Annotated in this window: 42 protein-coding genes and 1 tRNA gene; 23 read left to right on the forward strand and 20 right to left on the reverse strand. The window is 66.5% G+C overall.

Going from position 1 to position 49,685, the window contains the following annotated elements:
• Positions 1–18: 18 nt before the first annotated feature.
• Positions 19–95 (forward strand) — tRNA-Met (locus ACFW16_RS28255).
• Here ACFW16_RS28255 and ACFW16_RS28260 read toward each other — a convergent pair.
• Both ACFW16_RS28260 and ACFW16_RS28265 read right to left on the reverse strand, forming a co-directional pair.
• Positions 52–1,731, reverse strand: coding sequence for a recombinase family protein (locus tag ACFW16_RS28260; RefSeq protein ID WP_380311506.1), 1,680 nt, complete (start codon positions 1,729–1,731; stop codon positions 52–54). The two genes, ACFW16_RS28255 and ACFW16_RS28260, sit on opposite strands and share 44 nt — an antisense overlap.
• Before the next feature lie 43 nt (positions 1,732–1,774).
• Positions 1,775–1,990 carry a helix-turn-helix domain-containing protein gene (locus ACFW16_RS28265; RefSeq protein ID WP_380311426.1) on the reverse strand — a complete coding sequence of 72 codons (216 nt, stop codon included), beginning with the start codon at positions 1,988–1,990 and terminating at the stop codon, positions 1,775–1,777.
• Between the two features lie 153 nt (positions 1,991–2,143).
• Between ACFW16_RS28265 and ACFW16_RS28270 the strand changes: the two genes are divergently transcribed.
• Positions 2,144–2,779, forward strand: a complete 636-nt coding sequence (locus tag ACFW16_RS28270) for a hypothetical protein (RefSeq protein WP_380311428.1) — start codon at positions 2,144–2,146, stop codon at positions 2,777–2,779.
• A 434-nt stretch (positions 2,780–3,213) separates the two neighbouring features.
• Here the strand turns inward: ACFW16_RS28270 and ACFW16_RS28275 are convergent, their stop codons facing one another.
• Both ACFW16_RS28275 and ACFW16_RS28280 read right to left on the reverse strand, forming a co-directional pair.
• A complete protein-coding gene (locus tag ACFW16_RS28275) occupies positions 3,214–3,720 on the reverse strand; it encodes a GNAT family N-acetyltransferase (protein ID WP_380311430.1) in 507 nt (168 codons plus the stop codon).
• A gap of 3 nt (positions 3,721–3,723) precedes the next feature.
• A complete protein-coding gene (locus ACFW16_RS28280; protein WP_380311431.1) occupies positions 3,724–4,014 on the reverse strand; it encodes a DUF1778 domain-containing protein in 291 nt (96 codons plus the stop codon).
• 246 nt (positions 4,015–4,260) lie between these two features.
• Here ACFW16_RS28280 and ACFW16_RS28285 point away from each other — a divergent pair, with 246 nt between their 5' ends.
• From ACFW16_RS28285 to ACFW16_RS28325, 9 genes are all read left to right on the forward strand, one after another.
• Positions 4,261–4,605, forward strand: a complete 345-nt coding sequence (locus ACFW16_RS28285) for a DUF2958 domain-containing protein (protein WP_380311433.1) — start codon at positions 4,261–4,263, stop codon at positions 4,603–4,605.
• A 361-nt stretch (positions 4,606–4,966) separates the two neighbouring features.
• Positions 4,967–6,913, forward strand: a complete 1,947-nt coding sequence (locus ACFW16_RS28290) for a ParB/RepB/Spo0J family partition protein (RefSeq protein ID WP_380311435.1) — start codon at positions 4,967–4,969, stop codon at positions 6,911–6,913.
• 370 nt (positions 6,914–7,283) lie between these two features.
• Complete coding sequence (locus ACFW16_RS28295) at positions 7,284–7,727, forward strand: very short patch repair endonuclease (protein WP_380311437.1); 444 nt, start codon at positions 7,284–7,286, stop codon at positions 7,725–7,727.
• A gap of 347 nt (positions 7,728–8,074) precedes the next feature.
• A complete protein-coding gene (locus ACFW16_RS28300) occupies positions 8,075–9,265 on the forward strand; it encodes a DNA cytosine methyltransferase (RefSeq protein ID WP_380311439.1) in 1,191 nt (396 codons plus the stop codon).
• Entirely contained in the window at positions 9,262–11,784 is a 2,523-nt protein-coding gene (locus ACFW16_RS28305; protein ID WP_380311441.1) for a hypothetical protein, read from the forward strand. Before ACFW16_RS28300 ends, ACFW16_RS28305 begins: the two co-directional genes overlap by 4 nt.
• Positions 11,781–13,925 carry a hypothetical protein gene (locus ACFW16_RS28310; RefSeq protein WP_380311443.1) on the forward strand — a complete coding sequence of 715 codons (2,145 nt, stop codon included), beginning with the start codon at positions 11,781–11,783 and terminating at the stop codon, positions 13,923–13,925. The genes ACFW16_RS28305 and ACFW16_RS28310 overlap by 4 nt, the downstream gene beginning before the upstream one ends.
• 22 nt (positions 13,926–13,947) lie before the next feature.
• A complete protein-coding gene (locus tag ACFW16_RS28315; RefSeq protein ID WP_380311444.1) occupies positions 13,948–19,767 on the forward strand; it encodes a DEAD/DEAH box helicase in 5,820 nt (1,939 codons plus the stop codon).
• Entirely contained in the window at positions 19,764–20,513 is a 750-nt protein-coding gene (locus ACFW16_RS28320; RefSeq protein WP_380311446.1) for a hypothetical protein, read from the forward strand. Before ACFW16_RS28315 ends, ACFW16_RS28320 begins: the two co-directional genes overlap by 4 nt.
• A gap of 435 nt (positions 20,514–20,948) precedes the next feature.
• Complete coding sequence (locus tag ACFW16_RS28325; RefSeq protein WP_380311448.1) at positions 20,949–22,655, forward strand: hypothetical protein; 1,707 nt, start codon at positions 20,949–20,951, stop codon at positions 22,653–22,655.
• Positions 22,656–23,037: 382 nt separating this feature from the next.
• On the opposite strand, the gene ACFW16_RS28330 is transcribed toward ACFW16_RS28325, so the two are convergent.
• The gene (locus tag ACFW16_RS28330; protein WP_380311450.1) at positions 23,038–23,448 is read right to left on the reverse strand and encodes a hypothetical protein; all 411 of its coding nucleotides are present in this window, start codon (positions 23,446–23,448) and stop codon (positions 23,038–23,040) included.
• A gap of 73 nt (positions 23,449–23,521) precedes the next feature.
• Between ACFW16_RS28330 and ACFW16_RS28335 the strand changes: the two genes are divergently transcribed.
• Genes ACFW16_RS28335 through ACFW16_RS28345 form a run of 3 tightly spaced genes read left to right on the forward strand, consistent with a single transcriptional unit; the run spans position 23,522 to position 26,882 of the window.
• Positions 23,522–25,093: a recombinase family protein gene (locus ACFW16_RS28335; protein ID WP_380311452.1), complete on the forward strand. Its 1,572-nt coding sequence runs from the start codon at positions 23,522–23,524 to the stop codon at positions 25,091–25,093.
• Complete coding sequence (locus ACFW16_RS28340; protein ID WP_380311454.1) at positions 25,090–25,983, forward strand: plasmid partitioning protein RepB C-terminal domain-containing protein; 894 nt, start codon at positions 25,090–25,092, stop codon at positions 25,981–25,983. Before ACFW16_RS28335 ends, ACFW16_RS28340 begins: the two co-directional genes overlap by 4 nt.
• Positions 25,980–26,882 carry a plasmid partitioning protein RepB C-terminal domain-containing protein gene (locus ACFW16_RS28345; protein ID WP_380311456.1) on the forward strand — a complete coding sequence of 301 codons (903 nt, stop codon included), beginning with the start codon at positions 25,980–25,982 and terminating at the stop codon, positions 26,880–26,882. The genes ACFW16_RS28340 and ACFW16_RS28345 overlap by 4 nt, the downstream gene beginning before the upstream one ends.
• A gap of 91 nt (positions 26,883–26,973) precedes the next feature.
• Here ACFW16_RS28345 and ACFW16_RS28350 read toward each other — a convergent pair whose 3' ends face one another.
• Both ACFW16_RS28350 and ACFW16_RS28355 read right to left on the reverse strand, forming a co-directional pair.
• Positions 26,974–27,414 carry a TSUP family transporter gene (locus ACFW16_RS28350; RefSeq protein WP_380311458.1) on the reverse strand — a complete coding sequence of 147 codons (441 nt, stop codon included), beginning with the start codon at positions 27,412–27,414 and terminating at the stop codon, positions 26,974–26,976.
• Positions 27,415–27,771: 357 nt separating this feature from the next.
• The gene (locus tag ACFW16_RS28355; protein ID WP_380311460.1) at positions 27,772–28,407 is read right to left on the reverse strand and encodes an exopolysaccharide biosynthesis protein; all 636 of its coding nucleotides are present in this window, start codon (positions 28,405–28,407) and stop codon (positions 27,772–27,774) included.
• Positions 28,408–28,820: 413 nt separating this feature from the next.
• Between ACFW16_RS28355 and ACFW16_RS28360 the strand changes: the two genes are divergently transcribed.
• Entirely contained in the window at positions 28,821–29,048 is a 228-nt protein-coding gene (locus ACFW16_RS28360; protein WP_380311462.1) for a hypothetical protein, read from the forward strand.
• A 527-nt stretch (positions 29,049–29,575) separates the two neighbouring features.
• Here the strand turns inward: ACFW16_RS28360 and ACFW16_RS28365 are convergent.
• The 5 genes from ACFW16_RS28365 to ACFW16_RS28385 all read right to left on the reverse strand — a co-directional run bounded on the left by ACFW16_RS28365 (position 29,576) and on the right by ACFW16_RS28385 (position 34,160).
• Positions 29,576–30,121, reverse strand: a complete 546-nt coding sequence (locus ACFW16_RS28365; RefSeq protein WP_380311464.1) for a carboxymuconolactone decarboxylase family protein — start codon at positions 30,119–30,121, stop codon at positions 29,576–29,578.
• A gap of 34 nt (positions 30,122–30,155) precedes the next feature.
• Positions 30,156–30,773: a nitroreductase family protein gene (locus ACFW16_RS28370; protein ID WP_380311466.1), complete on the reverse strand. Its 618-nt coding sequence runs from the start codon at positions 30,771–30,773 to the stop codon at positions 30,156–30,158.
• Positions 30,774–30,988: 215 nt separating this feature from the next.
• On the reverse strand, positions 30,989–31,906 hold the full coding sequence (locus ACFW16_RS28375) for an NADP-dependent oxidoreductase (protein ID WP_380311469.1): 918 nt from the start codon (positions 31,904–31,906) through the stop codon (positions 30,989–30,991).
• A gap of 221 nt (positions 31,907–32,127) precedes the next feature.
• On the reverse strand, positions 32,128–33,090 hold the full coding sequence (locus ACFW16_RS28380; protein WP_380311471.1) for a helix-turn-helix transcriptional regulator: 963 nt from the start codon (positions 33,088–33,090) through the stop codon (positions 32,128–32,130).
• Between the two features lie 608 nt (positions 33,091–33,698).
• A complete protein-coding gene (locus tag ACFW16_RS28385) occupies positions 33,699–34,160 on the reverse strand; it encodes a hypothetical protein (RefSeq protein WP_380311473.1) in 462 nt (153 codons plus the stop codon).
• 378 nt (positions 34,161–34,538) lie between these two features.
• On the opposite strand from ACFW16_RS28385, the gene ACFW16_RS28390 reads away from it, so the two are divergent.
• Genes ACFW16_RS28390 through ACFW16_RS28400 form a run of 3 tightly spaced genes read left to right on the forward strand, consistent with a single transcriptional unit; the run spans position 34,539 to position 38,065 of the window.
• Positions 34,539–35,606 carry an ABC transporter ATP-binding protein gene (locus ACFW16_RS28390; protein ID WP_380311475.1) on the forward strand — a complete coding sequence of 356 codons (1,068 nt, stop codon included), beginning with the start codon at positions 34,539–34,541 and terminating at the stop codon, positions 35,604–35,606.
• Positions 35,603–36,571, forward strand: a complete 969-nt coding sequence (locus ACFW16_RS28395; protein ID WP_380311477.1) for an ABC transporter ATP-binding protein — start codon at positions 35,603–35,605, stop codon at positions 36,569–36,571. Before ACFW16_RS28390 ends, ACFW16_RS28395 begins: the two co-directional genes overlap by 4 nt.
• Before the next feature lie 30 nt (positions 36,572–36,601).
• Complete coding sequence (locus tag ACFW16_RS28400; protein WP_380311479.1) at positions 36,602–38,065, forward strand: alkaline phosphatase family protein; 1,464 nt, start codon at positions 36,602–36,604, stop codon at positions 38,063–38,065.
• A 44-nt stretch (positions 38,066–38,109) separates the two neighbouring features.
• On the opposite strand, the gene ACFW16_RS28405 is transcribed toward ACFW16_RS28400, so the two are convergent.
• From ACFW16_RS28405 to ACFW16_RS28435, 7 genes are all read right to left on the reverse strand, one after another.
• On the reverse strand, positions 38,110–39,675 hold the full coding sequence (locus tag ACFW16_RS28405; RefSeq protein WP_380311481.1) for an ABC transporter substrate-binding protein: 1,566 nt from the start codon (positions 39,673–39,675) through the stop codon (positions 38,110–38,112).
• Positions 39,676–39,744: 69 nt separating this feature from the next.
• The gene (locus ACFW16_RS28410; RefSeq protein ID WP_380311483.1) at positions 39,745–40,503 is read right to left on the reverse strand and encodes a glycerophosphodiester phosphodiesterase; all 759 of its coding nucleotides are present in this window, start codon (positions 40,501–40,503) and stop codon (positions 39,745–39,747) included.
• Between the two features lie 7 nt (positions 40,504–40,510).
• Positions 40,511–41,380, reverse strand: coding sequence for an ABC transporter permease (locus ACFW16_RS28415; RefSeq protein WP_380311484.1), 870 nt, complete (start codon positions 41,378–41,380; stop codon positions 40,511–40,513).
• Positions 41,380–42,321: an ABC transporter permease gene (locus ACFW16_RS28420; RefSeq protein ID WP_380311486.1), complete on the reverse strand. Its 942-nt coding sequence runs from the start codon at positions 42,319–42,321 to the stop codon at positions 41,380–41,382. Before ACFW16_RS28420 ends, ACFW16_RS28415 begins: the two co-directional genes overlap by 1 nt.
• Before the next feature lie 280 nt (positions 42,322–42,601).
• Positions 42,602–43,624 (reverse strand): SDR family NAD(P)-dependent oxidoreductase, encoded by a 1,023-nt coding sequence (locus ACFW16_RS28425; RefSeq protein WP_380311488.1) that lies wholly within the window; start codon positions 43,622–43,624, stop codon positions 42,602–42,604.
• A 122-nt stretch (positions 43,625–43,746) separates the two neighbouring features.
• Entirely contained in the window at positions 43,747–44,643 is an 897-nt protein-coding gene (locus ACFW16_RS28430) for a LysR family transcriptional regulator (RefSeq protein ID WP_380311490.1), read from the reverse strand.
• Positions 44,644–44,815: 172 nt separating this feature from the next.
• The gene (locus ACFW16_RS28435) at positions 44,816–45,055 is read right to left on the reverse strand and encodes a hypothetical protein (RefSeq protein ID WP_380311492.1); all 240 of its coding nucleotides are present in this window, start codon (positions 45,053–45,055) and stop codon (positions 44,816–44,818) included.
• 316 nt (positions 45,056–45,371) lie between these two features.
• On the opposite strand from ACFW16_RS28435, the gene ACFW16_RS28440 reads away from it, so the two are divergent.
• The 3 genes from ACFW16_RS28440 to ACFW16_RS28450 all read left to right on the forward strand — a co-directional run bounded on the left by ACFW16_RS28440 (position 45,372) and on the right by ACFW16_RS28450 (position 46,297).
• Entirely contained in the window at positions 45,372–45,599 is a 228-nt protein-coding gene (locus ACFW16_RS28440; RefSeq protein ID WP_380311494.1) for a hypothetical protein, read from the forward strand.
• Positions 45,600–45,689: 90 nt separating this feature from the next.
• Entirely contained in the window at positions 45,690–45,896 is a 207-nt protein-coding gene (locus ACFW16_RS28445; protein ID WP_380311496.1) for a hypothetical protein, read from the forward strand.
• Positions 45,897–46,021: 125 nt separating this feature from the next.
• Positions 46,022–46,297 carry an HU family DNA-binding protein gene (locus ACFW16_RS28450; RefSeq protein WP_380311498.1) on the forward strand — a complete coding sequence of 92 codons (276 nt, stop codon included), beginning with the start codon at positions 46,022–46,024 and terminating at the stop codon, positions 46,295–46,297.
• A 147-nt stretch (positions 46,298–46,444) separates the two neighbouring features.
• Here the strand turns inward: ACFW16_RS28450 and ACFW16_RS28455 are convergent, their stop codons facing one another.
• Positions 46,445–46,936 carry a MucR family transcriptional regulator gene (locus tag ACFW16_RS28455; protein WP_380311500.1) on the reverse strand — a complete coding sequence of 164 codons (492 nt, stop codon included), beginning with the start codon at positions 46,934–46,936 and terminating at the stop codon, positions 46,445–46,447.
• An 896-nt stretch (positions 46,937–47,832) separates the two neighbouring features.
• On the opposite strand from ACFW16_RS28455, the gene ACFW16_RS28460 reads away from it, so the two are divergent.
• Positions 47,833–48,141: a DUF736 domain-containing protein gene (locus tag ACFW16_RS28460; RefSeq protein ID WP_380311502.1), complete on the forward strand. Its 309-nt coding sequence runs from the start codon at positions 47,833–47,835 to the stop codon at positions 48,139–48,141.
• A gap of 313 nt (positions 48,142–48,454) precedes the next feature.
• A complete protein-coding gene (locus tag ACFW16_RS28465) occupies positions 48,455–49,648 on the forward strand; it encodes a DUF932 domain-containing protein (protein ID WP_380311504.1) in 1,194 nt (397 codons plus the stop codon).
• The last annotated feature ends 37 nt before the right edge of the window (positions 49,649–49,685 follow it).

The following is a 49,685-nucleotide window of genomic DNA, read 5'->3' on the forward strand; positions in this document are numbered from 1 at the left end:
ATGCTCCTCTCTCACCCCCGCGGGGTGGAGCAGCCCGGTAGCTCGTCAGGCTCATAACCTGAAGGTCACAGGTTCAAATCCTGTCCCCGCAACCAACGATCCTTGCACCAAGCCGTCCCCCAAAAGGGACGGCTTTTTGCTGTGCGCTGCAAAGCTCAGCATCGCCGCCAGGTCGCCCCGCAGCACGATCGACAGCGCGCCGTTCTCCGGCACCAGTGTGATCCGGTCGACCAGGCCGCGGACGATCGCCGCCGCCTCGGCCTTGGTCTCCTCCGCCTGCAGCTTCTCGTGCAGCGCCACGATCTGCTGCCGGAACACCTCCGCCAGGTTCGGATGCAGGAGGGGAGGCGGCTCGTTCGCCTCGGCGAGGCCGGCGGTCAACTCGGCCTTCCGCGCTTCGAGCGCCTCGATCTTCGCCTTGAGATGGCTGCCCGGCACACCGTCGAGAATCGCCTGCACGGCGCGGTCGAGATCGCGCTCGATCCGCTCGAGTTCCTTCCGCTGGGACACGAGCTCGGCCCGGCGATCCATCCGCAGCCGGTTCACCTCGCGAGTGAACTCCTCGCAGAACTCCCGGAACAACTCCGGCTCCATGAGGTGCGTGCGCAGGCCGTTGAGCACGGAGGCCTCCAGCGCATCGCGCCGGATATTGAGTCGGTTGTCGCAGGTGCCCTTGTTCCGGGCCGTGGCGCAGCCGAGCAGGTCCTTCGAGATCTTGGCGTATCCGCCGCCGCAGCAGCCGCACTTGACGAGGCCGGCGAACAGATGAGACGGCCGCCGGCGGTCGAGCATCGGATTGTCGTCCGTCTCCCCGGCCGGGCCGATCGCCATCGCCTGCTGACGCTGCTTCACCGTCTCCCACAACGCCTGGTCGACGATGCGCAGCTCCGGCACCTCTTGGGTCACCCACTCGGAGGGCGGATTGAGGCGCGACACGCGCTTGCCGGTCGACGGGTCCTTGACGTAGCGGAGCCGGTTCCAGACCAGCTTGCCGATGTAGAGCTCGTTGTTCAGGATCCCGGTGCCGCGCTTCGGATTGCCGTGGATCGTGCTCGGGCCCCACTCGCGGCCGAACGGGCCGGGCACCTTGTCCCGGTTGAGCTCCCAGGCGATGGTGCGCGACGACTTCCCGGCGGCATAGTCGCGGAAGATCCGGCGCACGACATTGGCCTCGGCCTCGTTGACCGCCCGGTCGCCGCGCGCCGGGGCGCCATCCGGCGCGAGCTGCCGGACCACGTCGTAGCCGTAGCAGAGTCCGCCGCCGGCCTTGCCTTCCTCGACCCGGCCGCGCAGGCCGCGCCGGGTCTTGTCCGCCAGATCCTTGAGGTAGAGCGCGCCCATCGTGCCCTTGAGGCCGATGTGCAGCTCGCTGACGTCGCCCTCCGCCAGAGTGACGATGCGGACCCCGGCGAACCGCATTCGCTTGTAAAGGCCGGCGATATCCTCCTGGTCGCGCGACAGCCGATCGAGCGACTCCGTCAGGATCAGGTCGAAGCGGCGCTTCAGCCCGTCGGCGATCAGTTCCTGTACGCCGGGCCGCAGCAGCGACGCCCCGGAGACCGCCCGGTCGGAATAGCTGTCCGCGATGGTCCAGCCCTGCCGCTCGGCGTGGGCCCGGCACAGCCGCAACTGGTCCTCGATCGAGGCGTCGCGCTGGTTGTCCGAGGAGTAGCGGGCATAGAGCGCGACACGAGTCATTCCGGATCCTCCTTCGCCTTCACCTGTTCTCATTGATGGTCCTGAGCTGCCGATATCCGAACCTGACGCGGTGTCCCTAGCTATCGCCCCGAGGCTTCTTCAGCCTCACCCCAGGGCCGCCGCCATTCTCGGGGATGAATTCGATCCCCGCCGCCTCCAGGGCTGCGCGGATCGCCTTGAGGGTTGATGCGTGCGCCGCCTGTCCAGCTTCGATGCGTGTCACCGTCGCCGGTGTCACCTGGGCTTCGCGGGCGAGATCGCGCACACCCCACTTCAACGCGGCACGGGCCATCCGGACCTGCTCGTCTGTTATCAAATTAGCACCTTGACATAATATCGATGGCTCGCCAAACTGCAACCACGACATCATTTAAGCACAGACCGAGCGGCCGGGCGAAGGGCTGCAACGCCCCCGCTTGGCCGAAATCAGCTTCGGAGCTGGGTTATGGCTGATTCCGACGACAGCACACATTTGTCCGCACTTAGCCGGCGAGCGCTGCTCGGCAGCGCTACGGTCGTCCCGCTCGGCGCGGCCCAGTCCCGAGACCTCAACGCGATCTCCGATCCCATTCTCGACCTCTGGCAGGAATGGCGGGCGGTCCATGCTGAGCTGGATGCCTGGCAGGACGACTGGCAGCGGAAGGAAGGCGTCCTGCTCCGTACCGTCGGCATGCCGCGCGTGCTCGTGCCGGTGCCGGGGCAGGCCGAGCCGGTCTCGGCCTGCGAGCCAGCCGAGATCGACGAGCTGCTGGAAGACGTGCCTGGGACGGAAGCCCTGCGCGAGAGGCTGCACCGCGAGTTCGCCGCGCACCGGCGCCGCTGGGAAATGGCCGCGGCCGCGATCGGCCTCGGCCCGGTGGAGGAGCGCATCAATGTCGCCTGGGATCGCTGGGAGGCCCTGACGGAAGGCGTGTGGCAGACGCCGGCCCGCAGTCTGGCCGGCATCGCCGCCAAGCTCTCCATGGTGCTCTCCATCGGCCAGTCGCGCTCCGACGACGAGGAGTTCCCGTGGCCGCCTCTGCGGTCCGTGCTCGCCGATCTCCGGCGCTTCGCGAATCTTCCACACGACCTCGAACGATGAGCATCGTAAAATGCGGTCAATCACGGGGGCGGAGATGGGCTGGGCACGCCGACTCCGCCCTCACGAAATCCCGAGCAGCCTGTCGGGCCAGCAAGCGGACCAGTTCGACCAGGTGAGGGTTGCACGCGGGCGAAGAGCGCGACGTCGACGCACCGGTCGTGTCCGCCGCCAGACGCGGCGCTTCGGCTCCCTTCCGCCGGCCTCGCGTCGGGATGGCGTTCTCGTCTTCTCGCGGGCTCCTCGGCATGGGTTGATCGTGCCTGCCGCCGAGAAGGCGGGGAAGGAAGAATATCGTTCAATATCATAGGTTTAGATCGCGAGAAGGCAAGCCATCGGCGAAAGCCGGCGAGTTCGGCGTGAGTTCGGACAGAGGAGCGTAGCAGAAAGACCAGCGGGCTTCGGCCCGCTGAGCAGGGATGCCGTTCGGGGATGGGCTACAGCTTCTCGACGGCCGCCGCCGCGGTCGAGGCGGGCAGGAACAGCCGATCCGGCCGCGACGGAAAAGGCCAGAACCCGAAGCTCTCATAGAACGACACGGCTTTCTCGTCCTTGGCGTCGACGACGATCGCGAACACGGCGAGCGTCCGGCCCGCCCCGAGGATTCGGCGGATGGCGTCGGCCAGCAGCAATTCCCCGATGCCGCGGCCGCGGACGCGCTCGTCCCGGGCCAGGCGACCGATCAGCGCGGCCGGGATCGCATCGTAGCGCGGCAGCTTGCGGGCGATCTCCTCCGGCAGGTCCGGCAGCGCCAGGGTGAAGGAGCTCAGGCTGTAGAAGCCGACGACGCCGATCTCGTCGTCGACGGCGACGAAGACGCGCGCCACGTTGCGCTTCTCGTCCTGGCCGGCCCGGCGCCGGAACCAGTCGTCGAGAGCCGGCTGGCCGCAGGAGAAGCGGCTTCGGTCGTGCCGGCTGCCGAGCGGCTCGATGACCAGGGCCAATGCTCAGCCCATCAGGTCGCGATGACGCCTCAGGGCGGCGACCAGCCTGTCGGCCGGCTCCGACGGATTGACCACGGCGTCGAGGAAGGCGTCCCGGTCGGCCGCGGTCAAGACCATGCGGTCATGCTCCTCGAGCACGCGGCGGGCACCTTCATAGGCAAGATCGCCGGCGGTCAAGCCGCTCACCGCCATGGCGCGCTGGATCAGCGCCTTGGCCGACGGGGCGACGCGCAGTTCGAGCCGCTCCTTCTTGCGCTCGCGTGGGGCAGTGGGGTGGTCTGCGGTGATGGGCATGGGGTCGATCCTCTCGCTCATAAATGTACGGTGATCTGCCGTGCGCTTCAAGGCCGGCTGATCGGGTCGCGGTCGGCCCACTTGCCTCCATGATCGCCCCGTCGCGGGCTCCTGACGCTGGCCGGCGCCGCCGCGGCGTCAAGCCCGGCCCGCACCGGACCGTGTTGGGCCTGACGCCGCGGTCTGATGTCGCCGGCCCTTCGCCTCCTCGCCCTCGATCGGAGGGCGATCGCAATGGAGGCAACCATGTCCCATCCCCTCATCACCGACGCGCAGCGCGTCGAGCTCCTCGCCAACGGCACCCGCACCGCGGCCGGCGAGACGATCGACCCATACCCCGTTGTGAAGCTCTTCACCCCGGACGCCGGCGCCACCTGGCTCCTCACCGAGCTCGATCCGGCCGATCCGGACCTCGCCTTTGGCCTCTGCGACCTCGGCTTTCCCGAGCTCGGTTCGGTCCGGCTCTCGGAGATCGCTGCCATCCGCGTTGCACTCGGGCTGCCGGTCGAACGCGACCTGTTCTTCCGGGCCGACCGGCCACTGAGCCGATACGCCGAGGAGGCGCAGCGTCTCGGCGTCATCCGAGCCTAGGTACCTTCGCGCCCTGCCTCCGGGCAGGGCGCTTTCTCATATCCGTAGTTCCGGATCTCAGGCCATGCGGCGAGCGGGACGGCACAATCCCCACAGTGGTCGCTGTTCGCACCGTCCCGCTCGGATCTATCCCCGACGGCGCGGGGTGGGCGTCGCTTGCCTGTAGGCCCGCCGCGCCGATCCGCAACGCGCTGCGCGCGTCCTCCACTCCGTTCCGGCCCTGAGGCTCATCCCGCGCGCCGCCGCGACCGCCCCGACCGGGTGCGGACCGCCTCCCTCGGCGGGCCTGCCGGCCGCTCTCCGCCGCCCACCCCGCCCGTGTCGGGGAAAGGCGCGGTGGCCTTGTCAAAGGAGAGCGACCATGACGACGATCATTCGAGACATCCCGCTGTCGAAGCTGGTGCCCTCGGCGCAGAACGTCCGCCGGACCCGGCGGGAGGCCGGGATCGAGGAGCTGGCGGCGAGCATCGCCGCGCACGGCCTGCTGCAGAGCCTGTCGGTCCGGCCGGTGCTGGACGGGGAGGGGGCCGAGACCGGCAAATTCGAGGTGATCGGCGGCGGCCGGCGCCTCGCCGCGCTCAAGCTGCTGGTCAAGCGCAAGCAGGCCCCGAAATCCGCCCCCGTGCCCTGCGTCATCGTCGAAGGCGAGGGCGAGGAACTGTCCCTGGCCGAGAACGTGGTGCGCGAGAGCCTGCATCCGGCCGACCAGTTCGAGGCCTTCAAGCGGCTCGCGGACGAGCACAGCTTCGGGGCGGAGGAGATCGCCGCCCGCTTCGGCGTGACGCCGCAGGTGGTCCGGCAGCGGCTGCGGCTCGGCACCGTCAGCCCGAAGCTGATGCAGGTCTATCGCGAGGGCGGGCTGACGCTGGACCAGTTGATGGCCTTCGGCGTGACCGAGGACCACGGACGCCAGGAGGACGCCTTCGCCCGCCTGTCCTGGAACCGGGAGCCCGGCTACATCCGGCGGATGCTGACCGAGGGGCATGTCTCGGCCCGCGACCGCCGGGCCGTCTTCGTCGGCGCCGCCGCCTACGAGGCGGCCGGCGGGACCATTGTCCGCGACCTGTTCACCGAGGACGGCGGCGGCTGGTTCGAGGATGCTACCCTGCTCGACCGGCTGGTGCTGGAGAAGCTGGAGCGGGTGGCGGAGGACGTCCGGGCCGAGGGCTGGAAATGGGTCGAGGTCTGCATCGACTATCCCTACGCCCACGGCCTGAGCCGGGCCTATCCGCTGCCGGCGGAACTGCCGCCCGAGGATCAGGCGAGGCTCGATACGCTCTCGGCAGAGTGGGACGAGTTGGCCCAGCAGTATGACGGGATCGACGATCTGCCGGAGGACATTGCGGCCCGCCTGGATGCGCTGAATGCCGAAATCGAGCGGCTGTCGGCGCAGCGGCATGCCTATGACCCGGACGCGATCGCGCGGGGCGGGGCCTATGTGGTGCTGGGCCATGACGGTGCTGTCCGGATCGAACGCGGCTTCGTCCGGCCTGAGGACGAGCCGGAGACGGAGAGCGCAGACCCCGCCGCCGAGAATGCGGACACGGGCGAAACGGATGGGGAGACTGTTACGGACGAGGATGAAGGCGACCACGACGAAAGCAAGCCGCTGTCGGACAGCCTCGTCCGGGACCTGATGGCCCACCGGACGCTGGGGCTGCGGATTGCTCTTGGCGAGAACCCGGACATAGCCCTACTCGCCGTCACGCACGCCGTGGCCGCGCGGACCTTCTTCCGGGGCGAGGACGACGGTTCCTGCCTCGACATTCGCCCGAACTCGGCGTTCCTGGGCGGGCATGCGGACGGCATCGGGGACACCGCGGCGGCGCAGAAACTCGGTGAACGCCACGCCTCCTGGGCCGCGCAGATGCCGGCTGATGTGGCCGGCCTGTGGGATTTTGTCGTCGGCCTCGACCACGACAGCCGGATGGCCCTGTTCGCCCATTGCGCGGCGCTGACCGTGTTCGCGGTGAGGATCCCCTGGGATCCGCGGCCGAAGACGCTGGCGATGGCGGATGCGCTGGCCCAAGTGCTGGCCCTCGATATGACGGCGTATTGGTCGCCGACAGCGCGGAGCTACTTCGGCCGAGTCACGAAGGCGCACATCCTCGCCGCCGTGCGCGAGGGCGTTTCGGACGAAGCGGCCGATCAGATGGTCGGCATGAAGAAGCAGGAGATGGCCGAGGCCGCGGAGCAGCTTGTGGCTGGGACGGGCTGGCTGCCGGCGCTGCTCCGGACGCCAGAGGCGGTGTCGAACGGGAGCGTCGGCCCGGCCGATGGTGAACAATACGCTCATGCTGCTGAATAGAAGCATTTACTGGGGCCGCCGAGCGGCCCCATCCTTTTTTCAGCCATGCACCTCGCGTTCGGACGCGCGCTCGAATACGGACGCAAGGGGCCGGATCGTCCCCGTTGCCGACATCTGAAAGCGTGCCGATCTCTCTGAAGCGGACGCTTCGGGCGATCCAGCCGCACCCGAAAGCGGACCTTCGACGGTACGGCAGATCTGCGCCCCGATCGCAGTATCTCTATTCTCCCGAGATCCGCCGACCTTTGCCCACGGCCGCCTTAATGGAGTCCACTGCCGAAAGTCTCCGCGATAGAGTACATCGGACATAGCGAGCTTTTGGGCATTCGACATGGCCCGAGTCTCTTAACGGACACGCTGAAGCGGGAGTATGGACAATCTATCGACCGCGCAGCGAAGCGCTCAGATGGCGCGGATTCGCAGCGAAAACACTCGCCCCGAACTCGTAGTGCGGCGGCTGTTGCATGCCATGGGCTTTCGCTTTCGACTACACCGCCGAGACCTTCCTGGAAATCCCGATCTAGTGCTGCCGCGATTTCGGACAGCCGTCTTCGTCAACGGCTGCTTTTGGCACAATCATGACTGCGCCCGCGGCGCGCGCGAGCCACGCCAAAACGCCGAATATTGGCGGGCCAAGCGACGGCGCAACTCGGAACGAGACGAGCGCAACTATGCGTGTCTCGTCGAGGCAGGCTGGCAGGTCGTCGTGATCTGGGAATGCGAGCTTAGGGATCCCAAGAGTCTGCGCCACCGGTTCGGACAGCTTCTGGATCGAGCCAATTTACGACGTAGATCCAATGTGGATTGCGATTGACGCGCCACCTCGCCGGGGCGGGCGGCGAGGTGGCGTGCACCTCGATGTCGTCTCCGCTGAGCTTGCAGGATCACGGCCCAGCATAATAGAATCACCGCCTGTGCCGAGAGGGTGGCGCGTTTCATGGTGCATTCTTGTGAAATATTTAACTTGGAGTGTGCCTTTCTGGGATTTAAATTTAAAGTTGCCGATTGGGGAGCAGGATGATAGTACAGTCAGCGTCAACTAAAGTGATGCCTCTCACGATAGAAGCCCAAGAGAAAATTCGCTATTAAGCTGAATGGATTTAGCTAGCATCCGTACGGAGAGCAATTAGCTTTCCGCAGCGGGAATCGGGGGCCCGCCGCTTGGGGAAGAAGTTCACTTTCTACGAGTTTTTTGCGGGCGCTGGCATGGCGAGAGCGGGTCTCAGCGGCGGCTGGGAATGCCTGTTCGCTAATGACAGCGATCTGCAAAAGCAGCAGCTCTATCTGGAGAATTGGGCCGGCGTGGACATTGATCCGCGGGACGTCGCGCTCGTGCGCGCTGACGACCTCAAGGGAGCGGCCGATCTGGCGTGGGCCTCCTTCCCTTGTCAGGATCTGTCTCAGGCTGGCTCAAAGCTCGGAGTCGGTCGTGGCGGCGAGGCAGTCGCAACAAGGTCGGGCGCGCTCTGGCCTTTCCTTGGCATCATCGGCGCTCTTGCAGTGCAAAGCCGGCAACCGACCCTGCTCGTGCTCGAGAACGTGGTCGGGCTCCTCAACTCGAATGGGGGCTCCGATTTCCAGGCGATCTGCTCTGCCCTCAGCGACATTGGTTATGCCTTTGGGGCGGTGGTCGTCGATGCGTCCTATTTCGTTCCGCAATCTCGGCCTCGCGTCTTCGTCATCGCCTTGCGTCGCGACGTTCCCGTCCCGAGCGCGCTACGGTGCGAAATCCCCTGCAGTCCGTGGCATACAAAGATCCTTTTGAGAGCACGGAGGGAGCTTCCGGCTGCGGATGCAGACAACTGGGTTTGGTGGAATCTGGGGCCGGCCCCCGGAACCCGAAACAAGGAGCTCCACCAACTAATCGACATTGGCGACGGCGCCGACTGGAACACCAACGCTGAAACCGAGCGGTTCACGAGAATGATGTCGCCAAGCCAGCTGGCCCGGCTGGCCGATGCGCGCGCGGCTGGTCGCACGGTGATCGGGAGTCTCTATCTCAGGATGCGGCCGGGACCAGATCAAAAGAATGTGCAAAGGGCCGAAATCGCATTTGGCGACACCCTCGGATGTCTGCGAACCCCGCGCGGCGGAGCATCGAGACCGCGCATCATCGTGGTCGATGGCGAGCGCGTCCGAACGCGGCTGCTCTCGACACGCGAGGCCGCTTCGCTGATGGGACTGGACGAGGATTTTGCCCTTCCTCCGCTCTATTACGATGCATTTAAGCTGATAGGGGACGGCGTCGTTCCAGCAGTAGTCCGCTTCCTTGCAGCACGGCTGCTAGAGCCTCTTGCAGCGCACGGTCGCGCGTTCGCCAGGGCGATCCCATTTTCGAGAGCTGCCGGATGAGCGCGGCCCTGCAGCACACGACTCGAATCCCGACGACGTTGCAGGGGTGGGAAACGCTTCTCACCGCCGTTCTGCTTCACTCAGACGCCGACGGCGATGCCAATCCGATCCGCTCGTTCGAGATCACGCCGGAGACTCTCGCCCTGGCCTGTGGCCTCAGCTCTGATCACGCGGAGGACGCCGAGATGGCATTTCGGCAGGCGCTCCTCGCGGACCGACATCTGATACGCGGCCTCTCCCACGGGCCCTGGCGGCCGCCATCGCGCACCTTGCCGAACTGCATGGCGCCCTTGGCGCTAAGTCTCCTCGTTGACAGCTTGCTCGACGGTGAATACCGGGACCATGGGCAGTATCGCGCGAAGCTCCGGCAGTGGCTCGGCGTGAGCAACAGCTTCACCGTCCTGCGTGGCATCGCTCTGATGTGGGAAGAACTTGTCGCGTGGCTCGATCGGCGTATCGATGAAGGGCAACCGTTCCGACGCCTTCTGCTGCCGACGATTCCGGCTGCTTGGACGCACATCGGATACACCCGGTACCTCTCCTTTCCCACCAGACGCGACCTGCTCTTTCTGCGCAAGCTGATCGAGCGCAATCCGAAGTCCTCCAACGACCCGACCGCGCTCGTCAGGTTGCTGGACCCAATCATCCGCTCGCCATCGATATCGTTTGGGCTGAAGGGCGCCTTCGATGATTTCAGAACGGCATTGAGGTCAGGCGCCGCGTCGGTCGATCATCGGTTTTGGCGACTGGTCGCGCGCGCCCGAACTACTGCGGGCATCGTCAGTGCGCCACTGGTCGATCTGCGGATGGAGTTCGACGAGGATGGCGCGCGCAGCTACTGGATGAAGGCGGCCGGGTCGTCTGGAGTATCGCTCGCGTCAGACATCGGTAGCGCCGCTGTGTCGCCGACGGTTCTCGAAAGCCCGAATCTTGGGCCCTCGGTTCGCCGGGGCGTCCTCTTTTTTAGGTCCAGTGGGTTGGCCAGCTGGTCGGCGGCTGGCGAGCCTCCATCGGGTCTTGGGCCGTTCCACCTCGCAATCGCCGATCGACATGAGCGCATGGCGGCCGGAACGAACCGGAGGTTCGAGCGCTCCGGCTCTTGGCACGTGACCAGCGAGCCTGTCGCAGCTGGCAGCATCTCGGACGTCCTTAAAAGACTGGGCATCGGCAACGCGCGGGAGAGCGTGCGTACAGTCGGCCTCGTTGACGGCGTGCACGTCGGCAAGGCCTGGCTGGGTCTCCCGCGTTTCCTGCCTCGCATCGACGGCGCGGTCGGCGTGATTGACATCAGGGCGACCGCCGCCAACGGGACGCCCCCCCTTTCCTGCGTCGCGGGCGAGCTGAGGGCGGAAGGGTCGGCCGAGGGCGAGTTTGCGTTCAGCGACACGGTGACGGGGTGGTCGCAGCGGGCGACCTTTGTGCCGATGGCCGATGTGCACGCCGAAATGAGCGGCGCCAGCTATGCGCTGCCCCAACTGGAGGAGTGGCGGCTGGGCAAGTCGCAGGCGGTGCCGAGCTCAGCTCCGCTCAATCCCGTCTGGGACGACCACGCATACGCGTGCCAGGACGTGCTCGAGGCGCTTTACGCGTCGTCAAGGAGCGGCATTGCCGAAGGGGATGCGATCGAGCTCATCGGCCGCGCTGCCCCACGACACAGCTGGGATTTCCTTCGCACGCTCCAGGAATCGACCTTTCTAGACGCTCGTCCGCGGCTGCGGTGGCGCGGACATGTCTTCACCCTCGGTCGCCAGACCCTGACCCAAGTGCTCGCCGGCGCCCTTCCCTCGATCGTTGTTTCCGGCGCGGTGACGGCGCGGCTGGAGATGGATTTCCGCCGCGCAGTCGAGCTTCAGGGTGGACGCGCCTTTCGGCGACTGGTCGAGGACTCGATGGCTCCGCCCCTGTTGGGCGCCGTGGGCATCAATCCAGCAACCCTTTCCGTGGCGCTGGGATGGCCAGTCGTCAAAGCGACTGTATGTCTCGACGGCGTCGTCGCCAATCGGCTGCGCGAGACGAAGGTCGTTGGCGAGACGTACCAGGTCGCGTCGGCATGGGACTGGTCGACTGGACGGTTCCAGATTGGCGCGCGGGGCGACGGGCCCGTTTCGCTGGTCAGGCTCGTGCATCCGGGCGGACGCGACCACGACCTCTACCGGGTGGTCGGGGCGCAGCGCCGCACGTTCACCTCCCGCCACGCCGCAATCGTCGACGCCCACGCCCAGGCCAAACGACCGCTCTTCAGACATGATGACGGGACGATCCGCCGTCTTGCCGCCGAAGGCTCGTTGCCGATCGAGATCGCGCGGGTCCTGCGTCTCCGAATGCTTCAGAACGGAGGCGCATCGTCCGATGGTTGGAAGTACGCTCTATCCGCACGCGATGGCCAGTGGCTGGGCGGGCTGCTTCCGGACTTAATCGCTGGCTTGGCACCGGCGGCGGCAATCGATCCAATGCAGAACTACTTGCGTGGAAGGGGTGCCCGGCGCCCGGTCTGGGTTGATGGAGGCATCTCGGCATGAAGGCCGGTGTGGACCTGGCTAGCTCGGTGCCGACGTCGTCGGATTCATGGCTATTCGTCGGTCGGTTCGTACGACGCCAGGGCCAGTATGGGACCGTCGCCGTCGTCGGTCGCATCGATGGTGCGGGCGTTGAGGCGCTCGACGATGCAAAGCGACTGTTCCCGCGTGACGGACTTGTCGAAACCCACGGGCTCACCCATCACAAGGGGCTCGCCGCCGGCGATTGGGTCGAGTTCGACGTCGCCAGGAACACTCGCCCTGGCGCGCCGGAGTACAAGGTCGCGCACCTGCGCCGGTTGCCGCGCTACGCTGTACTGCCAGAGGCGTCCTTTTCCAGCTACCGCGTGCTGCTGACGAGCGAGGGCTGGCACGGCGACCGGCGTCCAGGGGTATGGGCGCTGCGCGTTTCCGGCGACAAGGTGCTGATCGTCGAGCTCGAGGCCGGGAAAGACCGCGCCCTGCGCATTCCTCGGACGGCGGCCAACGCCATTCGGTGGTGCCGCTATCACGAAGAGGCCGTGGTTCGCCTGCAGGCGGGATCTGCGGCAGAGATGGTGTTCACGGCCGATTTGAACAAGGCGGATGGCCGGTTCGACTGGTCAGATGAGGCTGACCACGTCGCGCGCGTGATCCGGGCGCTGTCCGACGCCAATGATCCCCGGGTCGAGGACATCATCACTTGGCTCGATCTGCACCACGAGGAGGGCACGGGTCGGGTCTTCGCCGCGACAGTCGATCACGAGGCCGCTGAGGCGGCCCTTCGCTCGGGCGAGCTCGCCGATAGACTTCGTGCGGACAGGTCGCTCATGAAGGCGTACCTCGACGCAGCTCTTCAGGACGACGCTGTCCGGGACGCGGTGGCCGCATATGCCCGCGAGGGGCATGGGGAAGAGCGCGCTCGGCTGCGCGAAGAACTCCTGCGGGAACTGGCTGTTGAGAAGGAGCGTACGTCGGCGGAGCTCGCCACAGAGATGGAGCGGCTTCGGGCCGATGCCGAAGAGCGGCTTCAGCGCGAGATAGCCGAGCTCGGCGATGCGCAGCAGAAGGACGTAGAAACGCGCCAGCACGCGGCTGAGGAAGCGCTTTCTGTTCGGATTGAGGAGCTGGACCGCGAATTCGGCGATCGCAGGGCGATGCTCCAGGAGCAGCTTGCCCAAGTGGAGGCGAACATCGCCTCGACGAGATCCGCCGCGCAGGCCGCCGAGGCAGAACTCGCTCAGGTGCGGTCGGACGCCGACGCCGAGCGAGCGAGGCTGCGCGATACCATTGCCGAGATCGACCGCTGGCTTGCAATCTCGGACAGGCTGGGCCCGCCGAACGCTTCGGCCTCAGCGCAGGTTGCCAATAGGGCGCTTCGCGCCGGAGTCGGGCGCATCTTCCCCGAAAGGGCGAAAGTCAGCGTCGGAGTCAAGGGGCAGCTTATCAGCCAGCAGGTTCTGCTTACCGACGCAGGCAAGGATTTGTTCCGACGGCTGGCCGTCCTACTGCTCTCAGGCGAGCTTCCCATCATCTTCGGTCCCGAAGCTGTCGATCTCCTCCGTCTCGCTGAAGCGCTCCTTTCCCCCGGCCGTTTTGCCGCGATCGAGGCCGATCCGACCCTCATCTCGATTGACGACCTCTGGGCGCGACCTGGTTCAGGCGCGCCGACGCTCATGGCGTCTGCGGCGGCCGCGGCCGGTGCCGGAGGTGCGGTCTTGGTCGCCATCAAGGGGATCGAGCGCTCGGGCGCGAGGTTCTGGGTGCCGGCGCTGGCCGACGTCCTCCGCGGAGGCGGGCTTCCGCGCGGACTACTCGTGTGCTGTGTCGTGAACGATCGCGACCACGACGAGATCGCGGCGCTGCCCAAGGGTTCGCCGCTTATCAAGGTTGAGGGAGTCTTCACCAAGGGCGGCCATTCCTTCGCGCCGACGCTTCTGAGCGCCCCGCAGCTCGACCTTTCGGCGCTCGATCCCGGACCGATGCCAGAGGACCTATCGCCCGCCGGTCCGGTTCTGTTCGAGCTCGGTTTCGAACCCGATCTCGGACTGGCGATGAGGGCGGCGCGCATGTTCGTCGAGGCGAAGGCTCTGCTCGGTGAAGAGGCCGAAGCGAAGCGCGTCGTGATCGCTCACATGCGGTCGATAGCCGGACAGGCCGGCTAACGAGATTACTCCGGGGGGATCGATGCTGGACCCGATCGGCGGCTTCAACCGCATCAAAGATTTCTTCATCTCGTATGTCGAAACCAGTTTCCGCATCGCCGACGCGGGAGTCGCCTCCGAGCGGCGTCGACTGCTTGAGACAACGAACGTTTTCGCGACGGCATCGTTCGTAGAGCCCGTTCTGAGATACCGGACCCACGAGCTGCGTCTCGAGCAGATGGTGGGCGTCGCAGGCAGCCCGATCGACTCCCTCCCTCATGACGTTCAGGTCGCCTTCGCCGGGCTCGCTCTGTCCGGCCTGTTCGACGGCGTCGACGCCCCCGGCGAGGTGAAGCGTGCCGGCCGATACGCGCCCTACAAGCATCAGGTGGAGATGCTTGAGCGCGGCATTCGTCCAGGTTCGCCGGGGATCGTCACCTCGGGCACCGGCTCGGGCAAGACCGAGAGCTTCATGCTGCCGATCCTCGCCGCGCTCACGAGGGAGGCGGTCGGATGGGCGAAGCCCAGGCCCGGCTACCTTGAGGACCAATGGTGGGCGAAACCGAGGAGCAAGTGGATCCCCCAGCGCCAGGGCGAGAACCGCCCCGCGGCGCTGCGCGCCCTCGTCCTCTACCCGATGAACGCGCTGGTCGAAGATCAGATGGTGCGTCTGCGCCGCACGCTCGATTCCGATGAAGCGCGGTCGGTGATGGACGACCGCTTCAAGGGCAACCGAATCTTCTTCGGCCAGTACACCTCGTCGACCCCGGTGACCGGCTACGAGGATCATCCGCGGCTGCGGGAGCATGAGCCCGAGAAGAAGCGCCGAGCGCGCCATGGACGGGAGTTACGTGCGGAGCTGAAGAAATTCGCGTCCGACCAGGCGGCGGCGCGTGCGCACGACGAGGCGGAGCGCGAGAAGGCGGAGCAGTTGGGCAACACACCGCCCGACAAGACTCGCTTCATTTTTCCGTCCCTCGACGGAGGCGAGATGCTGTCGCGGTGGGACATGCAGGCCACTCCCCCCGATTTGCTGGTGACCAACGCCTCCATGCTCGGCGCGATGCTCTCCCGGGAAGTTGAGGAGCCGATCTTCGAGACTACGAGGAAGTGGCTCCGGGAGAACGACGACGCCTACTTCTACTTGGTCTTCGACGAGCTCCACCTGATCCGCGGTTCTGCCGGCACCGAGGTGTCGTTCCTGGTCAAGTCGCTCATCCAGCGGCTGGGGCTCGATATTCCTGCCCACCGTCACAAGCTCCGCATCCTGGCGTCGTCAGCATCGCTTCCGATGGAGGGCGAGCCTGGCGTTCAGTCGAGGAAATATCTGCGCGACCTCTTTGCGCCGTTCGGCACTAGCAAGGCACCCGACGATCCCGGATCGGTGGAATCCGACTTCTGGTCCACATGCGTCGTGAGAGGCGAGCCGGAGATCCCCGAGTGGGACGGGCGTGCGGTCGACGCTGAACCTTTCATCAACCTAGTCGAGGCGGCGCGGGCCGGCGGCACGGGGTTCGTTGCAAAGGTGACGCCGTCAGGTGAGCTGAACACGGCCATCGGCGTTGTGGCGGCGGCGTTGGATGTCAACGAGGTCGGCGACGACCGCGTCGCTCGCGTCGCCGAAGCCGCCGCCGCGCTTCTAACCAGCGCGTGCAGGGAAGGTGCGAGTGTCCGCGCCACAAGCATCAAAGATCTGGGAATCCGCCTGTTCGGCGGCGGCGAGAGAGCCGAGGTCGCGGTTCAAGGGCTGATGCTGGCGCGCGCGCTTCCGGAGAGCCGGCAGTGGAAGGCGCGGGTAGCGCAGGGTACCCCTTCATTCAGGATTCACGCTTTCGTGCGCAACATAGAGGGATTGTTCGGCGCGCCGGTGATAGAGGGCGGCAAGGTCAGATTTGTCGATCTGAGTGTCGAGCGCGGCCTGTCGCACGGACAGCCGGCCCAAGGCGAAGTCCGGGGCCGACGGCTGTTCGAGCTGCTCTACTGCGAGGCGTGCGGGGATTTGCTCCTCGGCGGTCAGCGAGGACGCCGCCTGGGGGCGAGCAGCTCCACAGAGCTGCTGCCGTCCACTGCCGAGCTCGAGAACCTGCCCGAACGAGCGGCCGCCGAGTACTATGACAAGATGTCCTTCGAGCAGTTTGCGGTGTTCTGGCCGAGCCGCGACGAGCCGTTGCGCGACGGCAGAGACTGGGACGAGTGGGAGCCGGCGCATCTTGATCCGGCTTCGGGTGTCGTCGCGCTAGGCGACGACGTTCCGGACGGACGGATCGGAGGGCGGCTCTACAACCAGTCCACCACGGCATCATCGAACGGTCGCCGTACGGCCCAGCCCTTCTGCTGTCCCAAGTGCGGCACAGACTACTCGAATAGATTGCCGACGGCGCGGTCGCGGTCTCCGATTCGAGCGTTCCGGACTGGTGTCAGCAAGGCGTCCCAACTGGTCGCCACCGAACTTTTCGAGCTGCTTCACGCCGTGGGCGCAGAGGCGAAGAGCATCGTCTTCTCCGACAGCCGTCAGGATGCCGCCAACCAGTCGCTCGAGATCGAGCGGCTGCACCTGCGCGACCTGCGTCGCGAGATCCTGGTCACGGTCGCTCGCGAATACATACGGCGAGCGCAGGCCGCGAAGGTCGATCCGGTGGTCGCGATGGCGAAGGCCCTGGAACTGCACAAGGCAGGCGATCAGGAAGGCTTCAAGAAGGCGATCGCCGCAATTAACGGCCAGACGAACGATGCCCAGGTCTCGGTCGAGACCAGGAAGGTCCAGCTCAACCGGCTCTTCGACTACAAGGATACGTCGGCCGGCGTCGGCGCGCTGATCGCCGAATACGTCAACCTCGGTATCCATCCCTTCGACGAGGTGGGCCGGAAGCCCTACAAGGGCCGGCCTTGGTACCAGGCCTTCCAGAAGGCCGGCGACCTGGTCAGCTACGCGCCTTGGCTCAACGATACGCAACAGAAGGAGCTGGGTATTGCGATCGAGAACGAGCTGATGGAGTTGGTCGACGACGTCATCTTCGCCAACACCTTCTTCGCGCTGGAGGAGACGGGGCTCGCCTATCCCTCGATTAGCCGCGAGGCCGGCGAGGCAGTCGACCGCCTCGATGCATGGCTGCGCGTGTTCGCCAGCGCAACCCGCGTCCAGGAGAACAAATACTTCAGTGACACCCGCGTGACCGAGTGGGACAATGCGTCGAAGGTGCCGCTTTCCAACCGAGTCCGGCGCTTCGCCAATGCCATCCACGGAGACGACGCACTCGCCGAACTCGGCGAGGTGCTCGACGCCTTCGAAAAGCTGGGCCACGTCAATGGCATTGTGCGGGTCGGCAAAGTGTTCCTGAGGATTGCCGCGGCGGGCGATCCCTACTGGCGCTGCAAGTTCTGCGAGCGCGTCCACCTCCACCGCGGCGTGGGCAACTGCACACGCTGCTACAAGCCCCTGCCCAAGGAGCGCAGCGGCGTGGTCGACGAGCTATGGGAGGCTAACTTCCTCGGCCGGCGGATCGTGCGCGGGCAGGAGGACGGGGTCGCCCGTTTCCGCCTGCGCTGCGAGGAGCTGACCGGCCAGACGGACGACTTCTCCGACAGGCTCCGCAAGTTCAAAGGCATATTCGTCGACAGCCTGGGCGAGGTCGCGCGCCTTGCCCGCGAGATCGACTTGCTTTCTGTCACGACGACCATGGAGGTCGGCATCGACATCGGCTCGCTGCAGACCGTCTACCAGGCAAATATGCCTCCGCAGCGTTTCAACTACCAACAGCGCGTTGGCCGTGCGGGTCGTCGCGGCCAGGCGTTCTCGATGGTCATCACCTTCTGTCGCGGGCGCAGCCACGATGCGTACTACTACGCCCATCCCGCCGCGATTACCGGCGATCCGCCGCCGCCCCCCTTTCTGGCCACCGGACACGACCCGATTCCCGAACGACTGCTAACGAAGGTATGGCTGCGCGCCGCGTTTCAGCGGGTTCGCGACGTCGTTGTTGACGAGGGAGGGACGTATCCGGGCGACCTGCTCGTCCCGCCGGATGTCCACGGTGAATTCGTGCCGACCGACGAATATTACGATGATCCCTTAGGATACGGCTGGCGTGGCCGGCTCCATGTGGCGCTGGAGGAGACGATCACTCAGCGCGATGCGTTCATTGACGCCGCGTGCATCGATGCAGATCAACGCGAGCGTCTGCGGTCGAAGGCCACCGTCGACAACTTATTGGAGGCGATCGAGCGGCAGCACGGCTTCAAACCGACCAATCCCCGGGGTCTCGCCCAGTTCCTGGCCGAGCGGGGGCTTCTGCCGATGTACGGCATGCCGACTCGCGTGCGCCAACTCTACTTGGGGCTGAGGGCCGAATCCGACGAGCAGGATGCCGACTACGCCTGGTCGACGATGGATCGCGACCTGGACACTGCGGTGTTCGAGTTCGCGCCCGGCGCCGTGCTGACGAAGGACAAGCAGCGCCACAGGGTCATCGGCTTTTCCGGAACCCTCGCCCCGCCCGAGAGGCGCGGCAAGGACATCGTGCTCCAGAGCCTCTCCGGCTGGGTCGAATCGGAGCACCAGGTGGCGCTCTGTCCGGCCTGCGGCTCCGCGCGTTACAGCTTGAGTCGGCCGGAGAGTCCGCATCCCTGCGAGGATTGCGGTGCCGACATCGAGCCGGGCGAGTTCCGGGACTATGTCACGCCAGCGGCGTTTAGGACCGATTTCCACCCGGCTGAAACCGACCTTGATACCGTCGGCCGCATGGCTGTGCGTACGGTCGCGACGGTTCTTCACGAGGGAGAGGCGGTCGCGGTGGGCGGTCTCCGCGTGCGGCGCGGCGCCGGCGTGACGATCATGCAGCTCAACGACGGTCCTGATGGCGACAGCGGTATGCCGCTGCGGTTCACCATCCGCGAGGCGGAGGATGGCCAAATCCGCGTTCCCCGCATGCCGGCCACCTCGCTCGCGTCTTCGCAGGCCATCGACAGCGGCGAACTCGGCCGGTCGTCCGGCCGGTGGACCGTCGACCCCGGCAGCGAGCGGACGTTCGGCCTCATCGCGAAGAAGGAGACGGACGCACTCTATCTGGAGCTGCTGGACTTCGACGAGCGGTTGACTCTCAACTGCGTCGCCAGAAAAGGCGAACACAGCCATCTTCCGACGCGCTCCGCTGCGATCAGCGCGACCCAGATTCTCGTGCAGAAGGCGGCGCTCGATCTCGATGTCGCGTCCGACGAATTCGAGGCGCTCGAGCCGCGCCTGCGCGACGGCAATCCGATGCTCCAGATGGCGGATTCGCTGATCAACGGGTCGGGTCTGTGCCGGCGCCTCGGCGACGACCGTAGCGACGGCACGCCCCACATCCTCTTTTTGATCAACGAAATCCTCGGCGACGAGAGTAAGTGGCCACTAGTCGACTTCCTCAAGAAAAACTTCGAGGAGGATCATTCCGCTCGCTGCCAGACTTCCTGCTATCGGTGCATTCAGCGCTATGGCAACCGGTCCTACCACGGCCTGCTCGACTGGAGGCTGGGCCTTGCCTACCTGCGAACGCTAGTGACCCCGGGATACAGCGCTGGCCTCGACGTGAAGGATCGGAACTTCCCCGAAACTCTCGGATGGCATGAGCGGGCGCGCGCGCTCGCGGAGTCGGTCGCGGGCATGCGGCCGAATTCGCTGATCGCCGAAGTGAACCAGGCATCAGGGCTACCCTCCCTACGGGAGAGGCAGGCCGGAGGAAACACGTTCCTGATCGTGCACCCGCTGTGGAGGACGGATGGTGAGTTCGGAACCGCGCTGAGCGGTGGAGCCGCGGTTAGGTTCCTCGACACCTTCAATCTGGAGCGGCGGCCCCTGCGTGCCGTCGAGCTTGCATTGGCGGATTGAGGGATCTCATCTCCATTGACTTCGTGCCGTCGGCGGAGCGAGAGAAACAGCAGAATGTCAGCTACAACTGGAACACTAGCGTGATGAAATTTGACTATATAACACGCCAGAATATCCACTATTCTCGCTATCATGAGACTCGTAATCTTTTCTTTCAAAGCCTATGCGCTGCGGAGCAACACTGGTTTTTCGTCCAAGGGCATGATGCGTATGTCCACGAGCTATATATTCCGGCTCTATCATCTCTGCTCAATGGTCTTGAAGCCAGCCTTCGTGTCACGCTGCACCTTTTAAATCAAGTTCCGCAAGAACAAGATCTAAGGGATATTTCTCCATATCGTGTCCTGAGTAACAAGCTGATCTTACAGGCCCAGGAGGCTGGCCTTCCGGTGAAATATCTCGCCTTCAATGAGGAGATGGATTTCTTCGAGAATCTCAAAACCGAGAAACCGAACAGAGTCGACGTCGGGATCGTCCGACTGCGCAATAATATCTGTCATGGGAACGTGATGGATTTTGTTAATGTGGACCTCGGGCCGGAGAGTTCGTTCTTCTCGCCTGAAATGCTGAAAACCGTGACGGAAAAAGTCCTCGCCATCAGCGCGGATTGGTGTGAAGCACTTGGTCAATTCCGGAGGAGGCATGGCTTCAGGCACTACGATGCGCCGGATGATCGGCAGGTGAAGAGGGACCTTGCGCTCTACGACTACATGTACCCTGGCGACACTGGCGAGGGTAATTCATGAAGTAGGCGGCGGCGATAACCAAAATTGTCTGGCCCGGATCGAGTTTGTTGACCCGGAGTGCGTGCTCTGCCGCTACCGACCCTGGGGATCAATCGAGACCCAGGCCTAGCCAAGCTAGGCTGGCTGAGGAGAGCGATGAATGGCCTGCCCGGACGATCTCTGGTTTCGGGACGCTGAGGCAACGACCGCCGAGGGTCGCGTCCGGTGGTGTCCGCTTCGTAGAGCCGCCTGGGACGGCCGGTTTGGGGGCGCCCTGACCGGACCGGGACGATTGGAAGCGTTGGAGTTCTGCGCGTTCGGTCAATGTCGGTGTCGGGGTGAGGCGTGCTGACCGCATATGGCGCAACGAGGACGGCTTGGTCGTAATGCGAATTCGCTCATTGGCATGAGGGGCGCTGCTGTTTTGATGGACGATACCCTGCTGTGAGGCCAGACATGGCCCTCAATCCGGCATTGGATCGGCTCCATGCGGCGATCGCCGACCAGCGCCGGCAGGCCGACGAGTGGCGCAAGCCGAGCGCGCTGATCACCCTCGAAGCTGTTCGGGCGCTCGACGATCTGTTCTGCCGCGAGCTGTTCGAGGAGGGGCGCCGTGCACCGGCCGACGCCGAGGCCTTTCGGACAATCCTGACCTGGGGCGGCAACCAGGCTCTGCAGCGCGTACTGCCCACGGTGCTCGAGACCCGACCACATCGCTTCCTCGCCAGCTCGTCGAACTCAGCCGCGAAGATGGACGATTTCCTGTTCGAATGCGCCGCCTTGCAACTGGGTGAACGGTACGCGGCGTGGTTGCGCGACGGCTTGGTCCAGGGGCGTGTCCGAACCTTCCCGAAGCCAGACGAACCGGGCAACTTCGACGTCATCGAGCTGACGAACGTGCAGGGGCGCGCGCACGACGAGGAAATTGGCCGCAATGGCCTGCGGTGGGCGAGCGCGCGGACCGCGGCCGTCCGCTCGGCGGACGAGCGGCGCCTCCGGGAGCGGCACCGCAAGCTCTATCGCGAACTGTCGGATCGGGTGTTCGCAGTTGACGATTGGACCATCGGCTACCGGTCGACGCCGAACATCGACGCCTACTTTGCAGAGTGGGCCCGCCTCTACGTGGAGCGGTTCTACGCCCAGGATCTACTTGGCGCCGACGATCGCATTGGCGGGCGACCGTTCTCCGCCTACATGGCCGTCCTGACGGTCTTATCGGCGCGGGCTCACAAGCATCTTGCGTTTGCACAGATCCTTCTGCGCAAGAGGCCCGAGCTGTCGCTGCGCAACCTGCTTACCGGCGTGACCGGCTACGACCGTCTGGTGAAGGCCGTGGCCGGCCTCTTGGACGCGGATGAGCGGGACGTAGCGGAGATCTTGGAGACCTTGACCCTTGGGCCGGAGAACGCTGCGGTTCATTTCTCGGAGACCGGCACCTGCTGGGCGCCTCTGGTGCGCACGACGGAGGATTCCATCCTGCTGCCGATCTACGGGCTCGACATCAATCCGATCCTGTTTCTGCTGACGGATCTCAGGAGCCGGTACTCCAGCGACTGGGCGGTGATGGCGAATCGCCGCGAAGGGCGTTGGATCCGGGAGCTAGCCAAGCAGTTCAATTCGCCGCGGTGGGCCTTCAACGACAAGAACCTCAAGCTGAAGCATGACGGCAAGGACGTGACCGACATCGACTTCGCGGTGTTCGATCGTAGGGATGGCGACCTCGCGCTGATGCAGCTCAAATGGCAGCAGCCCATTGGCACCGACGAGCGCCAGCGGCGCAACGCGGGATCCAATCTGACCGGTGAGTGCAATACGTGGATCGAGCGCGTGACGGGATGGATCGCGATCTACGGGCTGGAGGAGCTTGTGCGCCGATTGGGTTTCTCGCCGACGCCCGCGCCGCGGCTCCGCCTCGTCGTCTTGGGGCGCTATCATGCGCACTTCACCGGCTCGGGCGTTCGCGATGGCCGAGCGGACTGGTTCGATTGGCAGCACGTCCGCCGAGCGCGTCTTGAAGGGCCTCGTCGCTCGCTCGCACAACTCCTCAATGCAGTCGCCCGCGAGACCGCGGCGTCCGCCGCGTCTGCCCAGAAGGAATCCAAGATGCTGCCGATCGGAGACGCTGGAGTAATCTTGAACCCTGATCGGATGCCGGATGGGTAGGCAGCGCACCATATCCTGACTCACTCATCTGGGACGAACTGTTGTCCGGAGACGTTGCAGATGGAGACAGGAAAGCAGATGGGGAGCGGCTGTCCGAGTGCGAGGCTGGATGATTGCTTCGAGTCGGTGCGGCCATGACCGCTTCAAGGACCCGGCTGCGATGCCGGTCTTGGGCGCCCTGATACAGCTCAAACGACCGAAAGCGCCGAGATCCCGAGGGTTTGATGAGTGTCCGCTGTCGGGGCGCATGGTGGATGGCCGGAAATGGCGCACCGGAGCCTGTCGGTCGGTTCCTCCCCGGAACCGGCCAGCAGGGGAGCCTCCGGCATGAGTTCGTCGCCATCCTGCCTGGTCTGTTCGCCTTCACCCGCAACCGGCGCCGTCAGGCGCCTCCGTGAACGGACGGAGTGACTTCCGCCGTGCCCTCCATCTGCACCGCGCGCACGGCGTCCAGCGCCACCAGCGCGGCGGCAACCTTGGACCGCGCCTCCTCGATGTCGGCCATGACGAGGCAATCGTTCCGCTGGATCGCCGCCAGGAAGGCCGCGAGTACGGCAGGCGAGTTCGCCGCCAATCCCAGGAAGTGATCGCCGGAAGGGGCCCGGTCGCCTGCGAACCAGTTCTTCACGGTTCGCTCGTTCGCGCCTGTCCAAAGCGCCACCGTCTTGATCGACGACGACTGACCCCGAAGCGAGGCCCGCAACGCTGTCGAAACCAGCTTGGCGAATGACGGTTTTCGTGGCTTCCGGCCGTGCCAGTTTGGAAAGACATTGCCCGAATCTGGAAAGGACATTCCATCACCTCCACGCTTTAGTGCTGAGCGAGCGGGCCGGCAATCGACGATACCGAGGTTGGAGCGTCAACGCGTGAGCAAGGGTCGAGGTCCTTTGCAATCGGCGAGGACTGGTGAAGACCGGTCCACTCGTGCTGTTGCCTACGTGCGGATGTCGACTGACCACCAGCGCTATTCCACCGAGAACCAGCTCGACACCATCCGAAGGTTCGCCGAGGCACGGGACATCGAGGTCGTCCGCGTCTACGAGGATGCCGGGAAGAGCGGTCTTAACCTGGAGGGGCGGGACGCCTTCCAACGGTTACTCTCTGACGTCGAACGGAGCGCGGCCGACTTCGGCACGATCCTCGTCTACGACGTGAGCCGCTGGGGCCGCTTCCAAAACGCCGACCACGGCGCTCACCTGGAGTTTCTGTGTTACCGCGCGGACATTGTCGTCCACTATTGCGCAGAGCAGTTCGAGAACGATGGCAGCATCGGTTCCAATCTGCTGAAGACCGTGAAAAGGGTTATGGCCGGTGAGTACAGCCGCGAACTCTCGGTCAAGGTCTTCGCCGGCCAGTGCCGCCTCGTCGAGAAGGGGTTCCGGCAAGGTGGGATGGCCGGTTACGGGCTGCGGCGGCTCCTCGTTGACGAGAACGGCGAGCCGAAGGCCGAGCTCTCGATCGGCGAGCGCAAGAGCCTCCAGACCGATCGCGTGATCCTGGTTCCCGGACCGCCCGAGGAGGTCGAGACCGTCCGGCGCATCTATCGTCTCTTCGTCGAGCAGGGCGTCCAAGAGGCCGAGATCGCGGCCCGACTGAATCGGGACGGCGTGCTCACCGACCTTGGACGACCATGGACGCGCGGCACCGTCCATCAGGTCCTGACGAACCCCAAATACATCGGCGACAACGTCTTTAACCGTGTCTCCTTCAAGCTGAAGATGCGCCGCGTCGTGAACGCTCCGGAGCACTGGGTTCGTGCCCGCGGCGTCTTCGCCGCCATCGTCGAGGCCGCCACCTTCGAGCGCGCCGCCTGGATCGTGGAGGAGCGCAGCCGGAAGCTGACCAGCGCCGAGCTCCTCGATCTGCTGAGGTCGCTACTCTTGGAGCAGGGCTCGCTCTCCAGCCTCGTCATCGACGAGCGCGAGGACATGCCGTCGAGCAGTGTCTACCGCAGCCGCTTCGGCAGCCTACTTCGTGCCTACCATCTCGTCGGCTACAGCCCGCGGCGAGACTATCGCTACATCGAGATCAACCGGCGCCTGCGCACGATGCATCCCGACGTCGTTGACATGGTGGTGGACGGCCTACGGGCCGCCGGCGGCGAAGTCGGCATCGATCCCGACACCGGTCTGCTCGACGTCAACGGCGAGTTCGCCGCCTCCGTGGTCGTCGCACGCTGCGGCGAGACGCAAGGAGGCTCGCCGCGTTGGCGCATCCGACTCGACACCGGCCTGGCGCCCGACATTACGATCGCCGTGCGCATGGATCGCGACAACGTCTCCCCGCTTGATTACTACCTGCTCCCGCGGCTCGACATGACCAGGCCGAACCTGCGGCTCGCGGAGAGCAACGGCCTGTCGCTGGACGGCTATCGCTTCGAGACCTTGGATTTCCTTTTCTCCCTGGCGGCCCGAGCTCGGTTCGAGGAGGCAGCATGATCCAAACGACGAACACGCGCGTGCAGATGATCCCGATCGACCGGATCGTCGTCCTGAACCCGCGCGTCCGGAGCCGGCGAAAGTTCATGGATGTGGTCGAGAGCATCCGGGCGGTCGGCCTGAAGCGCCCAATCCGGGTCAATACTATGATCGGCCCCGACGGCCAGCGATCCTACGGCCTCGCCTGTGGCCAAGGTCGGATCGAGGCCTTCCGCGAGCTTGGACGAACCGAGATCCCCGCCATCGTGACGGAGGCGTCTGAGGAGGAGTGCCTGATCATGAGCTTGGTGGAGAACTGCGCCCGAAGGCAGCACCGCTCCATCGACCTTCTGCAGGACGTCGCGACTCTGCGCAAGCGCGGCTACTCTGACCGGCAGATCGCCGAGAAGATCGGCACCACGCCCGAATGGGTGAGCATGATGGCGCTGCTGATCGAGAAAGGCGAGCAACGCCTCATCGAGGCGGTCGACGCCGGCACCATCCCCATCTCGGTGGCGATCGAGATCGCCCGCGCCGACGACGAGACGATCCAGCACATGCTCGCCGAAGCCTATACGAAGGGAAAGATCACGGGCCCTCGGCTCATCAAGATGCGACGCCTGATTGAGCAGCGGACCCGGCGCGGCAAGCATGTCTCCACGAACGCATTCGGCAAGAAGCTGACGCGGGCGAGGACTTCCGAGGCCTTCGTCCGAATCTTCCAGCAGGAAGCCGACAGGCAACGCCTGCTCGTCAAGAAGGCGGAGGTCACGCAGACCCGGCTCCTCTTCGTCGTCGAGGCGCTCAAGAACCTGCGGACCGATGAGAACTTCGTCACGCTGCTCCGGGCCGAGAAGCTGGATACCATGCCGAAGGACCTGGAGATGCGCATCTTGGGAGGGGCGGCATGAGCGAGACCGAAACCTCCGCCCGGGTCGCCTTCGAGGCCGATTGCGTCACCGTGCCGATCGCGGCGCTCCTGCCCGTCCGCCCTCCGAGGACGTCGGTCAAGGCCAGCCATAAGTATCAGCAGATCCGCGCCTCGGTGATCGAGATCGGATTGGTCGAGCCACCCGCCGTTGCCAGGATCGCCGGAAACCCGGACAACTTCCTGCTGCTCGACGGCCATGTCCGCGTGGAGATCCTAAAGGACCTCGGTAGGACCGAGGTCGAATGCCTAGTCTCGACCGACGACGAGGCATTCACCTTCAACAAGCGGATCAGCCGCCTCTCGGCCGTCCAGGAGCATGCCATGATCCTGAAGGCCATCGCTCGCGGGGTCTCCAACGAGAAGATCGCTCGCGCGCTCAGCCTCCACGTCAACAGCGTGAAGCGGAAGGCGAACCTCCTCGACGGCATCAGCCATGAAGTCGTTTCGATGCTGAAGGACACGATGTGCCCGATGGCGGTGTTCGAGATCCTCAAGCGGATGAAGCCCCTGCGGCAGCTCGAGGCGACGGAGCTGATGATCGCGGCGAACAACTACACGGCAGCCTACGCCACCGCGCTTCTCGCTGGCACGCCGTCCAACGAACTCGCCGGCGAGAAGAAATCGAAGAAGGTGCGCGGCGTCACGCCGGAGGCGATGGCCAGGATGGAGAAGGAGCTCGCTCGGCTCCAAGAATCGATGGCCGAGGTCCAGGAGACCTACGGCAAGGAGCATCTCCAGCTGACGGTCGTGAAGGGTTATCTCGCCAAGCTACTCGGCAATCCACGCGTCGTGCGCTACCTTCTCCAGCACCGACCTGAATATCTTGAGCAGTTCCAGGCCATTGCGGACGCTGCTTCCTTTGCTGACCAGGCCGCGTGATTCGTATTCGCGCCGCTCGCGTGGATTGCGGGCTGACGACGACGCGCGGCCGAGGCGTTGGTAGAGCGTAACCGTCCGGTGTGGCTTTCAACTACCCACAATCAGCGGCGAGCGTGGCGCCACCGGTGATCCGGTGTTCGAGCAACAGCACGGCCGCAATGGCCGCGAGTAGAAGCGCGATCACCTTGTAGAGGGTTTCCGAGCGCAATCGCGTCACCCAGCCCGCTCCGAACCAAGCCCCGAGAAGGCTGCCGGCGAGGAGATTGACGACGACCGGCCAGTGATGGAGCACTTCGTCGACCGGAACCGCCCTCGTCCTGAACAGCAGCGCTGAGGCCACGACGACAAGGCTCATGGCCTTGTTGAGGATGACCGCCTCCAGCGCGACAAAACGGAACAGGCCGATCAGCAGCGGCAGCCGAAACTCGGCGCCGCCGAGTCCGATCAGCCCACCGAGCGTCCCGATCGTCGCTCCTCCGAAGAAGGCGGCAGGGAGACTGCGGTGAGTGGCTGCAGGCTGAAGCGTGTCCATGCGATGTAGTTAGCTGGACATAACGCTTCGGGACAAGCCTACTCAGATAGCAGCACAGAGCCGCCCGCGGTCACGTCCGGTTCGGGGAGCCGGTTGCAACGACCGGTTTCGAGGATCCGTATAGGGTTGGCCTAGCCGCGGAACTCCGGGAATCGTGCGGGTTCGAGCAACGTCCCGTTTCGGGGCGCCGACCCGATGTCTCTTTGCGCGATCGAGACGTCCCAGCTCGGCGTGGAATGGACGAATGGGGCGGCGGTGCTCGCGAGATGCAGCTTGTCGCCGGGTATCACGACACCGGCAGGGTCTGACGCTGGTCGGGGAGAAAATCCACTTGAGCTCTTCTGGAGCTTGGAAGGCTCAAAGAAAGCCCCGCACCCAGCCCAACTCGCCCATCGCCTGCCAGACCGCGCCGGCGGCGATGGCGAGCAGACCGGCGGAAGCCGTCAGGGCGACGCAGAGCAGGATCCCGTCCTCCTCCAGGTAGGAGATGGCGAGCAGGGCGATCGCCACAGCAGGCGGGATGTTGCTCAAGGGAACCGGTGTCAGCAGCAGCACGCCGAGCATCAGCACCACAAGGCCGACCCCGCGCTTGGTCGTCTCGAACGGTGTCGGCCAGCGCGGATGGATGAAGCTCTCGACGGCGCGCAGCATCGGCACGGCACTGCTTAGGATGCGCGCCAGGCCCTGGGTCCGTATGCTGCGCTCGGCAACGCGCCGAGGGAAGGCCGGGCCGGCATGGCCCAGCATCATCTGCACCGCCAGGATGGCAAGCAGCGGGGCGACGATGGCGGACACGCCCGGCATTGCCCCGAGCAGCGCCAGGAGCAACATGACCATGCCGAAGGAACGATTCCCCAGCTTGTCCACCAGCCAGCCCAGGGTCACGCGTTCGGAAGCGGCGTCGCGCAGCAAGCCGTCGAGCAGGGCGGAGGTCGGGATTCGGACCGTCATCTCGCCGGCAGGATAGCCGAAGGCTCTCTTGTCGGCAGTCAATCTCGGCTGGTCCTCAGGGCCGGGACTTCGGCGTCGCCACCGGCGGGCCGCCAAGCGACGGGTCTTCGCCCTGCGACGGGGGCTCGGCCCAGCGGTCAGGACGCGGTGATGGCCGTTGATCCGGCACGAGGGTCTTGCCGCCTCGGCTCGCGAATGAGGCCGGACGCAGCGCTGCCCCACTGCTCGCCATCGGCGCCAGCGCTGCCTAACAGGCGACGGTGGGCTTTGGACCCTCCTTTCGATCCCGCGCCCCAACCCGGCTGGTGAGTTGGCTGCGGCATCGGCGGAAAGACGAAGGCCGCGCCTGGGCGGTAAGACCAGCTAGTGACCGATTGGCCTCTCGTCTCACGACCATCATCCTCTCGTTTCGCCAACTTCGAATCCTACATTGGTACGAAAAGACAGGAGCCTGTATGACAGAGCGTCGTGAACTTTATCGCAGCCAGAACGGTGACGCGTGGTTCCTCGGACGCGAGCCGACCAATGGACATGCTTTCATCATCCATCAGCCCAACGCCCCCTCTGGTGGCCGTTTGTCCCATGTTGAGCTGGGTGAGTTCCTCCGCAGCGGTAGGGGGCCGGAGCATCAGGCATTGCTACGCCTGATTGGGACATTGGTCGAGGTGCCGCCATATGCCTGAGGTTCAAGGGCGTGCCCGCTGCTCTCGTACACATGAGGCTCGACGGCCGCGTATCAGGCTGGTTCTCTCCTGAGACTGGCCTTTTGTCCGCGCACCATCGCGATCGGTCATGTCCGCTTCGTAGAGACAGCTGTGACGGCCGCTTTCGGGCCCGCTCTGATGCTCAAGCCGAAGAGAGGGAGCGGGTTCCGCGGATCCGAGCGACGTCCGGTCTAGAGAGGGCAGCGCGGCGGCCGGATATGGCGCGTCCAGGTCGTGCCAAGGCGGCAGGGAAGGGTGGAGAAGCGGAAGTCGTGACCGAGGCTGCCGGATGGCCGCTTCCAAGGAAGCGGGCGTTTCGGTCGCGGTGCCGACGCCAGGTATGTGACGGATATCGCGCGCCGGAGGGGATGTCGCGCGTCGCACACGCGAAAAGCCCGGACGCTCTCCCAGGAAGCTCTCCCGGGTGCATCTGGGCTTTGGTGTTACGCTCGATTCACATGAAGCCTCCAAGGACCCTCGGAGATGGTGGATACGACCGGTAGAGTTCAGATCGAGCCGGCCGGTGTAATGGCAGGAAAGTCCTTCTCGGGATCGAACACGTTATTGAAGAAGTTCGTCAGGGAGTACATGGCCACCAGCGCGACGATCTCCATGACATTCGCATCCGTGTGGCCGGCATCGCGGACGGCTTTCAGATCGGCGTCACCGACATGGCCTCGAGTCTCGATGACCTTGCGCGCAAACTGGACGGCGGCGTCCCGCTTCGGGTCGCGGGCATGGCCCTTCCGGGCGAGGATGACTTCATCGGCCGGCAGCTTGGCCATATGCTCGGCCGTGAAGCTGTGAACCGTCAGACAGTAGTTGCAGCCATTCACCTCGGAGACAGCGAGGCCGATGCTGTCACGCGTCTTCACGTCGAGCGCCTTGCTCAAGGAGCCGAGCAGGTTGGCCCATGAATTGAACGCGATCGGGCTCTGCGCAAAGGTCGCCATCATATTCGGGGTGAACCCGATGTTCCTGGTGAACGCATCGAGAGTCGGCTTCGAATCGGCCGGCACCTGTTCCGGCTTGAGAGCCGCGGCTCTTGCCATCATATTCTCCGCAAGTTTCTGATTTTACAGGAAATTATACGAGATCCAGCACTTCGGCCACCGGACGGCGCGGCTTCTGCGGCCAGTTTCCCGGACGCTCCGCCCCGACGGACAGCAGCATGACCGGCACTTCGTCCTCGGCCAGTCCGAACTCGCGGGCCACCGCTTCGGCATCGAAGCCGATCATCGGCGTCGAACCCAGGCCCAGCGAGCGGGCCGCATAGATCATCGCCGTCGCGCCCATGGCGCCGGAGCGTACGGCCTCGTCCCGCTGGCGTTGCGGGTAGTTCAAATACAGACCGCGTGCAGGGATTTCCCATTCCGGCACCATCGTTGCCGGCATGATCCCCGCTTCCACCAGCGGTGCCAGGCGCTTCGGTATCACGCGGGAATCGGCCAACTGGCCACAGATGATGAAGGTGACGGCCGCTTCGGTGATGGGAGGCTGATTCCAGGCGATCGGCCTCAGCCGGGCCTTCGCTTCGGGCGTGCGGACGGCGATGAAGCGCCAGTTCTGCAGGTGGAAGGATGTCGGCGCGGTGGTGCCGATCCGCACCAGCTCGCGGATCTGGTCGTCGCTCAAGGTGGCGGCAGGGTCGTAGTACTTGGCGGCGCTGCGGCTCAAAATACAGTCGATGACGGCGTTGGTCATAGTGTGTCCGTTGGTCATGGTGACTTCTATGGGTCAAGGGATTGAAGTGAAAGAGCGGTCTCCCCCTCTCTCTCTTCTGCAAAGGCTGCTGGAATGGAGCCTGTTCGACATCTCATGCCAGGAGCCATGGGTCGCTTCCCGGGTTGCCCGGGCGCGTCCAATCGGGCGCAGCCGGCCATTCCGGACGGCCGCATGCATCGATAGGCGCGTGTCGCTTAGGGACGGACGCGAATGATCGTCTTCCCCGAGCGTCGCTCGGTCGGGTTGAAGGCTGCGACGGCATCGTCGAGGGTCGAGACGGTGCCGATATGCGTTCGCAGTCGCCCGTCCCGCACCCGCTGGACGATTTCACCCAGTTGGGCACGATCGGATTCGACAACGAAATCGATCGCCAGGCCGTCGGCGGGCCGCGCCTCTACCGGTCCGACGATGGACACCAGCGTTCCCCCGGCTCGGATCAGGCCTGCCGACCGCTTCCCGATGTCGCCGCCGATGACATCGAACACCAGATCGATCGCGCCGACGTCTTCCAGGACGTCGTTGTCGAGGTCGACGAACTCCTGCGCGCCGAAGTCGAGCGCCATCCGACGGTCGGCCGCTCGTCCGGTGCCGATGACGTGGGCGCCGGCCTCCCGTGCCAGTTGGGCCACCATCGACCCGACTGCGCCGGCCGAGCCGTGAATGAGGACGCTCTGCCCCGCCTGAAGGCGGCCGTGCTCGAACAATCCCTGCCACGCGGTCAGGCCCGAGATCGGCAGGCTCGCGCCCACCGTGAAGTCGACGTCGCCCGGCAGGGCAGCGAGGTTGCGTGCCTCGATCGCGACATACTCCGCCAGGGTCCCGTCGCGATACCAGTCAGCGAGGCCAAACACCCGCTGTCCCACCGACAGTCCCGTCGTGCCGTAGCCGAGAGCCGTGACCACTCCGGCCAGCTCGTGCCCGGGGATCGACGGTGTCCGGTCACGGTCGAGGCGATCGGCCCAGGTCGAGGGCCACGCTAGCTCGGTCGGGACAAATCCCGACGCATGAACCTCAACGACGACGTCGTTGATCGCCGCCTGCGGTTCGGGCCGCTCGGCCAGCTTCATCCCGGCCGTTCCCGCCGCCTGGTCCGTCACAACGATTGCCTTCATCGTCCACCTGCCTGTGTGCGGTAGCGCGTCGTCTTCCGAATCTTGAAGCCACGCTGCCACCGGTGCCGGCGCGATGAAACCCGCGTCCGGCGTCCCTGGACGAGCGGACACATATTCTGGAATCCGGAGCTGGCAAGCGCCGAGGATTAGTGTGCCAGGCGTGCGCGAACCCTGCTCAAGGGCGGGAAGGAACTCGGTTGGGTCGCAGCGCGGCGCTTGGCTCAAGCGCCCTTATCGGCCTCGCCGGTCTTCGCGCTCTGCCGGTACTCGCTGGGATCGACTTTGTAGGCTTTGCGGAATGCCCGCACGAAGCTTGAGCGGCTTTCGTAGCCGGCGTTGTAGGCCACGACGTCGACCGGGGCCGACGTCGTCGTGAGGTCGCGGGCCGCCTGCCGCATCCTGAGGTCCCGCAGGACGGCCATCGGCGCACGGCCGAAGATCTCCGAGAACCGCGCCATGAACGCCGACCGGCTCAGACCCGCGCTCTGCGCCAGGCTCTGAACCGTATGGGCGGCCCCGGGACGCGCCACCATGTCGGCGAAGGCCCGCGTGATCTGCCGGTCCGCCAGAATCGAAAACCGATCGGTCCAGCTGCGCGACGACTTCATCGACCGCCTCACCAGGGCGACGATGACCTGCTTCAGCAGGGACGCCGTCATGGCGCCCATGCCGATTTCCTGCGCGCAAAGCTCCTCGATCGCTTCGCGAAGCTTCAGGTCGATCTTGTCTGTCGGCTCGAACTTCTCGACCACGGGCTCCCGCAATTCGCGAAACAACCCGACGGATTGTCCGAAGGATGCATTGAAGAAGCCGCAGATCTGGATGATTTCGGGCTGCTCGGCCGGCATTCCGATGCGCAACACGCCGTCATGCTGCTTCCAGCAATCGCGGGAGATGAGCCTCTTCGGGCCGTCGGCTCCATCGACTTCGATCGCGAACGGCATGTTCGGAGGCTTGATGATGAGCAGATGGGGCTCAAGCGGCACCAAAGGTCCATTGCCGATCGAGATTCGTCCCCTGCCGCTGACTGTGTAGTGGATTGCCGGCGCGTCGATCGTCCCCATCTCGGCGCGATGGCCCGATGGAATCAGCATCTCGGTGAGCGCGATGACATCGATTTCAAGCGCCCGCATGAGGCTGTTGAGGTCGGAGGTAGAGAGCTTCGAGGCAGAGGCGGCGATCATCGAATCGGGCCGCTCCCCCTGTCCGCCTCCGGCCCGCGATTTGGCCGTGCTTTGCATAGCGACCTACTTACAAGATCAATCCGTGAATCCGCCAGGCGGATGATGCCTTGATCCTTGAACTGGATTTTGGGGCACGCCGAAAGGACTTTGCGCTGCTGCCTTCCGGATAGATATGGAGACTGATCTGCGGGAAACAGTCGCCGCTGTGGTGGTTTCGGGCTTCAGGGGTGGATCATCGGGAGTGTCCGCTTCAGAAGGCAGAAGGGCTGGCGATCGTCCACGGAGAGCCGTGGTCGGTCACGTCCGGTCGGAGCAGGCCGATACGGTGTCCGGTTCCAGGGGCCTTCTAAGGCGCCTAGTTGGCGAGAAAGGACCGATCCCGGCCAGCTTTGCCTGCGTCCGGTTTGGGTCGCGTCCGGTCATGTCCGCTTCATAGAGCCGGTTGTGACGGCCGGTCTTGAGCGCGGTCTGAGACCCGGGGTGATCGAGACGGGCCGGATCCTGTGGGTTCGAGCGACGTCCGGTGTCGCGGCGATGATCGCATATGGCGCATCCGAGCCGCGCCCGGTCGACAGGGAAGGCGGAGAGCGGACGGAGCCGTCGGCTCATCAAGCGGCCAAGTACGCGATGGTACGCGCTCCGAGACGTCGTAGCTGAACCGCCTCCATGGGAAGGGCTTCGATCTCCGGATCGCCCTTCAACCAGACGACCTCGGCGGCATCGGCCACGACGAGCAGCCGAGCGAAAGCCGCGAGTAAGATTTCTTGGCGGTAGCCGTTCGGACCTCCTCGCGGGTCGGGCACTATCCTGGAAAAGAGGCCACGCGCGAGATAGTCCTTGCCGAGCCAGTCCACATTTGACGAAAGAATCCACCATTCACCAGTGACCGAGATCGTGAGGGGAACGGCCAGGTCATGTATCAAGCTGCTGGCCAGCTTGCCGGCCAATATCGGCCCAATTGGCCCCGTCTCCGCCCCGAGGTACATGCCTGGGTTTCGCTGGATTGACGCGATCGCGTTGTCGAGAACAAGAATATCAGCCGTGGTGAAATGATGATTATCGCCCACCATCGGGGCCTCCGCCTCTGCTCAATCCTGCGATTTTATCACAGACGACACGCTGCTCGGCTCCCGTCCGCGTCGGGTCGCGTGCGGTCATGTCCGCTCTCCGGCGCCAAGCGCAACGGCCGGTTTCGAGCGCCCTGGCCCAGCCCGTCGGCCGAAAGCGCCGGGATCCCGCGGGTTCGGTCAATGTCCGCTGTCGGGGCGCCTATTCGATGGCCACATATGGCGCCTCGGACTCATTGCGTGGACGATTTTGCTGGACCGGCGTGACGCAACGAGCTGACGCTTGGTGAGGCCATGCGCACCCCAGCAACCCGGTCCCAGATCAAGCAGGTGAGGGCCTTCATCATCCGGTCATCATCCCCGTACTAAACCGACGTCGAGATGGATGACCCCAAGACTGGCAACCCCGCCCTGAAAGCGCCCGCCACAGTTCCGCTTCTGGCCCTCGACTCCTTCTCCGTCGGCTTCCTGAGCGGCCAAGCCCAGATGCCTGTAGTCCATGGCATCGACCTGGCCGTCGCACCGGGTGAGGCTCTGGGCATCGTCGGCGAATCCGGCTGCGGCAAGAGCGTGACCTGGCTCGCGGCGCTCCGGCTTCTTGGCCGGCGGGCCGTCACGTCCGGTCGCGTTCTGCTTGACGGTCGGGACCTGACGCTGCTGTCCGAGCGCGAGCTGGCGACCGTGCGCGGCGGGCGGATCGGCCTCGTCTTCCAGGACCCGACGAGCTCGCTCAATCCCGTCCACCGCATCGGCCGGCAGATCTGCGAGACGCTGCGGCTGCATCGCGGTCTGCGCGGCGCCGCAGCCGAGGCGGAGGCACTGCGCCTGCTCGACCGGGTCGGCATCGCCGACGCCCGGCGGCGCCTGCGGCAGTACCCACATGAGCTGTCGGGCGGCACGAATCAGCGAGTGATGATCGCGATCGCCCTGGCCGGCGGGCCGGATCTGCTGGTGGCGGACGAGCCGACGACGGCGCTCGACGCGACGATCCAGGCCCAGATCCTCGACCTATTGCGCGACATCCGGCGGGACACCGGCATGGCTCTGGTGCTGATCTCGCATGATCTCGGCGTGGTGGCCGAGCTGTGCGACCGCACCGCCGTGATGTATGCCGGTCGCGTCGTCGAGACTGGGCCGACCGACGACCTGCTCGGCGATCCGCGCCACCCCTACACAAGCGGGCTGCTGGCGGCGCTGCCCGACCTCGAAGGGCCGCGCACCCGGCTGCGTCCGCTGCCGGGCGCGGTGCCGGCGCCGCACGCGCTGCCGCCCGGCTGCGCCTTCGCACCGCGCTGCCCCTCGGCTGCGGCGCTGTGCGGCCGGATCGTGCCGCCGTTGACCGCGGCCGGTGGCCCGCAGCGCCAGGCCGCCTGTCTCCGGCTCGACGCGCTCTCCGTCGCCGACTCGGCCGTTCCCGCCCCGCGGCGGCTCGAAGAGGCCCTGGCATGACCGCCCTGCTGTCGGTCGAGCGGCTGGCCAAGCAGTACCCGGTCACGGGCCGCCGTGGCGAGACGCTGCACGCGGTCGACGGCGTCGGCTTCACGCTGGCGGCCGGCCGCACACTCGGCATCGTCGGGGAATCCGGTTGCGGCAAGTCCACCACGGCCAAGCTGGTGCTCGGGATGATCCCGGCCACGTCGGGCCGCATCGCCTTCGCCGGAGAGCCGGTGACAGCTGTGCGCGACGCCCGGTGGCGCGACCAGCGCCGGTCGATGCAGATGGTCTACCAGGACCCGATGGCCGCGCTGGACCGGCGCCTGACCGTCGGCGAGCAGGTGCTGGAGCCGCTGGCGATCCACGGCCTCGAGGCCGGCGACGCCGCGCGGCGGGACCGCGCCCTGTCGCTGTTCGACGCCGTCGGGCTGCGCCGCGAGCTGTTTGGCCGCTATCCGCACGAGCTGTCGGGCGGCCAGCGCCAGCGCGTGGTCATCGCGCGGGCGCTGATCCTCGATCCGAAGCTGGTGGTCTGCGACGAGGCCGTCTCGGCGCTCGACGTGTCGGTGGCGGCGCAGGTGATCAACCTGCTGCAGGACCTGCAGGCGCGCTCCGGCATCGCCTATCTGTTCATCAGCCACGACTTGAAGGTGGTCCGGCAGGTCGCCGACGAGGTCGCCGTGATGTATCTCGGCCGGATCGTTGAACAGGGACGACCCGACCAGCTGTTCCACGCGCCCGCCCATCCCTACACCGAGGCCCTGGTCTCCGCCGTGCCGGGGCTGCGGCGGCGCGAGCGCATCGTCCTGGCCGGCGACCCGCCGAACCCGGTCGACCGGCCGGCGGGCTGCGCCTTCCATCCCCGCTGCCCGCGCGCCCTGCCGTGCTGCCGGACGGAAGCGCCCGCCCTGCGCCCGGCGCCCGACGGGCGGCTGGCCGCCTGCCACTTGGTGCCGGCCGACGCGCAGGCGGCGGCCTGATCTCTTCCCGTCCTTCCGAGAAAGACGCTCATGACTCGTGACGAAAGGCCGACCGCCGATCAGGTCATCGTGGCGGTGTTCGACGGGCTGCGCCCGGATATGGTGACGCCCGAGCTGACGCCGAACCTGCTGCGGCTCGCCGCCCGGGGCACCTGGTTCCGCGAGGCGCGCAGCGTCTTCCCGTCGGTGACGCGCGTCGCCACCAGCTCGATCGCGACCGGCGCCCCGCCCACCGTGCACGGCATCGTCGGCAACGCCTTCTACCATCCGGCCGCGCTGCCCAGCCGGGTGTTCGAGACAGGCCAGGCCGAGCTAATCCGCCAGGTCGACGCTCATCACGACGGTCGCCTGGTCGATGTCGACACCTTCGGCGACCGCCTGGCCCGGGCCGGGCGGCGGCTGGCGGTGGTCCACACCGGATCGGCCGGCTCGGCCTATTTCATCAACCCCCGTGCCCGCCGCAACGGGCATTGGACCTTCTCGATCTCCGGCGAGAACGGGACCCAGACCCCGGAGACGATCGCGGAGGTGGTGCAGCGCCTGGGGTCGCTGCCCGCACGTGCGCTGCCGCGCCTGGAGGAGCAGCGCTATGCCGGGCGGGTGATGGTGGAGCATGTGCTGCCGGTGCTGAAGCCCGACGCGGCGCTGGTCTGGTTCAATGAGCCCGACACCACCTATCACTACAAGGGCCTCGGCTCGCCCGAGGCGAAGGCGGGGCTGCAAGCGGCGGATGTCGCCTTCGGGACCATCCTCGACTGGGTCGACGCTCAGCCGAACGCCGACCGCATCGCCGTCATCGCCGGCTCCGACCACGGCCAGATCTCGGCGACCACCATCCACCCGCTGTTCGCGGAGGCCGGCAAGGCCGGCTTCGACATCGGCCTCAAGGACCGGCTGGACGGCGCCGCCTTCACCGCCACCGGCGGCCGCAGCGGCGAGATCCGCCCGCTCGGCCGGGACGCCGGCGCCCTGTCGCGCATCACCGCCTGGCTGATGGACCAGCCGGAGGTCGGCCACGTCTTCTCCCACGGCGGCAACGGGGTCGAAGGCGAGGTCGCCGGGACCCTTTCGCTGGGCCTGCTGGGCAACGGCCACGACCGCCAGCCGGAGTTGATGTTCGTGCTGCGCTCGGACCTGTCGGTGGACGGCTACGGCTTGCCCGGGCAGGGGCTCATGACGCCGGGCGACGTGCCGCTCGGCGGCGGCATGCATGGCGGCATCAACCGGCACGAGCTCAACACCGTGCTCATCGTCTCGACCGGGACGGGCGAGGGGGCCTTGTCGGCCGCGCCCGCCGGAATCATCGACATCGCCCCGACCGTGCTCGGCCTGCTCGGCGAGGCGCCGGCTGACAGTATGATGGGGCGCGACCTGACCCGGCCCGCGCGGGAGGAACCGCGGATCCGGCGCCTCGAAGCCGGCTCCGGCGGGTTCCGCCAAGTCGTGGACATCGTGGAGCAGGATGGCCGCCGCTTCATCCTAGGCGGCGAGTGAGGACGGCGCGGACCGGCCGCAGCTCGGTCCGCGCCGCGCTGGCGTCAGGCCTGGCCGAAGGACAGGTTGTCCGGCCGCAGGTCCATGAAATAGAAGGTGGTCGGCCGCCAAGCGATCGACTTCTTGATCGCATAGGCCTCGCTCGGCTGGTACAGGATCGTGCCCGGCACCTCGTCCTCCCAGGCATCGAGCATCTCGCCGAACAGCGCCTTGCGCTTCGCCGGGTCGGTCTCGGCCTCCAACGCCCGGCCGGCCTTGTTGAAGGCGTCGGCCGTGCTCCAGAAGCCCGAGACCTGGATCTCGCCGCCCGGCCCCCAGGCGATCCACAGCGCGCCGAGCGGGTCCGGCAGGCGGGTCGAGTTGGACCAGTTGAAGATCTGGGAGTCGGGGCCGCGCATGCCGGTGTCGTTCTCGACCACCTGCAGCGAGGCGTTGATGCCGACCGCCTTCCACTGCTCGATCAGGATCTGCCCGGCCTCGACCGCGTTGGTGTAGTAGTTTGGCCGGGTGCGATAGACGATCGGCTCGCCCTTGTAGCCGGCCTCGGCCAGCAACGCCTTGGCGCGATCGGGGTCGAAGGGCAGCTTGCGACCCTCGAGGAGCATCTGGCCGTATTCCGGATAATTGTGGCTGGCCGGCACCTTGGCCGTGCCCTGCCAGAGCGCGTCCACCAGCTGCTGCCGGTCGATCGAGCAGCTCAGCGCCTGCCGGATGCGCTTGTCCGCCAGCACCTTGTCCTTGCCGCTGAAGCACAGCACATGGACATTCGCCAGCACCACCGACCGGACGTCGATATCGGGATACTCGGCGACGACGCCCGTCTGGTCGGGCGGGACGTTGGTGATCAGGTCGTAGTCGCCGGCGACCAGGCCGGCGACGCGGGCGGCCAGCTCCGGCACCCGCTTGAAGGTCACCCGCGCGGCCGTGGGCGTGCCCAGGAAATAGTCGTCGAAGGCTTCCAGCGCGGTGGCGTCGGTCGGGTTGTGGGACACCACCTTGTAGGGCCCGGTCGCGACCGGCTGCCGGGAATAGGCCTCGAAGCCCATCTCCTCATAGGCGCGCTTGTTGACGATCCAGGCGCACCAGGACGCCAGACGCTGCTCCAGCAGCACGTCCGGAGCCTTGGTGCGGAAGCGGACGGTGTAGCGGTCAATCGGCTCGACCCCTGCGAGGATGCCGAAATACGGCCGGCCGCCGGGGATCTGGGCCTTCTCGCCCCACATCCGGCCGTCGCGGAAGGTGTAGGCGACGTCGTCGGAGGTCAGCTCGTCGCCATTGTGGAACCTCACGCCCTGGCGCAGCGTGACGATCAGCTCGGACGGCGACACCCGCTCCCATTTGGTGGCGAGATGCGGCTTCAGCTCCGACCCGCCGCCATCCGGCGCGCCCAGGAAGTCGCGGCGGATCAGCGTGTCGAAGATCGAATAGGTGACGCGCGTGCCGACATTGGACAGCTCGCGCGCCGGCTCCAGCGTCGCCGGCAGGTCGGCCACGGCGACGGTGAAGTCCGGGCGGCCGCTGGCGGCGGCGAAGCCGTGCGAGGCGGCGCCGAGCAGGATGGGCATGGCAGCGGCCCCCTCGAGGACGCGGCGACGGGAGATCGTGATCACCTTGGGTCTCCTTGAGGATCGGCCCGGACGTGTCGATCCGGAGCCGGGCATTGAAGGGCGGATGCCCGCCTAGGGCGGCGGCGCGGCGGGCGGTTCGGTCTCGCCGGCGAGCAGGCGAGGGTCGTCGAGCAGGATGGCGTCGGGCGTGAGGGCCCGCAGACGGTCGAGGCCGTCGCGGTCGACGCCGCCGACGGGGAAGGGGGGATACTCCGGCAGCGGCACGGCGCGGGGCTGGCCGACCATCACCGCCAGCCGCAGGTCAGCGGCGCGCACCGCCGCCGCCCGCTCGGCCGTCGCGTCGCCCTGCCAAAGGCGGAACCAGTCCGCGCCCGCGGTTCGGGCGGCGGCGGCGCTGTCGGGATCGTCCGCGAAGGCCAGGATGGCGGCGGCGGGGGCCAGTGCCCGGGCGGCGGCGATCAGGCCGAAATCGCGCAGGCCCAGCAGGGTCCGCGGCCCGGCCTCGGCGGCCTGCACCGCGGCCAGGATCGGCGGCAGCACCTCCGGCTCCATCCGCTTGACGTCGAGCAGCAGGCCAAGGGGGGCGGAGACGGCGATCGCCTCCGCCAGTGTCATCACCGGCGGCAGCAGGCGGCGCAGCGTCGCCAAGTCGAGATCGGCGATCGCCCGGGGATCGCCGCACAGGCGCCGGAGGTCTGCGTCATGGACGCAGACCAGGGCGCCGTCGCGGGTGAGGCGGATGTCGGTCTCGACCGCGTCGGCCCCCGCCAGGGCGGCGGAGCGGAAGGCCTGCGCGGTGTTCTCGGGCGCCAGCAGGGCGCCGCCGCGATGGGCGATGGCGAGAGGCCGGTGCGAGGCCGAGGCGATCATGGCGGACTCAGCTCCTGTCGGTGGTGGGGTCGAGCCGGTCGCGCAGCCAGTCGCCGAACAGGCTCATGGCCAGCGTGGTCAGGAAGATCGCCAGACCTGGGAAGGCGGCGATCCACCAGGCGTTCAGCAGGTAGCGGCGCCCTTCGCCCAGCATCAGCCCCAGCGAGGTGCCGGGCGGCTGCACGCCGAGGCCGAGGAAGGAGAGGGAGGTCTCCAGCAGGATCGTACCGGGGAAGTTCAGCGTCGCCTGCACCACCAGGGAGGCGACGATGTTGGGCAGGAGATGGCGCAGGATCAGCCGCCCCGACCGGGCCCCCAACGCCTCCACCGCGTTGATGTAGTCGGCCTTCTGCTCCGACACGACGAGGCCCCGCGTCAGCCGCGTGTACCGGTCCCACCCGTCGATGCTGACCAGGATGACGAACAGCACGAGGTTGTTGCCGAAGAAGGCGAGCATGGTCAGCGCCAGCAGCAGCGCCGGGATGGCGGCCTGCGCGTCGACCATCATCATGATGGCTTGGTCGACCAGCCCCCGGAACCGGGCAGCGACGAAGCCGAGCAGGGTGCCGAAGACCGCGCCGATCAGCGTGCCGAGGACGGCGATCAGGATCGAGCTGCGCGTGGCGTAGATCAGCCGGCTGAACACGTCCCGGCCGAGATGGTCTGTGCCGAGCAGGTGGGTCATGCCGCCGGCCTCGGACAGGGGCGGCCGGAAGCGGGCGACGAGGTTCTGGGCGGTGTAGTGGACCGGCGCCAGCTGGTCGGCGAAGACCGCGACCAGCACCATCAGGATCAGGAAGCCGGCCGAGGCGATCACGATCGGCGGCATGGCCGGGCCGGCCCGCCGCCGCGCGATGTCGGGTTGCAGGGTCGCCATCAGGCCGCGGCCCCCCGGGTCGACCGGAAGCCGCCGAGGCGCGGATCGATCAGGATGTGCAGCACATCCGTCAGCAGGTTGGCAGAGACCATGATCAGGGTGATCGTCAGGATGCAGGCCTGCACCACCGGCAGGTCGCGGGTCGCGACGGCGTCGACCAGCAGCCGGCCGAGGCCCGGCCAGGCGAAGATCGTCTCTGTCACCGCGCCGCCGGCCAGGATGCCGCCGATCTCGATGCCGAGGAACATCAGCAGCGGCACCGCGGCGTTCGGCAGGGCATGGTGGACGATCAGGCCGAAGGGCCGCACGCCCCGGCCCCGCGCGGCGCGGATGAAAGGCTTGCCCAGCACCTCCAGCGTCGAGGTGCGCGCGAAGCGGGCCAGCCGCCCGGCCAGCGGCAGGCCGAGCGTCACCATCGGCAGCAGCAGGTGCAGCGGGGTGTCGGAGCCGGCGGAGGGCAGGACCCGCAGTTTCAGCGCGAACAGCAGGATCAGCAGGATGCCGAGGAAGAAGATCGGGATGGCGTAGCCGAACACGGCCGACGCCATGGCGATCCGGTCGATCGCACCGTTGTGCTTCACCGCCGCGACAATCCCGAGCGGCAGGCCCACCAGCAGGGCCAGCAGCAGGGCGGACAGCCCGAGCAGCGCCGTCTTCGGCAGGGCCTCGACCACTGCGGTGAAGGCGGGGCGGTTGTCGGCGAAGGAGACGCCGAAATCGCCCCGGACCGCGCTGGCAAGGTAGAGCGCATACTGCTCGGCGAGCGGCCGGTCGAGGCCCCAGAGCTCGCGGTAATAGGCGCGCACATCCGGCGGCGTGTCGATCGAGAGCATGATGTCGGCGGGGTCTCCGGCCAGGCGCAGGGCCAGGAACACCCCCGAAACACACAGAAAGAGTGTCAGTACGGCACGGCCCGCCCGCGCGGCCAGGAATCGCAGCACGCTTCCATCCACCTGTGTTCCGGTGCGGAAGCGGCACATCTACAGGGCCATGATGAACCCTTGATGACGGGAGCCAGTTGGATCTGGTTCTTCCAAGACCATCGCCCGCGCGGGCCGCGCCCGCTCCTCTCCAGGGCCATTAATTCCCTTTGAGAACGAGCGCGCCGTCCCCCCGGGCGTCGGCGATCTCAGTGCTGAGGATCTCGTCTTCTCTGACCGACGGACGGGGGGACCCGCAGCGGGTCGACCCGGGCCTAAGGAGAGTGAGACATGTGCCGTCTCAGCGCTGCTGCTGCGGTTGTAGCGTCAGCAGGTCGGCGATGCGGTTGTGCGAAATCATCTCCGTTTGAAGCTGGTCGTGGGCGGCATTGACCGGATCGATCCCGTCCTTGTACGGGCCGACCGTCAGCCGGGCCGGTCGCTTGCCAAACTCCATCGCGGAGAGCGCGATGACCGCATCCGCGACCTCTTTCGGGTCGAGCGCCGGATCGGGTGTGAGGTCGGCGAGCATCGCCTCGATATGGCGCGAATAGGGTTCCGTCCGCGCGCGTTCGGCCTGGGGAAGGTCGCTCAGCATCCGCTCCCAGTTGCGGACGGCGTTGGCTTGCAACTCCGTTGGATAGGCGCCGGCGGGCTGAACCACGATCACTTCGATGTTGGAGGCCGCGACTTCATAGGCGAGCGCATCTGCGGCGGCCTCGACGGCCAGCTTCGACGCGCAGTAGCCGCCCAGCATCGGGTCGATGGCCCGGCCGAGCGCGCTCGACATCTGGATGATCGTGCCGGCCCGCTGCGCGCGCATATGCGGCAGCACCGCGCGATACATACGCAGCGCCCCATTCAGATTCGTCTCCAGATTGGCGCCGAACCAGGCCGGCGGCTGCAGCTCGACGGGGCCTGGGACGACGATGCCGGCATTGCTGACCAGCAGATCGATTCTCCCGGCGGCATCGATCACGCCGGAGATGCCCTTGCCGACCGACTCGTCGCTCAGCACGTCGATCTCGACCACATCCAGGCTCAGGCCGTCCTCGGCCAGCGCGTCGAGCGCACGGGCCGCCGGCGCATTGCGGCCGCCGACATCGCGCATCGTCGCAAAGACCCGGGCGCGCTGCCTGGCGAACCCTTCCGCCATCAGGCACCCGAAGCCCGAGCTGGTGCCGGTGATCACGACCACCGGGGCTTGCGCTGCCTGCGCCCACAGAGGACGCGCAATCGCCGTCAGCCCCGCCGCCATGCCGGCCTGCAGCACCACGCGACGAGGGATACCCGCCCGCGGGCGGCCTTCTTCACTCGCGACCATCGCACTCTCCCGTGCTCGTCGATGACCGGCAGGATCACCCAACGGAAGGCGTCGCGGTAGGATCGACAATCTGGAAACACCGTCTCGTCCACGCCAACAGTGGTGCTGGTTCCGGTCCCCCGTCAGGCCGGTCTCGCGCGGACCTTGGCGGTGAGGAAATCCAGCAGGGCGCGATGCGCGGCGGTCGGATGACGGCTGCTCGCATAGACCGCATACAAGCCGCCGCTATCGACGCCGTACCGTTTCAGAACCTGCTGGAGCCTCCCGGCGTCGAGGTCGTCCTGCGCGACGCCGACGGGCAGCAGGGCGAGGCCGAGCCCGGCAACGGCGGCGCGAAGAGCGGCCTGCGCGCTGTTGACGGCGACGCGGCCTTGCATGTGAACCTCCTGCGGTCCTTGCGGGCCGTCGAGCCGCCAGACGGCGTTGTCGACCGATGGCCCCAGGACCACGGCGTCGTGCGTCAGCAGGTCGTCCACCGACCGCGGCGTGCCCCGGCGCGTCAGATAGTCGGGGCTCGCGACCACGATCCGCTTCGCGGCGCCGAGCTTGCGGGCGACGAGGCTGGAGCTGGAGAGCCGGCCGGTGCGGATCGCGATGTCGATGCGATCCTCGATCAAATCGACATAGTCGTCGGTGAGGTGCAACTCCACCCTCACATCCGTGAACCGGCCGCAGAACTCGGCCACCCATTCGATCAGGTAGCGGACACCGAAATAGACGGGCGCCGTCAATCTCAGGGTGCCGCTGGGAACCCGCTGTGCTGCCGCGACGCGCTCGGCGGCCGCTTCCAGATGTCCGAGGCCGAGATTGACGTCATCGAGATAGGCGCGGCCGAGCGAGGTGAGCTCGATCTTGCGCGTCGTGCGATGCAGGAGGCGCGCGCCGATCTCCTCTTCCAGCCGTGCGATATTGCGGCTGACGGTCGCCTTCGGCACGCCCAGCATCCGCGCGGCGCCGGAGAAGCTTCCCGCCTGCACCACGCGTGAGAACAGGATCAGGTGATTGAGATCGACTGCCAATTGGCGGCTCAGCTGGAACAGTCTGTCTGGAATGTCGCTCCCGGAACGATAATGCGATCGCGTTGCCCGCGGAAGGCTGCTGTGGTCTCCAACGCAGTGTCGAACGCCCGTCTGGTCGGTGCGTGCTGCTTCGGGGCCAGAGCGGACGGGCCGCTGAAACGGCCCGACCAGATCAAACTCGGCTTTGGCGATGACGCTCTGCGGTGAGGCGTTCGGCCTCGCTGAGCGCGAGGGCTTTGGATCGGAACGGTCCGATATCGTGCTCTTCGGTGTCGGGCAGCCATGCCGGCAGGAACCACCAGCCGCCCGGCCGATTGTAGCTCTTGCTGCTCCTGACCGACCCGATGCCCTCGGCGAAGAACCAGCCGGGGTCGATCCCGTCCTGGCGCCACACCACAGTCTGCCTGGTCATCATCGCCCTCCTTCGCCGGCAGGATAACCATCGCCGTCCGCCTTGGTGACATAAGTTCAAGACAGGAGTTCGTCGATCCGGCTCCGGGGATGTCCGCTTCCGATGTGCCGACGCTGAGTCTGCTTCTAGCGGTCCCGTCGGCCATCGGGCCGTGTCCCGGCCAAGCAGCCGGGCTCAATCGGCGCTCGGGATGGAAACCGGACGGCCCTATGATCTTGCGCTGCGCACGTATTGCGACGACCGAGCGCAGTCTGTTCCCTGGTTCACAGTCCGACAGCGGCTTACCCTGTCGGTCCGAGCCCATGAAGGGGAAGCCATGGCCGACCGTAGACATGCCGGCAAAGCAGATGTCGAAGCGCTCGCGAAGTTCCTCGCGGACTCTGCGATGGCCGCGCCATCGCACTATGCCTTCGTCCGGCGCGGCAAGGTGATGTGCTTCTACGCCGATGCGAGCGTCGCGTTGGAGGTGGGCTCACGATCATTTCCGGACCGTGAGTTCTCCGTAATCGACGTCCAGGCCCAGAAAGTGGTCCTTCCGCACTGACGAGATGGACCTTTGGTCCTGATGTCTATGCCGCGCTCAGGTGATATAAGTCTGATCATTGCGGAATGATGACGACGGGGGACTCCTCTCATGGCTCATCGACAGGGCTATGCGCTCACCGAAACGGAAATCCTGGCCCTCCAGCTGCACCGCAATCTCCACGGGCACGGCACCTTTGCCGACGATGTCGAAGCGCTCGTCGAGGAGCTGGAAGGCCGGTCCCGGAGGTCGGATGGGGTGAACGAGATCCTGGAACAGGGGCGTCATTTTCTCGCCGGGCATCGGCAGTCCGGGTGACCGCCGAAGGGGCGGGCGGTGCCTCGGGCGGGCAAGGACGACGGTCGCGGCAGATTGCAAAGACGACCACCGGGGCCTAGGGAGATGCTCCCGCCCGAATCGGGCACCACGCATCAAGGACGAGCATGAACATCTCCGAGCTGACGGATCAGGTCGCCACGGGCAACGGGCTGACGAGGGTGCAGGCCAAGCGGGCCATCGACAGCATCTTCAAGGCGATCGTCGACAGCGCCGCGAAGGGCGAAGAAGTGGCGCTGCCCGGTTTCGGGAAGTTCAAGGTCGCCAGCCGCCCGGAGCGCGAGGGGCGCAACCCGGCGAGCGGTGAGACGATCAAGATCGCGGCCTCGAAGAAGCTGACATTCGCACCGGCAAAAGCGGTCAAAGACGCCATCAACAGCTGACCGATGGAGAGAGACGGCGGGCTCAGCCCCGCCGTCGTTGGGACGGAGGAGGATCCGATCCCAGCACCGTTTGCGCCTCTTTTCGACGACTCTTGACGATCAGTGTCGATCCTCATCGAGTGAGGTGGAGCAGCCTTGCCGCCCGCTTCACGCCTTCGCTTTGGTCTTTCTTCCCTTCACCGGCGTGGACGCCGGGGCGGGCTCCGGCTCGGCCGGCTTCGCCGCCGCCCGGCTCCGACCCAGGCCGATCGACTTCGCCAGGGTGCTGCGCTGCTGGGCGTAGTTCGGGGCGACCATCGGATAGTCCGCCGACAATCCCCAGCGCTCGCGGTACTGATCCGGCGTCATGTTGTAGGCGCTGGACAGATGCCGCTTCAGCATCTTCAGCTTCTTTCCGTCCTCGAGACAGACCAGATAGTCCGGCGTCACCGACTTCTTGATCGGCACTGCCGGCTCGGGTCTCGTCGCGACGGGCTCGGCGGGCTGGCCGAGCTTCTCCAGGGCGACAAACACTTGCTGGATCACGTTCGGCAGATCCGTCGTCGCAACCGTGTTGTGCCCGAGATGGGCCGAGACGATCGTCGTCGTCAGTTTGAGAAGTTCGTCATGCGACACCTTCGCTTCCCCGTTCACTGCCATTCGCATTCTTCCTGTGGCCAATATTCAGATGTGGTTCTTGTAGAGACAATGAAAGGTCCCGTCCATTCTCTGTTTTGCTTACCAAGCTGCGGTGAAACCCCAGTCGCCGTATGGTCACATCCTCGATCATCATGCGGCACGGTCCGAGCGGGCGCAGTCGGTCCCGCGCCCGGCTTCGCCGCCGCCATGCTGGCGCTCCTGCGGCTGCCCCGTGTCAGCCCGGCCGCCCTTGGCGGCCGGGCCTGGGGAGCTCCGCTCCCGCGGGAATCCCGATGGCCCCACCGCGGTGCCTCTCCCGGAGGGATGGCGCGGGCGACGGCCGTTCTTCTGTGTCGCATCGTGTTCGGAAAACCGAGATGCAGCGGCTCCTGGCGCCATCTCGTACCAAGCGTATCGGAGAGACTGGGGCCTGCTGTCGGTTGACGCGGGATCGAGCGGTGGCCGGGCGGACCGAGGGACTTGTCCAGCCTCGTGACGGTGTCCCGCTGTCGAGCCGGATGGCCGGGCCTTGCCAAGTGTTTCCCCCTGCTGGTCTTTGCCGCCATGCGGCCGCCAGAGCGGGTTCCTGCACACCCTGCGGTATCGCCCCCTTGGCGGCAGTGCGTACGCCGCCACGTCTCCTCGTGGCCCGTCCGCAGGCACGCCCATACCGCCTCGGATGGCCCGATCTGGCCGAGGAGACGGCTTCGCCTCGATCGCTGGTCCGCAACGGTGGGCGCCGGCTTTTTTCCGCCGCCGGGCGGAGGCCCGGCTTTGCATCGCGAAGCAAAAAAGCCGGCGCCCGCCGTCCTCCGCTCTGCTGCGGGCCTTCGGCTGCGGCGCGATCGCCCCTCGGCCTCGCGATCGCCATCGAGGCCGCGATGGGCGCGGCCCGAGAACGGAAGAGGAGAGCTACCATGGCGACAATCGGCACCTTCACCAAGTCCGCAGACGGCTTCTCCGGTGCGGTCCGGACCCTGACCCTCAACGTCAAGGCGACGATCCGTCCGGCCGAGCGCGAGAATGACAAGGCCCCGGACTACCGCGTCTATGCCGGCGCCATCGAGTTCGGTGCCGCCTGGAAGAAGACCTCGAACGCGGGCCGCGACTACCTCTCGGTCAAGCTCGACGACCCGAGCTTCCCGGCGCCGATCTACGCCTCGCTGGTCGAGATCGACGGCGAGGACACCCTCTCGCTGATCTGGTCCCGCCGCAACGGCGACTGATCCGGCCGGATCACGGCGCCCCGCTCTCCGGAGCGGGGCGCCTCTCTGCGTGCTCATGGCCAACGCCGGATCCATGCGGCGGACCTGCGGTCCAACCGGTCCCGTAGAGTCTTGCTTTGGGGCTCCGCCCCCGCGCGGGCAAGGGGGCCGAAGCGGTCTCCCCGACCTTCCTTCCCCGGCCCGAAGCCGGGGGCGTGCAGGCCGGGCGATCCCCTCCGCTCCGGCCGCCCTTGCCCTTGCTCCCCCGGTCTCGCCGACGGGCAGGGGTGCAGCGCAGCGCTGCGCTGACACCCCAACCCCAAGGAGATCGACAATGACCACCAGCGTGACCCCGGACGAGCAGGCGGCCTCAAACGGCTTCCATGTCGATATCGGCCGCGGCGAGCGGATCGGCCGCGTCTCGTCGGAGTGGTACGCCCGTCCCGCGGACGAGCGCTATCTTAGCCTGTCCGACCTGCATGCGGCGACGCTCGCGCGCGCCCAGCAGGCGACCGCCCGCACGGTGGAGAGCCAGGCGGTGCGCGTCGAGGCCAGCCGCGACAATGCCGAGCGTCTTGCTCTGATCATCCCTGGCCGGGACGAGCCGGTCATGCCGACGCATTGGAGCTTCGGCCAGCTCTGCACGATGATCGGCGCCCCGGCTACCTACTTGCGGCAGTTGCCGGCGCCGATCGCCGGGATCAACCTGCAGCACGGCCTGCTCAGCCATCGCGGCGAACTGGTGAAGACGCTCGAAGCCGAGACCGGCCGGATCGAGCTCCGCGCCGTCACCGGGCCGGATTACGGGCGCATCTGGGATCACGAGCTTGTCGCCGCCGTGCAGCGCATAGCCGGCGACGGCACCGGCGATACCCGCTGGAAGGTGCCGGGCGTGCTCGACTGGGCGACCATGACCCACAACCCGTTCGTCGACGTGACCGCGGAAACGACCACCCTCTACGCCAGCGATCGGGACGTGTTCCTGTTCCTGGTCGACGACACGCACCCGATCGAGGCGGGCAGGCTGCCAAACGGCGAGCCGGACCTTTATTTCCGCGGCTTCTATGCCTGGAATTCGGAGGTCGGATCCAAAACCCTCGGGATCGCCTCGTTCTATCTTCGCGCCGTCTGCCAGAACCGGAACCTGTGGGGCGTGGAAGGTTTCGAGGAAATCACCATCCGGCATTCGAAGTTCGCGGCGCAGCGCTTCGCCCATGAGGCGGCGCCGGCCCTGACCAGCTTCGCCAACTCCAGCCCGGCCCCCTTCGTCGCCGGGATCAAGGCGGCGCGGGAGCGGATCGTCGCCCGGACCGAGGAGGACCGGCAGGCGTTCCTGCGCAAGCGCGGCTTCTCCAAGCCGGAGACGGCCCGGATCATCGCGACCGTGCTGAACGAGGAGGGGCATCCGCCCGAGAGCCTGTTCGATTTCGTGCAGGGGATCACCGCCCTGGCCCGGACCAAGCCGCACCAGGACGGCCGACTCGAGCTCGAGGGCAAGGCCCGGGCGCTGCTGGAGCGCGCCGCCTGATTTGCGCAGAACCGTGCAGCCGGATCGCCGGCTGCAC

The sequence above is a fragment of the Inquilinus sp. NPDC058860 genome (assembly GCF_042743185.1).
GTDB lineage: Bacteria > Pseudomonadota > Alphaproteobacteria > DSM-16000 > Inquilinaceae > Inquilinus.

What these genes read in the sequence shown, in the direction of transcription:
- ACFW16_RS28365 (WP_380311464.1), bottom strand. Translation starts at nt 30,121, where the DNA reads ATGGCAAGAGCCGCGGCTCTCAAGCCGGAACAGGTGCCGGCCGATTCG.
- ACFW16_RS28295 (WP_380311437.1), top strand. Translation starts at nt 7,284, where the DNA reads ATGGACAATCTATCGACCGCGCAGCGAAGCGCTCAGATGGCGCGGATT.
- ACFW16_RS28340 (WP_380311454.1), top strand. Translation starts at nt 25,090, where the DNA reads ATGATCCAAACGACGAACACGCGCGTGCAGATGATCCCGATCGACCGG.
- ACFW16_RS28330 (WP_380311450.1), bottom strand. Translation starts at nt 23,448, where the DNA reads ATGTCCTTTCCAGATTCGGGCAATGTCTTTCCAAACTGGCACGGCCGG.
- ACFW16_RS28260 (WP_380311506.1), bottom strand. Translation starts at nt 1,731, where the DNA reads ATGAGAACAGGTGAAGGCGAAGGAGGATCCGGAATGACTCGTGTCGCG.
- ACFW16_RS28465 (WP_380311504.1), top strand. Translation starts at nt 48,455, where the DNA reads ATGACCACCAGCGTGACCCCGGACGAGCAGGCGGCCTCAAACGGCTTC.
- ACFW16_RS28400 (WP_380311479.1), top strand. Translation starts at nt 36,602, where the DNA reads ATGACTCGTGACGAAAGGCCGACCGCCGATCAGGTCATCGTGGCGGTG.
- ACFW16_RS28285 (WP_380311433.1), top strand. Translation starts at nt 4,261, where the DNA reads ATGTCCCATCCCCTCATCACCGACGCGCAGCGCGTCGAGCTCCTCGCC.
- ACFW16_RS28280 (WP_380311431.1), bottom strand. Translation starts at nt 4,014, where the DNA reads ATGCCCATCACCGCAGACCACCCCACTGCCCCACGCGAGCGCAAGAAG.
- ACFW16_RS28435 (WP_380311492.1), bottom strand. Translation starts at nt 45,055, where the DNA reads ATGACCAGGCAGACTGTGGTGTGGCGCCAGGACGGGATCGACCCCGGC.
- ACFW16_RS28440 (WP_380311494.1), top strand. Translation starts at nt 45,372, where the DNA reads ATGGCCGACCGTAGACATGCCGGCAAAGCAGATGTCGAAGCGCTCGCG.
- ACFW16_RS28450 (WP_380311498.1), top strand. Translation starts at nt 46,022, where the DNA reads ATGAACATCTCCGAGCTGACGGATCAGGTCGCCACGGGCAACGGGCTG.
- ACFW16_RS28290 (WP_380311435.1), top strand. Translation starts at nt 4,967, where the DNA reads ATGACGACGATCATTCGAGACATCCCGCTGTCGAAGCTGGTGCCCTCG.
- ACFW16_RS28460 (WP_380311502.1), top strand. Translation starts at nt 47,833, where the DNA reads ATGGCGACAATCGGCACCTTCACCAAGTCCGCAGACGGCTTCTCCGGT.
- ACFW16_RS28425 (WP_380311488.1), bottom strand. Translation starts at nt 43,624, where the DNA reads ATGGTCGCGAGTGAAGAAGGCCGCCCGCGGGCGGGTATCCCTCGTCGC.
- ACFW16_RS28385 (WP_380311473.1), bottom strand. Translation starts at nt 34,160, where the DNA reads ATGGTGGGCGATAATCATCATTTCACCACGGCTGATATTCTTGTTCTC.
- ACFW16_RS28410 (WP_380311483.1), bottom strand. Translation starts at nt 40,503, where the DNA reads ATGATCGCCTCGGCCTCGCACCGGCCTCTCGCCATCGCCCATCGCGGC.
- ACFW16_RS28445 (WP_380311496.1), top strand. Translation starts at nt 45,690, where the DNA reads ATGGCTCATCGACAGGGCTATGCGCTCACCGAAACGGAAATCCTGGCC.
- ACFW16_RS28265 (WP_380311426.1), bottom strand. Translation starts at nt 1,990, where the DNA reads ATGGCCCGTGCCGCGTTGAAGTGGGGTGTGCGCGATCTCGCCCGCGAA.
- ACFW16_RS28380 (WP_380311471.1), bottom strand. Translation starts at nt 33,090, where the DNA reads ATGATCGCCGCCTCTGCCTCGAAGCTCTCTACCTCCGACCTCAACAGC.
- ACFW16_RS28455 (WP_380311500.1), bottom strand. Translation starts at nt 46,936, where the DNA reads ATGGCAGTGAACGGGGAAGCGAAGGTGTCGCATGACGAACTTCTCAAA.
- ACFW16_RS28270 (WP_380311428.1), top strand. Translation starts at nt 2,144, where the DNA reads ATGGCTGATTCCGACGACAGCACACATTTGTCCGCACTTAGCCGGCGA.
- ACFW16_RS28415 (WP_380311484.1), bottom strand. Translation starts at nt 41,380, where the DNA reads ATGGCGACCCTGCAACCCGACATCGCGCGGCGGCGGGCCGGCCCGGCC.
- ACFW16_RS28360 (WP_380311462.1), top strand. Translation starts at nt 28,821, where the DNA reads ATGACAGAGCGTCGTGAACTTTATCGCAGCCAGAACGGTGACGCGTGG.
- ACFW16_RS28350 (WP_380311458.1), bottom strand. Translation starts at nt 27,414, where the DNA reads ATGGACACGCTTCAGCCTGCAGCCACTCACCGCAGTCTCCCTGCCGCC.
- ACFW16_RS28395 (WP_380311477.1), top strand. Translation starts at nt 35,603, where the DNA reads ATGACCGCCCTGCTGTCGGTCGAGCGGCTGGCCAAGCAGTACCCGGTC.
- ACFW16_RS28315 (WP_380311444.1), top strand. Translation starts at nt 13,948, where the DNA reads ATGCTGGACCCGATCGGCGGCTTCAACCGCATCAAAGATTTCTTCATC.
- ACFW16_RS28345 (WP_380311456.1), top strand. Translation starts at nt 25,980, where the DNA reads ATGAGCGAGACCGAAACCTCCGCCCGGGTCGCCTTCGAGGCCGATTGC.
- ACFW16_RS28310 (WP_380311443.1), top strand. Translation starts at nt 11,781, where the DNA reads ATGAAGGCCGGTGTGGACCTGGCTAGCTCGGTGCCGACGTCGTCGGAT.
- ACFW16_RS28305 (WP_380311441.1), top strand. Translation starts at nt 9,262, where the DNA reads ATGAGCGCGGCCCTGCAGCACACGACTCGAATCCCGACGACGTTGCAG.
- ACFW16_RS28375 (WP_380311469.1), bottom strand. Translation starts at nt 31,906, where the DNA reads ATGAAGGCAATCGTTGTGACGGACCAGGCGGCGGGAACGGCCGGGATG.
- ACFW16_RS28370 (WP_380311466.1), bottom strand. Translation starts at nt 30,773, where the DNA reads ATGACCAACGCCGTCATCGACTGTATTTTGAGCCGCAGCGCCGCCAAG.
- ACFW16_RS28390 (WP_380311475.1), top strand. Translation starts at nt 34,539, where the DNA reads ATGGATGACCCCAAGACTGGCAACCCCGCCCTGAAAGCGCCCGCCACA.
- ACFW16_RS28325 (WP_380311448.1), top strand. Translation starts at nt 20,949, where the DNA reads ATGGCCCTCAATCCGGCATTGGATCGGCTCCATGCGGCGATCGCCGAC.